This is a genomic window from Pseudobdellovibrionaceae bacterium, assembly GCA_020635075.1.
Classification (GTDB): Bacteria; Bdellovibrionota; Bdellovibrionia; order Bdellovibrionales; family UBA1609; genus JADZEO01.
Genome location: JACKAM010000001.1, coordinates 2133842 through 2191512, shown reverse-complemented (window position 1 = coordinate 2191512; position 57671 = coordinate 2133842). Strand labels below are relative to the sequence as shown.

The 57671-nt window shown below is 50.4% G+C and carries 48 protein-coding genes and 1 tRNA gene (2 of these 49 running past the window's edge); 26 read left to right on the top strand and 23 right to left on the bottom strand.

All coding sequences use genetic code 11. From position 1 onward, the window contains the following. The 5 genes from H6624_09395 to H6624_09375 all read left to right on the top strand — a co-directional run. Positions 1 to 447 carry the final stretch of a hypothetical protein gene (locus tag H6624_09395; protein MCB9084549.1) on the top strand. The gene continues 612 nt to the left of window position 1, outside the view, so the window shows 447 of its 1059 coding nt (coding positions 613–1059); its start codon lies beyond the left edge, outside the window; its stop codon occupies positions 445 to 447. A gap of 121 nt (positions 448 to 568) precedes the next feature. Continuing rightward, positions 569 to 931, top strand: a complete 363-nt coding sequence (locus H6624_09390) for a hypothetical protein (protein MCB9084548.1) — start codon at positions 569 to 571, stop codon at positions 929 to 931. A 252-nt stretch (positions 932 to 1183) separates the two neighbouring features. Beyond that, positions 1184 to 2446, top strand: coding sequence for a hypothetical protein (locus H6624_09385; protein ID MCB9084547.1), 1263 nt, complete (start codon positions 1184 to 1186; stop codon positions 2444 to 2446). Between the two features lie 168 nt (positions 2447 to 2614). Further along, the gene (locus H6624_09380; GenBank protein MCB9084546.1) at positions 2615 to 4600 is read left to right on the top strand and encodes a hypothetical protein; all 1986 of its coding nucleotides are present in this window, start codon (positions 2615 to 2617) and stop codon (positions 4598 to 4600) included. 110 nt (positions 4601 to 4710) lie between these two features. Beyond that, positions 4711 to 5553, top strand: coding sequence for a hypothetical protein (locus H6624_09375; protein ID MCB9084545.1), 843 nt, complete (start codon positions 4711 to 4713; stop codon positions 5551 to 5553). 6 nt (positions 5554 to 5559) lie between these two features. On the opposite strand, the gene H6624_09370 is transcribed toward H6624_09375, so the two are convergent. Continuing rightward, on the bottom strand, positions 5560 to 7542 hold the full coding sequence (locus H6624_09370; protein MCB9084544.1) for a hypothetical protein: 1983 nt from the start codon (positions 7540 to 7542) through the stop codon (positions 5560 to 5562). Between the two features lie 268 nt (positions 7543 to 7810). Here H6624_09370 and H6624_09365 point away from each other — a divergent pair, with 268 nt between their 5' ends. After that, positions 7811 to 8383, top strand: a complete 573-nt coding sequence (locus tag H6624_09365; GenBank protein MCB9084543.1) for a hypothetical protein — start codon at positions 7811 to 7813, stop codon at positions 8381 to 8383. A 247-nt stretch (positions 8384 to 8630) separates the two neighbouring features. Here the strand turns inward: H6624_09365 and H6624_09360 are convergent, their stop codons facing one another. Next, the gene (locus tag H6624_09360; protein MCB9084542.1) at positions 8631 to 9911 is read right to left on the bottom strand and encodes a hypothetical protein; all 1281 of its coding nucleotides are present in this window, start codon (positions 9909 to 9911) and stop codon (positions 8631 to 8633) included. Positions 9912 to 10067: 156 nt separating this feature from the next. Beyond that, positions 10068 to 11159, bottom strand: a complete 1092-nt coding sequence (locus H6624_09355; protein MCB9084541.1) for a DegT/DnrJ/EryC1/StrS family aminotransferase — start codon at positions 11157 to 11159, stop codon at positions 10068 to 10070. A 615-nt stretch (positions 11160 to 11774) separates the two neighbouring features. Between H6624_09355 and H6624_09350 the strand changes: the two genes are divergently transcribed. The 5 genes from H6624_09350 to H6624_09330 all read left to right on the top strand — a co-directional run bounded on the left by H6624_09350 (position 11775) and on the right by H6624_09330 (position 20049). Next, entirely contained in the window at positions 11775 to 13172 is a 1398-nt protein-coding gene (locus H6624_09350; protein MCB9084540.1) for a mannose-1-phosphate guanylyltransferase/mannose-6-phosphate isomerase, read from the top strand. A 32-nt stretch (positions 13173 to 13204) separates the two neighbouring features. Beyond that, the gene (locus H6624_09345) at positions 13205 to 15058 is read left to right on the top strand and encodes a bifunctional homocysteine S-methyltransferase/methylenetetrahydrofolate reductase (GenBank protein MCB9084539.1); all 1854 of its coding nucleotides are present in this window, start codon (positions 13205 to 13207) and stop codon (positions 15056 to 15058) included. Then, positions 15042 to 16526 carry a DUF4445 domain-containing protein gene (locus H6624_09340; GenBank protein MCB9084538.1) on the top strand — a complete coding sequence of 495 codons (1485 nt, stop codon included), beginning with the start codon at positions 15042 to 15044 and terminating at the stop codon, positions 16524 to 16526. Before H6624_09345 ends, H6624_09340 begins: the two co-directional genes overlap by 17 nt. A 96-nt stretch (positions 16527 to 16622) precedes the next feature. After that, on the top strand, positions 16623 to 19055 hold the full coding sequence (locus H6624_09335; GenBank protein ID MCB9084537.1) for a homocysteine S-methyltransferase family protein: 2433 nt from the start codon (positions 16623 to 16625) through the stop codon (positions 19053 to 19055). Positions 19056 to 19143: 88 nt separating this feature from the next. Beyond that, positions 19144 to 20049 (top strand): FecR domain-containing protein, encoded by a 906-nt coding sequence (locus H6624_09330; GenBank protein ID MCB9084536.1) that lies wholly within the window; start codon positions 19144 to 19146, stop codon positions 20047 to 20049. 160 nt (positions 20050 to 20209) lie between these two features. Here H6624_09330 and H6624_09325 read toward each other — a convergent pair whose 3' ends face one another. Then, positions 20210 to 21610: a hypothetical protein gene (locus H6624_09325; GenBank protein MCB9084535.1), complete on the bottom strand. Its 1401-nt coding sequence runs from the start codon at positions 21608 to 21610 to the stop codon at positions 20210 to 20212. Positions 21611 to 21742: 132 nt separating this feature from the next. Between H6624_09325 and H6624_09320 the strand changes: the two genes are divergently transcribed. Beyond that, the gene (locus H6624_09320) at positions 21743 to 22588 is read left to right on the top strand and encodes a 2-oxo acid dehydrogenase subunit E2 (GenBank protein MCB9084534.1); all 846 of its coding nucleotides are present in this window, start codon (positions 21743 to 21745) and stop codon (positions 22586 to 22588) included. Between the two features lie 21 nt (positions 22589 to 22609). Then, positions 22610 to 24109, top strand: a complete 1500-nt coding sequence (locus H6624_09315) for an AMP-binding protein (protein ID MCB9084533.1) — start codon at positions 22610 to 22612, stop codon at positions 24107 to 24109. Between the two features lies 1 nt (position 24110). Here the strand turns inward: H6624_09315 and H6624_09310 are convergent, their stop codons facing one another. Beyond that, on the bottom strand, positions 24111 to 25370 hold the full coding sequence (locus H6624_09310; GenBank protein MCB9084532.1) for a hypothetical protein: 1260 nt from the start codon (positions 25368 to 25370) through the stop codon (positions 24111 to 24113). 312 nt (positions 25371 to 25682) lie between these two features. Between H6624_09310 and H6624_09305 the strand changes: the two genes are divergently transcribed. Then, a complete protein-coding gene (locus H6624_09305; GenBank protein MCB9084531.1) occupies positions 25683 to 26330 on the top strand; it encodes a hypothetical protein in 648 nt (215 codons plus the stop codon). 1 nt (position 26331) lies between these two features. After that, positions 26332 to 27237, top strand: coding sequence for a hypothetical protein (locus tag H6624_09300; GenBank protein ID MCB9084530.1), 906 nt, complete (start codon positions 26332 to 26334; stop codon positions 27235 to 27237). Positions 27238 to 27929: 692 nt separating this feature from the next. Here H6624_09300 and H6624_09295 read toward each other — a convergent pair. Then, positions 27930 to 28006: transfer RNA gene (locus H6624_09295), tRNA-Arg, on the bottom strand. 70 nt (positions 28007 to 28076) lie between these two features. Continuing rightward, on the bottom strand, positions 28077 to 29450 hold the full coding sequence (gene nhaA, locus H6624_09290) for a Na+/H+ antiporter NhaA (GenBank protein ID MCB9084529.1): 1374 nt from the start codon (positions 29448 to 29450) through the stop codon (positions 28077 to 28079). Positions 29451 to 29610: 160 nt separating this feature from the next. Between nhaA and folE the strand changes: the two genes are divergently transcribed. After that, a complete protein-coding gene (folE, locus tag H6624_09285; GenBank protein MCB9084528.1) occupies positions 29611 to 30273 on the top strand; it encodes a GTP cyclohydrolase I FolE in 663 nt (220 codons plus the stop codon). 11 nt (positions 30274 to 30284) lie between these two features. On the opposite strand, the gene H6624_09280 is transcribed toward folE, so the two are convergent. The 6 genes from H6624_09280 to H6624_09255 form a co-directional block, all read right to left on the bottom strand. Further along, a complete protein-coding gene (locus tag H6624_09280; protein MCB9084527.1) occupies positions 30285 to 30914 on the bottom strand; it encodes a DedA family protein in 630 nt (209 codons plus the stop codon). Between the two features lie 11 nt (positions 30915 to 30925). After that, on the bottom strand, positions 30926 to 31978 hold the full coding sequence (locus H6624_09275; GenBank protein ID MCB9084526.1) for a 2-oxoacid:ferredoxin oxidoreductase subunit beta: 1053 nt from the start codon (positions 31976 to 31978) through the stop codon (positions 30926 to 30928). Further along, positions 31975 to 33771, bottom strand: coding sequence for a 2-oxoacid:acceptor oxidoreductase subunit alpha (locus tag H6624_09270; protein ID MCB9084525.1), 1797 nt, complete (start codon positions 33769 to 33771; stop codon positions 31975 to 31977). The genes H6624_09275 and H6624_09270 overlap by 4 nt, the downstream gene beginning before the upstream one ends. Positions 33772 to 33846: 75 nt before the next feature. Next, the gene (locus tag H6624_09265; protein ID MCB9084524.1) at positions 33847 to 34593 is read right to left on the bottom strand and encodes a 1-acyl-sn-glycerol-3-phosphate acyltransferase; all 747 of its coding nucleotides are present in this window, start codon (positions 34591 to 34593) and stop codon (positions 33847 to 33849) included. Then, positions 34590 to 35516, bottom strand: a complete 927-nt coding sequence (locus H6624_09260) for a phosphatidate cytidylyltransferase (GenBank protein MCB9084523.1) — start codon at positions 35514 to 35516, stop codon at positions 34590 to 34592. The genes H6624_09265 and H6624_09260 overlap by 4 nt, the downstream gene beginning before the upstream one ends. Further along, positions 35513 to 36970 carry a sigma-54-dependent Fis family transcriptional regulator gene (locus H6624_09255; protein MCB9084522.1) on the bottom strand — a complete coding sequence of 486 codons (1458 nt, stop codon included), beginning with the start codon at positions 36968 to 36970 and terminating at the stop codon, positions 35513 to 35515. The genes H6624_09260 and H6624_09255 overlap by 4 nt, the downstream gene beginning before the upstream one ends. A 104-nt stretch (positions 36971 to 37074) precedes the next feature. Between H6624_09255 and serA the strand changes: the two genes are divergently transcribed. Next, positions 37075 to 38280, top strand: coding sequence for a phosphoglycerate dehydrogenase (gene serA / locus H6624_09250; GenBank protein ID MCB9084521.1), 1206 nt, complete (start codon positions 37075 to 37077; stop codon positions 38278 to 38280). Between the two features lie 91 nt (positions 38281 to 38371). On the opposite strand, the gene H6624_09245 is transcribed toward serA, so the two are convergent. Further along, positions 38372 to 39748: an FAD-binding oxidoreductase gene (locus H6624_09245; GenBank protein MCB9084520.1), complete on the bottom strand. Its 1377-nt coding sequence runs from the start codon at positions 39746 to 39748 to the stop codon at positions 38372 to 38374. A 102-nt stretch (positions 39749 to 39850) separates the two neighbouring features. Here H6624_09245 and H6624_09240 point away from each other — a divergent pair, with 102 nt between their 5' ends. Beyond that, the gene (locus tag H6624_09240; protein ID MCB9084519.1) at positions 39851 to 41587 is read left to right on the top strand and encodes a histone deacetylase family protein; all 1737 of its coding nucleotides are present in this window, start codon (positions 39851 to 39853) and stop codon (positions 41585 to 41587) included. 101 nt (positions 41588 to 41688) lie between these two features. Here H6624_09240 and H6624_09235 read toward each other — a convergent pair whose 3' ends face one another. The 5 genes from H6624_09235 to H6624_09215 all read right to left on the bottom strand — a co-directional run bounded on the left by H6624_09235 (position 41689) and on the right by H6624_09215 (position 45463). Further along, on the bottom strand, positions 41689 to 42033 hold the full coding sequence (locus H6624_09235) for an Hpt domain-containing protein (GenBank protein ID MCB9084518.1): 345 nt from the start codon (positions 42031 to 42033) through the stop codon (positions 41689 to 41691). Beyond that, complete coding sequence (locus H6624_09230; GenBank protein ID MCB9084517.1) at positions 42030 to 43397, bottom strand: HAMP domain-containing histidine kinase; 1368 nt, start codon at positions 43395 to 43397, stop codon at positions 42030 to 42032. Before H6624_09230 ends, H6624_09235 begins: the two co-directional genes overlap by 4 nt. Continuing rightward, positions 43394 to 43774: a response regulator gene (locus H6624_09225; GenBank protein MCB9084516.1), complete on the bottom strand. Its 381-nt coding sequence runs from the start codon at positions 43772 to 43774 to the stop codon at positions 43394 to 43396. Before H6624_09225 ends, H6624_09230 begins: the two co-directional genes overlap by 4 nt. 13 nt (positions 43775 to 43787) lie before the next feature. Further along, complete coding sequence (locus H6624_09220) at positions 43788 to 44495, bottom strand: response regulator transcription factor (GenBank protein MCB9084515.1); 708 nt, start codon at positions 44493 to 44495, stop codon at positions 43788 to 43790. Positions 44496 to 44707: 212 nt separating this feature from the next. Then, on the bottom strand, positions 44708 to 45463 hold the full coding sequence (locus tag H6624_09215) for a hypothetical protein (GenBank protein MCB9084514.1): 756 nt from the start codon (positions 45461 to 45463) through the stop codon (positions 44708 to 44710). A 205-nt stretch (positions 45464 to 45668) separates the two neighbouring features. Here H6624_09215 and H6624_09210 point away from each other — a divergent pair, with 205 nt between their 5' ends. Together H6624_09210 and H6624_09205 are read left to right on the top strand one after the other, a co-directional pair. Beyond that, positions 45669 to 46325, top strand: a complete 657-nt coding sequence (locus H6624_09210) for a PspA/IM30 family protein (GenBank protein MCB9084513.1) — start codon at positions 45669 to 45671, stop codon at positions 46323 to 46325. Positions 46326 to 46360: 35 nt separating this feature from the next. Next, entirely contained in the window at positions 46361 to 47674 is a 1314-nt protein-coding gene (locus H6624_09205; protein MCB9084512.1) for a hypothetical protein, read from the top strand. Here the strand turns inward: H6624_09205 and H6624_09200 are convergent. Then, a complete protein-coding gene (locus H6624_09200) occupies positions 47610 to 49547 on the bottom strand; it encodes an MFS transporter (protein MCB9084511.1) in 1938 nt (645 codons plus the stop codon). The genes H6624_09205 and H6624_09200 overlap by 65 nt on opposite strands. A 140-nt stretch (positions 49548 to 49687) precedes the next feature. Here H6624_09200 and H6624_09195 point away from each other — a divergent pair, with 140 nt between their 5' ends. Together H6624_09195 and H6624_09190 are read left to right on the top strand one after the other, a co-directional pair. After that, complete coding sequence (locus H6624_09195; GenBank protein ID MCB9084510.1) at positions 49688 to 49870, top strand: DUF2892 domain-containing protein; 183 nt, start codon at positions 49688 to 49690, stop codon at positions 49868 to 49870. A gap of 162 nt (positions 49871 to 50032) precedes the next feature. Further along, positions 50033 to 50773 carry a hypothetical protein gene (locus H6624_09190; GenBank protein ID MCB9084509.1) on the top strand — a complete coding sequence of 247 codons (741 nt, stop codon included), beginning with the start codon at positions 50033 to 50035 and terminating at the stop codon, positions 50771 to 50773. Between the two features lie 81 nt (positions 50774 to 50854). On the opposite strand, the gene grxD is transcribed toward H6624_09190, so the two are convergent. Continuing rightward, positions 50855 to 51166 (bottom strand): Grx4 family monothiol glutaredoxin, encoded by a 312-nt coding sequence (grxD, locus tag H6624_09185; protein ID MCB9084508.1) that lies wholly within the window; start codon positions 51164 to 51166, stop codon positions 50855 to 50857. 13 nt (positions 51167 to 51179) lie between these two features. Beyond that, positions 51180 to 51410, bottom strand: a complete 231-nt coding sequence (locus tag H6624_09180) for a BolA family transcriptional regulator (protein ID MCB9084507.1) — start codon at positions 51408 to 51410, stop codon at positions 51180 to 51182. 168 nt (positions 51411 to 51578) lie between these two features. Here H6624_09180 and H6624_09175 point away from each other — a divergent pair, with 168 nt between their 5' ends. From H6624_09175 to H6624_09165, 3 genes are all read left to right on the top strand, one after another. Next, the gene (locus H6624_09175; GenBank protein ID MCB9084506.1) at positions 51579 to 51881 is read left to right on the top strand and encodes an HNH endonuclease; all 303 of its coding nucleotides are present in this window, start codon (positions 51579 to 51581) and stop codon (positions 51879 to 51881) included. Positions 51882 to 52037: 156 nt separating this feature from the next. Next, positions 52038 to 53912, top strand: coding sequence for a DNA topoisomerase VI subunit B (locus tag H6624_09170; GenBank protein MCB9084505.1), 1875 nt, complete (start codon positions 52038 to 52040; stop codon positions 53910 to 53912). A gap of 13 nt (positions 53913 to 53925) precedes the next feature. Beyond that, positions 53926 to 55089 carry a DNA topoisomerase VI gene (locus tag H6624_09165; GenBank protein ID MCB9084504.1) on the top strand — a complete coding sequence of 388 codons (1164 nt, stop codon included), beginning with the start codon at positions 53926 to 53928 and terminating at the stop codon, positions 55087 to 55089. Between the two features lie 75 nt (positions 55090 to 55164). Here the strand turns inward: H6624_09165 and H6624_09160 are convergent, their stop codons facing one another. Beyond that, on the bottom strand, positions 55165 to 55707 hold the full coding sequence (locus H6624_09160; protein ID MCB9084503.1) for a hypothetical protein: 543 nt from the start codon (positions 55705 to 55707) through the stop codon (positions 55165 to 55167). Between the two features lie 165 nt (positions 55708 to 55872). Between H6624_09160 and H6624_09155 the strand changes: the two genes are divergently transcribed. Continuing rightward, on the top strand, positions 55873 to 57671 hold the 5' portion of the coding sequence (locus H6624_09155) for an aconitate hydratase (GenBank protein ID MCB9084502.1). Its footprint extends 463 nt past the window's final position; the window shows 1799 of its 2262 coding nt (coding positions 1–1799); the start codon lies at positions 55873 to 55875; the stop codon falls past the right edge of the window.

Below are 57671 nucleotides of genomic sequence, written 5' to 3'. Positions count from 1 at the left end.
GGAGGAGTACCTTACTTCAAAGAGCAGGACGGCAAGATCGTACGTGACTGGTTTTTGCAAAAGAAATTCCCCATTCGAAATTTGTTAAAAAAGTTTTTTAATAAAACCTTTATCCGCACTAAGTATCAGATTGATTGGCCATTTCACGTGACTGAAAAGGACTTGCGCTGGTCTTGTCGATTGATTGCTGAGATTCGTGATCGGGTATCTGCTCATTTTGAACAAGCTGAGTTTTTGCTGGTGATCTACCCTTGGTCCTATGCCATGGATGTGACCTTTTGTTTGGGCGACTACGGAATTCAATTTCTAGATTTGCGTGATGCTTTTAAGGGAATTCCCCAAGATCAGCTCTACATCCCCATCGAGGGGCACCCTTCTGGCTACGCCAATCAGATTTTAGCTGAGAAGATAGCCGAGCATCTTGTCGCAAAGCCCCAAGGGGAGTGACTTTCCTCGGGGGTGAAATACTTGCAAATTACAGGTCGTTGGTTTCTAGTCACTCATTGGATGGTAATGATTGGTCCAATTACAAATATGGATTACCGGGGCTAACAATGGGGAGATTCACATGAAAAGTGTGGTTCATGTTGTATTGGCCTGGGTTCTGATGAGCAGTGTGGCTCAGGCGGCGGAGAGTTATTGTACAGACTGGAAGCTCAAAGACGGCTACAGTTGCATCTTCGCCGGGAAAAGCGGCGATATCTTCGTTCGTCAGTGTTTTCACAAGGACGACAAACAAAAAGTCTGTGTGAAAGAGGGGACTCACCCCAGTGATTTCGCCAATGGCTGCTCCGAGTGGGTGAGAGTTCCTGGCGTATCCTGCTCCAATGGCTATGACTTTGAGGACAAGTGGGTGCGCTCTTGCGACCATTCGGATCTGCGCCAACAGATCTGTACCGATGAGAACCCCAATAACTGGGGCGACAACTGAGTTTTGAGATTCACCTGGGCCTGGTGAGGCCCAGGTTCAATTTGGTGCCGCTTTTTGAAAGGTTTTCCAGGGTTTGGCAGGCTTTGGGCCTGTCGAGTTATTCGACATTTTTCGCCAAAATCCAAAAGCCCGCGAAAAAACCCGATAATTTTGAGCAAACAGCGATCTTGATGTGGTCAGGATTTTTTGTTTATTTTGGCATGATTTTCGCTCTGATTTTCGGTATTAAGTGCCCGAGATAAGAGAGAATTTTTGGCCAAATGGGTCCTGACCCTAAAGAAAGACGAAATCAACATGACGATCAAAGTAAAATATTTCGCCAGTCCTGTTCAGCATTTCCTGCTTAAGGGCGTTTTGGTTTTCCTCATTGGCTGTGTTGGCTTTGTTTTGTTCTCTTCTTTAGCAGAAGCTCAAGGCGGCAAAAGAGTCTCTGGTCGCCAGCTTCCTCCTGGCGATTACATTGTTGGTTCTGAATCTTCTTTTTCACAATTTGGTGGTCAACTCATTAAACCAGTTCTGCGTTGGACTGAGCCTGCAGATGGTTCAGGAGCCTCCGGCTGGGACTGTGACAACAGCCCGGGCCTAATAAAAAACCTGGAACAATTTGGCCGCGTGATCCCTGCGGCAATCATGGGTGAAGACAGTCGTTGTCCGCTGGACTACTCTTCGCGAGCAAGTGATGTGGATAAGATGTTTTATGGGGTAGGTGCTCTTTTCTATGTTGGTCCCCCAGCCAAGGCCTGTCAAAACCACCAAGGGAAGCCCTGCCAGAGTACGGGGCACCTTGTTGGAGATGGAGACGTCGTCATAGCGAGTGCTCATGGCTTTCGGGACTATTATTCTGGGAGAAGACTTTCTCCAAGTGAGGCAAGAGGAATGAGGTACTCAGTTAAGGTTTGGGTGCCGAGGCAGTTAAGAAAGGACCCAACCGTTGAGTATGAGTTTAGGCACTACGAGATTGAAGAAGTCGAGTTTGGGAATAGCGATGAACGAACTGATGACGAAAAGGACTATGCGTTTATTAAGCTAAAGGAGCGCCCGGGTGAGTTCGTTGGTCCCACAGACGCAAAAGGGTATGAGATTAAGAGTCGGAGGCAGAGAGTTCCAGCTGACAAATGGGTAAAGCCTCTTCCCTTCAAGCGATTTAATCGAAATGCAGTCCCCAATGTCGTGATGACAGTTGGATTCCAAATGGATAAGGGCTGGGTGGTTCAAAAGAACTGTAGGCCATTTAAAATTTATGAGACACCCAATAACCCCTCTCACTATTTGGCTGATAAGCCAGGGATGATGATTCATGATGGGGACACCAATGGGGTGGCCTCAGGTTCTTCGCTTGCTCTTCTTGTTGATGGAGTACCCCATTTCGCTGGAATCCATACTTCTACCTTTCCAGGTGGAGATGCCAATCACTTTGGAAAGTTTGACATCAATAGGCGCTACAATTTCGCCATAGATGGGCAGACTATTTACGACCACTTTTTGGAGTTCAGGCGCCGGTTTGGGCGGAACTAACCGAGTGCTGTTTCAGGCCAGGACAATCTTTAAGTAAATTCAGCCACTTACACAGTCTCTTTTCAGGACTTTTGTCCTAAAGTGAGGCGTCTATTCTGTCGATAAGTGTTTTGGCTGGCGGGCTCAATATAGAGCTTGGCCCAAAATACGTTAAGGGTGGGATAGCTTATGTTTTTTTCTATGGACCTGACTTGTCGCGGGTTTCGATTTCTTACCTTTCTTGCCGCTTTATTTTTGATCACGGATTTTGCTGGAGCGGCCACCTGCCCAAATGGGTTTAGTCAGGCAGCAGATAGTTCAGGCGAAATGTGGTGTGTGCGGACGGACTCCCTAGAAGACAGGAACCAAGGGGGCAGTCAGTCTATGTTTCGCCTGACCGACCATAATGTGAATTACTACCGTTCCACAGTTGGGCCTTGTGAGTCTCGACTCGGTGTCGGCAATTGCCCAGGAGAATGGGAGTTCTGGCCAGAGGCGAGCTCTCCGACAAGAGAGACTCTAGGCGTTGGCAATTCGGAGAGTTGTGAACCTGGCGTGGCTTGCGATGCGGCTCTTGATCAGAAAAATGGAAATGGTCGACCTGCCACGGCAGCTCGGACGGCGGATCCGGCAAAAACGGATCCAGCCAATCCGGGCGCGGGAGCAGCGGCAGGATGTGTGAACGATGTGAGGCAGGCGGGTGCGGCGTCCCCACTGTGTGATGCTGATGGAAAGCCCACATGTTATCCAGAGGGCAACACGGCTCTTCAGCAAACAGGAATTCCTAAGTGTGGAGCCGATGGGCGTCCAGCGACCAGTCAGGCGCAAAACCCTGAAGATCAGGAGAACGGGCAGCAGCAGGTGGGCGAAGGTCCTCCGGCGGGATTTCCCCAGGAAGCTGAAGTCAATAGTGACCGAGACTACTGTGAAGACTCGCAGAACAAAGCGCGGATTTGTTGTAATGATCCCATTCAATGTGTTTCAGGCCTGAGTGGTCCGAGTGCAGGCTCAGTGGCTGCAGTTGGCTCACTAGCAATGGGTGCACTTGGCATTTATGCCATGAGTGGTAACGGCAATGATCCCGATGGCATTGCCAAAAACTGCCAACTGATGAAAGCTCTTGGTCAAGGTGGAGCCGTGGCCAACACGGCCTTAGGTGCTAAGTGTTTTACTGAAAAGGGCACCTGTGAAGATCGTTGTGAACAAGTGGAAAACAAATACAAACAAGTTCTTCGCGACTGTGACAATCTAGAAACCGTTTGGCGCCAAAACAATGGCCAGGGCCAGCGCTGTCCTGCCAGTTGGAAGAGCAACTATCAATCAGTGCTGGCGACAGCAAACGGTCGTCGTGAGCGCTGTACCAGCTACAATGCCAATGTGGCCGCTATGGGCCAGCAGGCCGTACAAAGTGCCGCGGCCAGTAAGTTTGCCGAGATGTGTGAGAAGGCCGCTACGGCACAAAACACAGGCTTTCCTGATATTGACCAGCAGCCAGTCTTTAACGGCGACTGTAATGATCCGGTGAATGCGTCTAATCCCATTTGTGTGAAGTGTCGTGGACCAGCGGCCCAGTACGATCCACTTTGCCGAGGCTTAAACGGTGGCCAACAGGTCAATCGGGGAAGTGGCAGTGGGTTTAGCCAGGCGGACTTTGGAACACGCAAAGTAGATGGCAGTGACTTGAATGTTCCGACTGTTGATGCACAAAAACAAAACGCTGTTTTTGGTGACGGCATGGGACAGGCCGCGAGAGCCAATGCAGTTCCACAAAACGGTGGCGGCTTTACCGGTGGCTCAGGTGGCGGCGGAGGGGGCTTTCCCTTCGGTGGCGGAGGCCAAGGTGGTGGCGGTCAAGGTGGCGGCTACGATACTGACATCTTAAAAGGTGTTGGTGGTGGCGGCGGTTATTCTGTAAGTGGAGTCCCTGTGGACTCTCGCGGCGGCTATCGCGGACCATCAAGCCTCGGTGGCGGCAAGAGGGATGCGAACCCCTTTAATAAGTTCAACCTTAAGAAATATCTCCCTGGAGGAGAAAAAGACCCAAAACGCCGTGGTCTTGCAGGATTGAATACCGGCAAGTCCGAGATCGGCCAGCCCCACGAGGATATTTTCCAGCGGGTCTCGAACCGCGTGAAAGTTCTCTGCAAAATGAAGCGGCTTTACGATTGTAAGTAACGACGCATCAAAGTAAATGGCGGGAAATCCTGCCCCACCTCAATAAATTAGTTTTATTGACTGTGATTCTGATCTACATTGCCCTTCTAGGATTTAGAGGGAGAGTTGCAGTGTATTTTCTAATGGGCAAAGAGGCAGTCTGGAAGGTCATTTCCCGACTGGCGGAGATGCCCCATGAACGATCAAGTTGGGATTCACAGACCAGTCTCCGCAGAGACCTGGTCGACTTTTATCGCATGGTCCAGCTGGACAATCCTCTGCCAGAGGCAGACCTTCCCTTGTTTTGCACCGATGAGGCTCGCACCAAAGCCTTACTCAATCTGTACAGCAAGGAAAATGGTGGGAATTTTGAGGCGCTCAAAGCCCGTCCCATGGAGCCGCGGATTCAAAATCAGATTGAAAGTAAGATTATTCGTTCCTTGAGTGGCTGGAAGGTCCTTGAGCCTGATTTGGCCAAGATCTTTGATGTCGTTGTACACACATTGTTCTTTCAAGCTAGCGAAGGTTATGGAGGAGGTTCTCTGGCCTCGGCTCTTGGCGTGATTTGGGTGGGGGAGAATGAGCATTGGGAAGGTAAGGACTGGCAGGAGTTTTTGCTTCATGAACTCACTCACCAGTTGTTATTTCTTGATGCCTATTTGGAAATGCACTTTGATAATTGGGACGCTCTTGTACTTTCTGATTCCCAGGTCTATTCGGCTATTCTCAAGCGGCCTCGCCCCTTTCACCTGGCTTATCATGGGCTCTTTGTGGTTTATGAGGTTCTTAGCTTTCGTCGACTCTTGGGTGAGCCGGCCGAGCCCAAAGTACATGCTCCCTCAGCGGAGCTGCTCCCTGAAGCATTGAAGTCTGCGGCCCACCTGGCAGAGGTCGATGGGCAAAGAAATCTGATGACAAAGAGAAGTCGCTTTCTCTTAGCGAGAGTGACTGAAGGGCTTCAGGCCCTTCAGTAAATTCCTTTAGGCTCCCATTGGCATGATGGGATCTGATTCAGACTTAGCCTTTGGTTTACATTCATCAAGGTCCCAGGTGGAGTTGTATCCTTCGTCAGAATACCATCTACGTCTATGGGTCTTGGGCTCAATGACTTCGTTGAGGACTTGCTGAACATCTTTTTGCGAAAGCTTTTGCTCCGTCATGAGCTTGTGTAGAATGAAGCCAATCGAATCCAATTCCACCTCATAAACAGGTGATTTGGTAAAACTCACTCTGAGATCATACTGAATGGTCACCTTATTGGAATTGGCGGCCTTCTTGATCCATAGCTTGGATAGTGTGTGGCCACTGATTGTTCTCTCGGGGAAATTGCAGTAAAGTCCAAAGGACTTCACCACTTGATAGAAGTTGATCTGAGCGGCAGGATCGAGAGTAAAGGGGATAGTGGACTTCATCGCTCCCAGGAGATCCATGCGCTGATCGTTTTGTAGATAGACTTCGGCTTGAATAGTCACTTGTGATCCCAATTTAAGGAGGTCTCCGGCCTTGACGGGAATCTCCAATGTGGTGGAATCCCCTGCCGGGATGTGTTTGATATCCACCAAAGCTTCTTCGGTCCCATCATACCATTTGTCGTTTACTTGGAATTTGAATTGATCTTTTTTCGAGGCATCAGTTTTTAGACGCACTCTCACGGCCCTTTTGGCTTCTCCGTCGATCCCGTAGCTCATGCGGCTAATGTTTGCCACTGAAAGGCGAACTGTGCCTTGAGAATTTGATGACGTTAGAATGGGGCCATTAATTCTTCCACTATCGATAGGCACTCGCGAGGAGATCTCGGGTGACGCTCCAAGAGGTGTGCGAAGGTGATTTAAGAACAGAGCAACTGGAAGCCCGGAAGACAGGCGAGCTGCTACAAACTTCATCGGAGGGTTGAGAGGAACCTCCTTGGTTTCGCCAGGCGCAAACTGAGGCATGTCAATTTGGTAGAATTTTCCGTCTCTAAAGCCAAAGCTATATCGAGCGCTGGGGACGGGGCCATTGCCTCGATTGATGATGGTGAGGCTGCGGATTTCTACTTGTTCATGAGCTTCGTATATTCCGTCCGCAAATGCTTCCACGGCATCCATGGAAACAATCCCCAAAACATAGCGGCGATTGGTGGGGCCGCCATCAGCAGTTACAAAGTCTGCAGATCCCGCTCGGCCTGATGAACCGTCACGTCCGCTGCTTCCAGAAGAGCCACTGCGCCCATCAGAGCCGCTCGATCCAGAGGAGCCACAGTGGCCAAGTCTTGGGGTTATATCCAGACTGGTACCAGCGTAGTCACAGCCAGCACTGCCTCCACGACCACCATCACCGCCCCGGCCGCCATCACCGCCACTTCCACCCTGGCCAGCCTTGCCGGGTACGGCACTCACGTAGATGTGAGGAATCAAGAGTTCAGAGCCTTTTGACAAGCGAACAACAATAACGCCTGCATCACCAGCATTTCCACCATCGCCACCATTACCCCCGTCACCACCGTCTTCGCCGTCGGAGCCGTCGTCGCCATCAAGGTTAAAACCGAAGGAGCTACCATCACTACCATCGCGGCCGTCAGATCCATCGCCTCCGTCTCCACCTTTACCGCCATCACCGCCCTTGCCCCCGTCAGCTGTGAAGGCGATTTTGCCAATTTCTTCGGTTGGGTAGACGTCGTTGATTTGACTCCACCCAGACTGGGGAGTTTTCTTGGCCCGGCCGCGAACAAAAACCTGCTGACCATTGGTTCCGGGAACAAATCCAATTTCAATATCTAATGAACCAGCAGATGTGCCATCTGAGCCATCAGTACCATCGCTCCCGTCCGAGCCACTATATCCGTCGCCGCCATCACGGCCGTCGCTTCCAGCTTTTCCAGAGACATCATAGTGAATGTCTCGGGCATGGGCTTGGGTTGAGAAAACAAGAAAAAGGGATATAGCCAGGGCACCTAGGGCCGTCAGGGTCAGACTACGTGACATGAAAACCTCGGGGATCGGGTTAGGTAGTTTTGTTCTATTTCGACCGCTCCTTTTATCATCAGTGATGCATGATGTCAAAATTATAATAATAGTAATATCAAGTACTTGATGTGGTATTAGGCGGGGCTGACAGGCGCCCAAAAAGGCACAGGAGGGCCATTTCATCCTCACACATGACTAGGCCGTAGACAGGGTAACCCCCTGAGATTAAGGCTGTTTTGAGATGAGAGTGAATTGGTTTGGCCCCTGGATTGCTCCATTTTGAGGCATGTCACGAGCTTCTTGGGTACAATCTGACTTTGAAGAGGGAAAGGCCTACTCCCTCGCCTATATCCGTCAAAAAGGAATCCGCCTAAACCAGCTGGCGGTGAAGCGCCGAAATGGCTACGCCTTTCGCTTATTTCGCGAAGAAGGCAGTCACAGTTTTTGGGTCGAAGGGCCCTACGGCGAAAGAGGCCGAACGGCCTATTTGTTTTTGGGCACATCTCCATTACGCAATGGAGTGAGACAGGCCGCAGGACATGAGTCCCTGTGGAAGTCCATGCGCAATCCAGGTCATGAACCGCCCCCCGATGAATTCGCCTTTTGGCGGGACAAGTATCCTTCCTTTGCTCTGCTTCAAGGTGGCAATCAGGAAGAAGTCGACCGCAAGATCGTGTACCGTTACGGCCTGTGGAAGCAAAATCTCTTCTTTGTTCTCGGTGTCTTTATAGTCCTAGGATATTGGGTGCTCCATGAGGCGGGCTTTGGTGGTTGGGAAAATCTTCTCACATTTGCTTTCGGCGGAATGGCCTTGTTTTTCGTCAGCCTGACCTTCTACTTAGTTTCCAGCAAAACATGATAGGCCGGTGAAAAGGGCTCATCTACTTCGTTGTCGGGATTTCACCTCGCTCCAACGTACATCTTAGTACGATTCCTCTCGCTGAAACCCCTCCGCCTCGTATCTGAACCCTTTTGACCGGCCTAATGATGTGATAGGTGAAAAGGGCTCATCTACTTCGTTGTCGGGATTTCATCTCGCAGTTCCAAAAAAAAACGCCACATTTGGAAAAATGTGGCGCAAAGGTATCAACGGTCATTTTGATTTTTTAGAAGAGAACGGGCTCAACTAAATTAGAGTTTGGCGTATCTCCGCGCATATCCACTTCAGTCACATACTGCTGAGAGCCCTCACGAGTGGTGTAGGTCACAGTCACACGATAGAGTTTAGGCGGAACATCTAAGCCTGTTTTAGTGGGAAAGTCTGACATTTGAGCGTAGCTCGATCCGCAGCTAGTAGCACTTCCATTGTAGCGGGTGAGCTTAAGCTCCTGCCACTTTTTGGATTCGTCATCACGATACTGAACACGATAGGTGCCAGCCTGATAGTAAGTGCTGCCATCTTCACGAGTGACCAAAACGTGGTTGATATCGAGACGTGGCATCTCAACTGACAGAGTCTGTCCGGGCATCAAATGAAACTGGTGTGGAATGTTGTTAATGACCAGATCGTACTGAGTTTCGGTGGAGCGCTTCGTGTAGTAGCGAATCGTTTGACCCGGGCGAAGGCTTCTGTATTGGCGGATCCCATAGCTGGAACTGTAGTCAATGGGTAGTACTTTCCAATTCTCAATGTTCTTAACATTTGATCTAAAGTCATAGGGATGAGGGGTAAAAATCCCGCTGCGCTCAATGTTTGCTCGGTACTTGCCATCCCGCTCAACCAGAAAAGCCTTTGTTGGATATTTACAGGGGATTTCAGCGTCAGGAAATGCCGGCTGCTTGGCAAAGGAGTAAGTTAGGGAGGAGCGGGGTTCGTTCGAGGGTGACAAATCCATCGAAGCAATCTCGCCCTCGCCGAGAGCTCTCTCGCGCCGAAGGAACCCGAAGGATTCTGTGCTGCCGGGAACGTCTACTGAAAAGACCAGATCATCGGGGATAGCAAAGTCCTTGAAGTCCTCAGGCATGTTAAACAAGTTGGTTCCGGCTTTCTGGTTGTTCAATACGTGAGGGTATTCACCAAAGCCGATTTGATAGAGTTCGGGGCGTAAATAAGCGGTCAAATGGCCGAGAGTGACCTGCGTCGTCTCCTTGGCTTTGACCTGAATGGAGCAGTTGCTGTGGGTATATTTTGGGGTTTTAAGCTGTAGGCACTTGGTCCCTTTCAGAACTCGTGCGGAAACTCCAAGACTGAGAGTCGCCTCTGCTTTGTTGGTGGATTTATGAATCAACACTAACTTGATCCCGGCTGGGTTCGCTGTGGAGTTTGGCGGGAGGTCCACTTTGATGTAGCCCAAGTTTTCGTCACCAATGGGATCAATCACATCGGCGTGGGCCCATCCGGCCATAATCAGAGACAAACAGGCAGTCGCAATTAGACTTCGCAACATAGAGAGTTCCTTTCTTCAGCCGAAGCTGTCTGAATAAGTGTGGTTTTGCCCCAAGAGCGGGAATTCTATAGGGAGAAAGGGGGGAGTTCCAATACTGGAAGCGCTGCGAGGGCCGTGGAATTACCGGCCCTGGTCAAATCTTGATAATCAAACGGCCTAAGTCAGACTTTTGCTGACCGCTTCAACAACCTGTTGTTGAATTTCAGATGACATATCAGGGTACATGGGAAGGCTGACCACTTCCTTGGCCGCCTGGGTGGCATGGGAAATGTCATGAATGACTGAGAGTTTCTGATAGGCCGGTTGCTCCCCCATGGTCGTCGGGTAGTGGACCGCAGTTGGCACTCCAAGCTCAGTCATGCGCTTTTGAAACTCTGGGCGGTTGGCTACGCGAAGAGTGTACTGGGCCCAAACGCTCTGGCGGTCAGAGCGGATCACGGGAGTTTTTACGTCCATATCTTTAAAAGCTTCGGTGTAAGATTTTGCCACTCTCTCCCGCTGCTCAATCTCCCACCCGTAGCGCTTCAGTTTTTCAATGAGGATCGCACACTGAAGCGTGTCCAGGCGGCCGTTGATTCCCACCATAGGGTGAAAATACCTCTCCGTCTGACCGTGATTACGGATCGAAATGAGTGTTTGTGCCCACTCGTCATTGTCGGTAAAAACCGCACCACCGTCGCCGTAACAGCCAAGAGGTTTTGCCGGGAAGAAACTGGTGGCCCCAAAATCAGAGAGGGCACAGCTGCGCTTGATTTTATAGGGAGCGCCAAAACTTTGCGCGGCATCTTCAATGACAACAAGCCCTTTGGCCTTTGCAAGAGCATTGATCTCATCCATATCTGCCGGTTGTCCATACAAGGACACAGGCATAATGGCCTTAGTCTTAGAGGTGATGGCGCCTTCAATCTTGTTGACGTCGATATTGAAGGTCTCAGGCTCAATGTCCACCAACACTGGTGTCGCACCTACTAGGACAACTGTTTCAATAGTCGCGATAAAGGAAAAAGCCGTAGTGATGACCTCATCGCCGGGGCCAATTCCCAATGCCATCAGGGCCATCAAAGCGGCATCCGTCCCACTCGCACAAGTGATCGCATGTTTGCTGCCAACAAATGTTGCCAAGTCTTTTTCGCACTCAGCGACCTCGGGCCCCATAATGTACTGTCCATGATCGAGTACGGCCTGAATGCGGCCATCGATTTGGGATTTGAGGGCGTTATAGGGAGTTTTAAGATCGATGAAGGGCATTGCCATGGGTCATCCTTTTGCTGAGGGATATTTAGTGATTTACATAGCAAGGTGGGATTGATCGGGGCAAAGAAAAAAGCTTCGTCCCAAAAAAGGAAAGGGACGGGGTGCGGCCCGTCCCTTTCAGGGAAAATCTTCCGTAGAGGAAATACGGATTTAAGTACCCAGTTTTAGTCAGTGACTACCATACTCCCGGTGTAGCCTTTTAACCTCGGTCAGATTTCAACCCTCAGACACAGTCCTTGTGTCGTCAGGCCCAAACTTACAAATTCAAAAGAGGAGCTTGAGAGGGCCTGGGGATCAGCATACGTACCGCAAGTCATTTGGAGAAGGGATGGGTGTTCGTTAGGGTTCCAAATAGTTTTTTTATCCTTTTCTCCCCAGGCTCAGTCAGTTCCTGCGTTGATTCTAGTCTACGAAACCTTGGGAACGATTCCGACTTATATTAATGAGTAGTGATTATATAGTAATTTCAAGCATTTAACTTTTTTCACGGAGGTCCCGATCAGAGACCCCGGATAAGGCGCAGCATAAGGGGGTCTTTACCATAGTTTTATTGTAACATCTTGAATTCCATAGCATAAATGGAATTTAGCTAGAGGAGAAGGCAATTACATGATCCCCGTTATTCTCTCAGGAGGCAGTGGAACCCGCCTGTGGCCGGTGTCGCGAGCCTCTTATCCGAAACAATTTTGTGAGTTTTACGATCAAAGTTTTTTGAAAAATTCGATTCAGCGATTAAAGCCCTTCGGCTCACCTTACATTCTGACTTTGGAATCAATGAAGCCCTTGTCGATTCGCTCATTAGCTGAAGAAGGATTGGGCCCTGACTTTGTGATTGCTGAACCAATGGGTAAAAACACCGCACCTGCTGTGGCACTGCTTTGTCATTGGTTACGGGGCCAAGGCAAGCAAGACGAAGTGGTGGGGATTTTCCCCGCCGATCATTTGATCGCCGATGAACAGGCTTTTCGTTCTGCGGTTGAATTAGGGATTGAGTGTGCTGAAGCAGGTGAAGTGGTGACTTTGGGGATCACACCCAGTCATGCCTCCACAGGCTATGGTTACATCGAAGTCAAAGATGATGTAGCTCACTCGGCCCACGGCCTTAAAGCCTACGGGGTTGAAGGCTTCCGCGAAAAGCCAGATGAAAAAACGGCGCGCACCTTTCTCGATTCCGGCAAGCATTACTGGAATGCAGGGATGTTCGTATTTAAAGTCTCGACCATGATTGCCCACTTTCAGGAATTACTGCCCGAGGTGTGGAAAAAGATCTCGGCCATCAAACCTGATCTGAGTAATGCCAAATACAACTACGCCATGACCGATTCGGTGAGCCTTGACTACGGTATTATGGAAAAGCTCACCAAGCAGGTCTGTATCCCCTGCACCATAGGTTGGAGTGATGTGGGCTCCTGGGATGAGCTCTCCCGATTGTCTGAAGAGATCAGTTCACTAAAGACTGACTCCAATGCCTCCGTTTTTAGCGAAGATGCCCTTCACAACTATGTGTTCACCATTCGCGACAAAGTGATCGGGCTGATCGGAGTTGAAAATCTGATTGTGGTGGATACCCCGGATGCCTTACTCGTCTGCAAAAAAGGTAAGTCTCAGAAGGTCAAAGACCTGTTGGATCAGATCAAAAAAGCAGGACTGCCCGAGGCCACGGAGCACCGCTTTGAGGTAAGACCATGGGGTGGATTTGAGGTTCTATCCGACCAAAAGCATTTTAAAGTTAAACGCATCACTGTGGACCCAGGAGCTAAGCTCTCTTACCAGTCTCATGCCAAGCGCGCTGAGCACTGGGTGGTGGTTGAAGGCGAAGCAGAAATTGTATTGGACGACAAGGCGAAGAAGGTGAATGCCGGTGAGGCTTTTTATATACCATTGGGAGCCAAACACCGTATTGGCAATGTGGGCACAGGTCCCATGGTCTTTGTCGAAGTGCAAACGGGAAGTTATTTTGGCGAAGACGATATTGTACGTTATCAGGACGACTACAGCCGCGCCTAAGTTGGTATGGCTGATTGACGGGGGAAAGTGAGTTGGCAAAGATCCCATTGAAGGAATTTTTGGCTGGGGGCGAAACGGCTGTTATGGATGGGGCGATGGCCACGGCCCTTTACGAGCGTGGTTTTTACATCAACCGCAGCTTTGAAGAGCTGTGTTTGACCGACCCCAAGGGTGTTAAAGACATCATCCAGAGCTTTAAAGACGCAGGCGCCAAGTTTTTAACCACTAACAGCTTTAGTGCCACCAAGCCTAAGCTGACCGAGTTTGGTCTTCAGGAAAGACAAAAAGAGATTCTCACGGCTTCGGCACGGTTGGCCCTGGAGGTCGCTGGCGACGAGGCCTACGTATTAGGACTGATCGGTCCTTTGCCAGTTTTGATTGAGCCATTTGGTCCGACAGCTTATTTGGAAGCTGTGGAACTCTATGAAGAAGCAGCACGGATTTTAGATGAGGCTGGTGTCGACGGCTTTACCATTGAGGGTTTCCACAACCTAAAGAACCTTGAGGCCGCCCTTGTGGGTGTGCGCAAGTTTTCAGACAAGCCAGTGTTCGTACATCTCAGTATTAATGAAGACATGAGATCCTCTTATGGGAATACTCCCGAAGCTTTAGTGCAAGTGGCCGAGGATTTTGATGCCGACGTGGTGGGCTTTTGTGGCGAGGTGGGTCCTAGCGGAATGTTGACGGCCTTGGAAAGAGTGCGGAAGTTAACCGATAAGCCGATCTCTTTGCGCCCCAATGCCGGTCTGCCCAAATACGTCAACGACCAGTGGATCTATCTTTGCAATCCCGATTACCTGGCCAAGTTTGCAAAACGCTACATCCAAGGAGGAGCCCGTTTTGTGGGAGGCCACTGTGGGGTGTATGCTGACCACATTAAGGCGGTGGCCAATTCTTTGCGCATGACACAAAATTTCAATCACAGGGAATCAACATATTCAGCTTTGATTCAGCCGGTGAACGATGTGCCCAAGGAAACCCTCCCCATAAAAGAGCGCAGCCGATTGGGTGAGGCCTTGGCCAACAGGGAACGGATTTTCACCATTGAGATAATTCCCCCTAAGGGAGTGGACACAGATGGTTTTTTTAAACACTGTAAAAAGCTGCAAGAAGGTGGCGTCAAGTTTGTGAACATTCCTGATGGAGCCCGGGCGGTGGCACGCATGAGTTCCCTCCACCTGGCCGCCTACGTTCAGGAGCACTTTGATCTGGAAGCCATTCCCCATTTAACCACTCGAGACCGGAATATCATTGGTCTGCAAAGTGATCTCTTGGGTTCCCATATTGCGGGCGTGAGAAATGTTCTTGTTGTCACAGGCGATCCACCAAAACTGGGTAATATGAAGGGGGCGACCGGTGTTTACGATGTGGATGCGATTGGTTTGACCCATATCGCAGCGCGAATGAATAAGGGGCTCGATTTGGGAGGTTCCAGTTTTGGCTCTCCCACTCAGTTTTGTGTTGGGGTCGCCCTTAACCCCACGGCATCCTACCACGAGCTGGAAATGAGTCGTTACCGCTACAAGGTGGAAGCCGGTGCTGATTTTGCTATTACTCAGCCGATTTATGATATTGAAGCCTATTTGAAATTTATGGATAAGGTGAAAGACGTGAAGATCCCGATTATCATGGGCATTTGGCCCTTGGTGAGCTTGCGAAATGCAGAGTTCCTTAAGAACGAGGTGCCAGGCGTTTCCGTTCCTGATTGGGTGATCAAAGAAATGGAAAAGGCCAACGGCGACAAAGAAGAAGCGGTGAAGCGGGGCACGGAGATTGCCATGAAGACTATGCACGAAGCCAAAAAGCTCGTTGCGGGATTTCAGGTGAGTGCTCCATTTAATCGGGTCGAAGTGGCATTGGATGTGATTCATGCCCTTTCCGATTAAGGCGACTTCTCATCAGACTTCATGGGAGCTCACTGCGGCCCTCGCGGGCCCAAGCCTCCTTGAGTTTTTGCAGAATCAAGAAGTTCCCATTCGCTCATCCTGCATGGGCAAGGGAACCTGCCATCAGTGCCGGGTGCGCGTGACCAAGGGTGTGGCACCCATCGCGAATGCCGACAGAAAGTTTTTTTCTGAAGATCAGTTACAAAAAGGCTGGCGGCTGAGCTGTCAATTGCGTCCTAAGGCGGCCATTGAAGTGGAGTTCCCCCAGGTTTATCTGATGCAAGAGGATCTGGTGAAGCATCGCTCTCCCATTGGCCCTTGGTGGGTGGCCCTTGATGCCGGGACCACGGGATTGGAGATGTCGGCGGTCGATGACCAAGGCCCTTGGTGTTCGCTGAAGGCTGTGAATCGACAAATCACCATGGGTGCCGATGTGATGACTCGCCTCGAATATGCCCAAAAGCAGGGGGTTGAACCTCTGCGCAAAAGACTTTTTCAACAATTGAATCGATTGGTCGGATTGATTGGTGAAGAGGCCGACGGTCCAGCATTCACAGGCAAAATGTTTGCGGCAGGCAATTCAGTGATGGCTTCTTTTTTGGCAAACCTCAATGTGGAGAGCCTGGGTGTTTCACCCTATCAACCCGCAAACCTTGAGCCGCCAGTGGCTCACACGGACAAATTTGAAATTCACAGTTTGCCCCTGCTTCACAGCTTTGTGGGCGGTGATTTGTGGGCGGGACTTTTTGTTCTGTGGCAACGGGGCGAGATGGACAAGTCCGGTTGGATCCTAGTCGATGTGGGTACTAATTCGGAAATCCTGTTTTGGACAGGAAAGAAGCTTTTGGTGTCCAGCACCCCGGCGGGACCGGCTTTTGAGGGCTCCAACATCAGCATTGGCATGAGGGCTGAGGCGGGTGCAATCTTAGATCCCGTTTATGACCCCAAGACCGGAAGCTGGGAATTCTCCACCATCGGTGGTGACATGGCCAAAGGGATTTGTGGATCAGCACTGATTCAGATGATGGATCAGATTGTTCAAAATGGCCTAGTGGCTGAAGATGGCGAAGTCCTTAGGCCAGAAGATTTAGAGCTGCAGAGTGATTTGCAATTGTCCCAGGCTGATGTGCGCGAATTTCAATTGGCCAAATCGGCCATTCGCTCGGGACTAGAGATGGTGATCAAGGTGGGGGCGCTCAAGCCCAATCGGTTGTTATTGGCTGGAGCTTTTGGTGAGCATCTGCCAGTGGAGGCCGCCTATCGCCTGGGTCTATTGCCAAGAATTGACGTCACCACCTTGGGTAATGCCAGTTTGACTGGTACCATAGCCTGGGGGTCGGCCTCGGACGAGGACAAACAGGCTTTTACGGAATGGGTAAACCGTGTGAAATCGCCCGTTGAGCTGGCTTTGATGGATGAGTTTCAGGAAGTGTTTATTAAACACATGAGTTTAAGTGAAGGACATTAACCTTACCAATGACGGGAGTATCCATTGGCAAATAAGGGTCGGTATCAGGATTTCAGAAAAGCATTGAAAGAGCGCCTGTTGGTTTTGGATGGTTCCATGGGAGCCCTTCTTATGCGACGGGGGCTACCGCCTGGTTATGCTCCTGACTTGTGGAATTTGGAAGAGCCGAATGTGATCGAGGCCGTGCAGCGCGAATACGCTGAAGCCGGAGCCGATATCTTGATTACCAACACCTTTGGTGCTTCCCGCCTGCGGCTAGAGGAATACCAAGCCTACGGGAAATTAAAAGACATTAATGCTAGTGCTGTGGATGTTGCCAGACGAGCCGGGGGTGATCGCTGTTTTGTGGCCGGCGATATTGGCCCCTGCGGAGACACCATCTATCCGACCGGGTCTCGCCCCTTTGACGAGGTCTTTGAGATTTTTCGGGAACAGGCGAAGGTACTGATTGATTCAGGTGTTGATGCGATCATTGTTGAAACCATGTTTGACTCATTGGACTTCAAAGCTGCTTTAGCAGCCGTTCGCGATCTGAGTCGCGAGGTCCCCCTGATAGGTTTGATGACATTTAATACCGATGGAATCTCTGACACTGGAATTAGTCCCGAATCCTGCGTAGCAATTGCTGAGGGCTATCACTGTGACGTGGTGGGAGCCAATTGCTCAGTTGGCCCCGATGCCATGAAGAGAGTGGTTGAGCGGATGAAGTCGGTGAGTCGTCTTCCCTTGGCGGCCCAGCCTAATGCCGGGATGCCAGAGTTGCGACAGGGGGAGACGGTGTTCCCGTTGAATGCCGAGCAGATGGCCAAACATATTGAAGGCTTTTACGGTGCGGGCGCAAGAATTCTCGGAGGTTGTTGCGGTACCACTCCAGATTACATTCGCGCGGTAAGGAATTTTGTCGACTCCAAGGGTGCGGAATTTTTGGCAGCCAGTCACCCTAATCAGCCTTCGCGGGTTTTGATCTCTTCAAAGATTCAAACCGTGGCGATTGGTGGGGGAGCTCCCTTCGTGATGATCGGAGAAAAGATCAATCCCACCGGGCGCAAGAAAGTGGCGGAGATGATCCGCGCTGGAAATATTGAAGCCTTAATGGCGGATGCTCACCTGCAGGTGCAAGCTGGAGCTCACTGTTTGGATGTCAATGTGGGGGTGCCACTTATCGATGAGCCCAAGATGATGAGTGATGTGGTGACGGCAATTCAAAACTCGGTTGAAGTTCCCCTGGTTTTGGATTCCAGTTTTTCTGAGGCCCTGATGACAGGTGGTCGTGTTTATTACGGTCGTCCCCTGTTGAATTCCATCAATGCTGAGGACGAAAAGCTGGAAGAGGTGATTCCAATTGCTCGCCGCACAGGTGGAGCCATGCTGGCCTTAACCACCGAAACCCAGGTGCCGGAAAAGGCCGAAGACCGGCTGGTCTATGCGCGAAAGATTTTAGATCGCCTTATCGCTGAAGGTTTTTGTCGCGAGGACGTGGTGTTTGATGTCCTGGCCTTGACGGTTTCAGCCATGCGCGAGGGTGCCAAGGAGACCTTGCGTACGATTGAGTTGATTGAAAAGGAACTGGGTTGCGCCACCACTTTTGGGTTGAGCAACTCGTCTTTTGGATTACCGAATCGTCGTTTTGTTCATCAGGCTTTTTTGATGATGTCCATCCAGAAAGGCTTGAGTTCGGCCATTATGAATGTGTTGGAGAATCAAGTGGCTGTTCGCGTGGCCGCAGCTGAATTGTTCGGCCCTCGGGAGTCAGCGGTGGAAACTTTCCTGGCCGGTTGGTCAGATCCGATTGCCGACACGGCGTCGACCACAGTTGGTACAGCAACGGTCGGGGAGGGAGAAGCGGATGATCCAACGGGAAAAATGGGATTAGACGGAATCCAAAAGGAAATCTTTTGGGATATCGTCAATGGCAAAAAGGATAAGATCAAAGAGGACATTGGCCGCTTCTTGGAGACTGGTGCCGATCAGGCCTTTGAATTGTTTTTGAATGTGATGACTCCAGGAATTCGCCATTTAGGTGATCTCTTTGCCAAGAGAAAGCGCTTTATCCCTCACCTAGTGGCCGCGGCTGAGGCCATGAAAGAAGGTGTTCAGCTCCTTGAACCTCATTTTGCCAGGAACAAGTCTGGTGATGACCAGAAAGGCACTATCGTTTTTGCCACGGTAAAGGGGGATATCCACGACATCGGCAAAAATATTTGTATTCTGATGCTGAAGAACTTTGGCTACAAAGTGATCGATCTCGGACGCAACGTTGCCATGGAAGATATTTTTGACGCTGCTGAGAGACACCAAGCCCAGATTATTGCCCTATCAGCTCTCATGACCACCACCATGGTGCAGATGAAGCAACTCATTGAGACCAAGCGAGAGCGGGGGTTGAGCTATCAGGTGATGGTCGGGGGAGCTCCTGTGACCTCTGATTTTGCATCTGAAATCGGTGCAGATGGTCATTGTGAAGACGTGGGCTCATTGGTTGGTGAAACTGAGAGGGTTTTCACAGCTTTGGGCTATACGGCATTCTAACAGGCCTTGCCTCAACCCCAAGAGGCAGAGACAATAGCTGGTGCTCAGCAGGTTTTGTGTCCCTTTCAATGGAGGAAAGGTGTCAGCCATGACGAAGATTTTCCTAATACTAATTGGTTTTATTTTAGGGTCTGTTTCGGCTGTAGCAACTGAGTGCGGGCGAATTGAATCCTTCAAGGGCAAGGTTGAAGTTCTTCGCGTGAAATCCGGCGATCGTGACAAAGACAATCCCGTCCGCAACCCCGTCAAAGTGACTCCTCGTTTTAAGGTCGACTGCCAGGATGTGGTGCTCACACAGGATAAAGCGCGGGCGAAAGTTCGCCTCAAAGGAAACATTGTCCTCACGCTGGGAGCCAATTCACGGATGTCGATCGAGGAGTATGCAAAAAAGTCCGGCAATGCCACGTTGTTACATCTAACTTACGGCAAAATGCGAGCCCTGTTTAACAATGAAAAGGAAGAAGACAAGAAAACGGAAGACCAAAAGCAAAAGGATCGGCAAAGCAAGTTTCGCATTCGTACATCCACAGCCGTTGCCGGTGTGCGTGGAACAGATTTTTACGTCAGCTTTGAACCCAATACCAAGGTGACAGAACAGGCCACCATTTCTGGCGAAGTTCAGGTCGAGCAAGTGGGAACTGGCCAAAAGGTCAATGTTCCTGCGGGAAATCAGGTGGCAGTTGAGCAAGTTCCCGAGCCATCCGCACAGCCGGAGTCCATGGTGGCAAAAGGAAAGCAGTTAGATGCTGGCGCGAGTTCAGGTCTCGTCAAGTCGGCCAAAGTGGTGACCACTCCGGTGATTGTCAAAAAGTTGGAAGTCAAACCCATCGACACCCAATTAGTGGCTGAAATCCGTCAGACCTCTGTTTTGGTCAAGGCCGATGAAGAGTTCACGCACAAAGAGGCCGTCGAAGTCTTGGGGGCTCCCGAAGAGTGGAAGCCGGCGCCTAAGGAAATGCCATTTGATCTAAAGGACCTTCGCGAAGAATTCTAGTTGGGCTGGTGAAAAGGGTCCATCTGCTGCGTTGGAGGCACTTCGATCTCACTCCAACGTACATTTATGTACGATTCCGCTCGATCGAAATACCCCCGCCTTGCATGTGAACCCTTTTGACCAGCCCAAGTGTGGCGGTTAAGCGGGTCCATCTGCGGCGTTAGAATTGGAGGAGTGGGGCGAAGTTGAAGATCACGCCAAATGCGGAGAGGGTGTCATCGACCGAGTGGTACTCCGGTGGGCGTGGATCGGGGATATACTCGAAGGGTTCACTGTTGGTCTTTTGGTGAATTAAGCCTTGGTGGTAAAAGGCTTCAGCCGAGAGAAGTAATCCGCCCCAGCCTAACCATTCTTCGAAGAAGATCTTTTCGATTCCAAACGATAGATGAGCCGAGATAAAGTCCACATCCCGTTGGAAGCTAAACCCAGGTCCTGGGCCACTGGAAAAACTGCGGACCTCCAGGATGTCCAGGCCAATCCCCATTCGGGCCGTCCAAGCCCAGTCACGGTCGTGATTGGAGCGCCAACCCACATCGGCAGTAAAAGACTCGTAGAGATTATGGCGGGTGGGGTCGTCACCCGGCTGGGGCGGCCCCATGGAACAGCAGTCCCGTTCTGAATTCTTGTTTTCAATTTCATAAAAATTCAGGGATCCAATGACTGATTGATCTCCCCACTTAAAGTTCACGGCGGCTCGAATGCCATGAATTTCTGGATCACTAATTTCAAATAATGAGTTGGGATGACTTGTTTTCGCCGGTCCAAACATAGGGCCCAAATACCACCGGCTGCGAATTTTGCGCGAAGGCTCACCCAAGGATTTGCTCTCCTTAGGTGCAGGCAATTTCTGAGCCAGTTCCCAGCTTTGGTAGAGGTCTTCACCATCATATTCCACAATCCAACGGTTGCCTGACCATTTATAGGTTTGACCGGGTTCCAATTCTCCTGACTCAGACACGGCTTTGCCATGAACGATATAAAGAAGCTTTTTGTGATACAAAAGTTCTCCGTCACTTAGGCTGATGGCATGCCCGTTGAGGCGAACCGTATCCGATTGTCCGGTTCCGCAAATCCAGCGAGCCGATCCACCCACAACATTCCAGGCACTTTCGGCACTCTTAAGAGGGGTTTGGAGTTGGCTCTCTCCATAAACTACGGCCACACAGCGGCTGCGAGTGACCATTTTGAGGTGGGCATCATCATCGACAGCGACGCTCTCGTTCCAGCCGAACAATGTCTTAAAGCCGATATCATCTTTGCGGTCAGTGCCGTCCCAATTGGCCTTGCCCTTGAGAAATTGCACCACTCCGACAAACTCCTGAACCTGCTGATTTCCAGTCAGGACAGTCTTATTATCCTTGGGCTTTCCCATTTTGTTGAGGGGGTCTGTATTGCCTTTTTCAGGAGCAATTTCCTCAGGACCCGTGTTGACGGTTTTTTTGGTGGGCAAAACCCTGGGCGCGTTCTGGGCCAGGAGAATCGATTCTGCTTGGGCTCCCAATGAAAAATAAAGGCCAATAAGCAATAGGATGAGATCAACGGCTACGAAATTTCTTCTCATTCGCCCTTCCTTGGCAAAAATCCGTGGCATCGAGGACCCATTTTAATTAGAAACAGGGGTATTGGCATTGATTTCCGCAAGATGATGTTGTGCGCCACCTCCCAAGTGGGCGCTAAGACCACGAGGTAATGAATGGGACTGCAAAATCTGCCCCTGACTCTTTCTCCGGCCAGCTCCACGTTTCGCAAAGTGGCCATGGGCACCTGGCGAACAGCCAAAGATCCTTCTGTCTATGGGCTCTTGGAAGTGGACATGACCAAGGCCTTATCCTTCATGCGCCAGTATTCCGAGAAGCACTCGATTAAGATCACTCCTGCCCACTTAGTGGGGAAGGCCGCGGCCTATTGCATTGGTCGCAGGCCGGAAATCAACGCCATGATTCGTGGCAGTCGCATTTACCTGCGCGACAATGTGAACTTGTTTTTTCAGGTCAATATTCCCGGTTCGGGTAACGACAAAGCTAAAAAGGCTAACCTAGCGGGTTGTACCATTCCTCACGCCGAGGATTTGCCACTTAGGGAAATTGCCCTTCAGCTTCAAGAAAAGGCCGACAAAGTTCGCAAGGGACAAGACCGTGAAATGGCCAGCAACATGGGCCTGATTGCCAAACTTCCTTGGTGGATGGTGAAGTATTATTTGGATCTGGGTTCATGGTTGATCTACGGACTCAACCTGAATCTGGGCTGGTTGGGTCTTCCCCGCGACCCTTTTGGCAGTGTGATGATCACCAATGTGGGCAGTATGGGAATTGACAAGGCCTGGGCTCCACTTTGCCCCTACACGCGAGTTCCAATCCTAGTGACAGTTGGTTCGATACAGGAAAGACCCTGGGTGGTAAGTGGCAAAGTGGAAGTGCGCCCAATTATGCCTTTGGGAGTCACTTTTGATCATCGCTTGATCGATGGTGTTCATGCGTCACGTATGGCAGTTGACATGAAACACTGCTTTGATAATCCGGAAGAGCTTTTAGGGGAGTAAAATCACAGAGGGGGAGAAGTGATTGCCGTACCCTTAGTGAATCAAAGTCGTAAATTCTCGGATCGAGTGGCAGTGATCGACCATTTGGGTCGGCACACCTACGCCTCTATTCGCAGAAGTGCTTTGCATCTACACACGTTCTTGTTGCCTGAAGGAGAGGCGGATCTTCACCAGTCAAGGGTGGCCTTTCTTGTTCCTCCTGATTTTCGTTATGTGGTGAGCCAGTGGGCGATTTGGTTGGCCGGCGGAGTCACTGTCCCACTCTGCCCCCAACACCCTGTGGCCGAGTGGGAATACGCTTTAGGTGCCGTGCGAGTCAGCCAGGTGATTGTCAGTGGTGAATTCATAGAGCAAATGTCACCAGTGGCCGACCAGATGGGAATAAGAATTATTTGTTTGGACGAACTGAAGTTGGGTCGAGACGGCGACATTGCTGATGGTAACATCGGGGAGTCAGACCTGAGCCGAAACGCAAATATCCTTTTTACAAGTGGCACGACCAACCGTCCAAAGGGTGTGGTCACCACTCACGGCAACCTTCAGGCGCAAATTGAAACCTTGGTCAAGGCATGGGATTGGCGCAAAGAAGATCACACACTCAATGTTCTTCCTCTGCATCACACTCATGGCATAGTGAATGTACTTTGCTGCGCCCTATGGAGTGGCGCAACCTGCGAAATGCTTCCCAAATTTGATGCGTGCCAGGTGTGGGAGCGCCTATCCTCCGGTGAGGTCAATGTTTTTATGGCCGTACCGACTGTTTACGGTCGGTTGATTGGCGATTACGAACAGGTATCTCAAAAAGAGCAGGCACAGAGGTCTCGATCGCTAAGAGAGTTTCGATTGATGGTTTCCGGTTCTGCAGCTCTCCCGGTGCCGGTATTTGAAAAGTGGAAAGAAATTTCTGGGCACGATCTTTTGGAACGCTATGGAATGACTGAGATTGGTATGGCCCTTGCCAATCCTTATTCGGGGGAAAGGAGACCGGGCACGGTTGGCCAGGCGTTGCCAAGTGTTGAGACCAGAGTCGTTGATGGTGATGGCCGAGATGTGGAGCCTGGTGAATCCGGGGAGCTGTGGGTTCGGGGGAGCATGGTCTTTAAGGAGTACTTTGATCAACCCGAGGAAACCGCAAAGAGTTTTCATGAGAGCTGGTTTAAGACCGGGGATGTGGTTTGTGTTGAAGATGGTTACTACCGGATCATGGGGCGGCAAAGCGTGGATATCATCAAGTCTGGTGGCTACAAGATCTCGGCTTTGGAAATTGAAGCCGTTTTGCGTCGTCATCCGGCAATCGCCGATTGCGCTGTGGTGGGAGTTGAGGACCCTGAGTGGGGAGAAAGGGTTTCAGGTGCTCTCATTTTACGTAAGGGCCAAAATTTGAGCATGGTTGAGCTCAAGGAGTGGGCGAAAGAACACTTGGCTCACTATAAGATCCCAAGTCAAATTCAAATCGTTGTCGACCTTCCCCGCAATGTCTTGGGGAAAGTCCTTAAACCAAAGGTAAAAGAGCTGTTTTAACTCAATAGGTGGGCCACAAAAAAGGCACATCTAGAGCGTAAGGAATGGAAACGCCATTGGCATCCGAAAGTTGGGGTTTCCCCCCTTCTTCCCAGGCTTGATACCAAATCTTCGCTAAGGCATAGCTGCCGACCGCCAACCGGTTGATCAAAAAAGGCTTGTGGCCAGCAAGGACCTCTCGAGTTTCAGCGGGCTTCCTCACTGCAGGTTTAAACTTCTCCTTCTCAAACAAAAAGGACTTATCACCCGTCGTCACGTCAGTTCCTTTTTTGACTATCGCATACTTGTCATCAAGACGAAGCGCTTCCCCTAGGAGTCGGTAAGAGTTTGCGGCAAGATGGATGGCGAAGGAGGCAGATGCCGCCTTGGCCTTCCAATCCACTTTTAGGTCTTCCTCCAGGGCCTTGCGAAATGGCGCTTCTTTGGACTTATTGAGAACGTCAGTTTCCAACTCAGGTCCCAGGTTTTTTACCACATCGGACTCCATGTACTCGTGAACGCCGCCGTTGCCACCTTCCCATCCATCAAAGTTGATGGTCACATGATAGGGTTGAGCCAAATCGCCAATAAAGTGGCCCAAAACTCCACCAATGGCGATTGCCGCAGAGAGTGCCTCCAAACGACTTTGCTTTTTAGAACACTCGTAAAAGGCCCTCTTGTTGTGTTTAGACAACAAAGGCAGGCTCCACTTTTTACGTTCTTTTCGCAGATCTGATTTGTCCTCTTTGGACTTGGCACACCGAAAGGCTTTGACCATGGCCTCATAGAGGTCGCGCACACGCCAGGGGTTGGTGCCCGCATCCTTGTAGACATTAATTTTTTTGTACTTGGCAGGAGTGCCGGGCAAAGGATTGTCTTGCCCCTGGTACTTTTTGAGAATTTCAGAAAACTCGGGCGACAAAGAGCGAACCTTCTTAATGTAGCTGTCCATGTCTTTGTCAGGAGCACCGTTGAAAATCTCCAAATCCACATAGTGAGTGGGGCCGTTGGTGGAGAGAACTTTTTTGTCCTGATGGGTGGACTCTTTCCAGGAGGTGTCAGGAATATTTGCCAAATGACCCATCTGGAGCGCCCGATCTTTGAAGAAAGACCCCACGCCCTTGTTCTTAGCCTCTTTGGAGGCACCTGCCAGATCGGCGACCAATAGGGCGGCGTTTTTTCCAATCAGGTGGTGGCCTCTTTCTCCCCAGCCATAGGCCTGTAAAGAAAGTGATACAAACAAAGTCAAAGGGATCAGCTTCATTACCTTGCTATGGACCATGAAAATTCTCTCCGTTGCTGGTGAGGACCCAGAGTGTACTATTTTCGTCCTCAATTAATTTCAGCTTAAGTTCACTCAGGACATCCCATGAATGGCCGCGAAGCTCAATGCACTTTTTGGTTAAACTCACAGGGGAATTGGTAATTGACTCTGCGTTAAACAGAGCGGCGATCTTTCGTTCAGGGATTTGGGACTTATTTTGAGGACTTGCAAGATAGCGCCAGTTTTTTTATAAGGCCCTTCAATCAGGACCAAAAGGGTCTTCGGGGGATACTAACAACACTTTCGAGTGCATTAACGAGGGGGGCCTCAGTGAAGAAAGCTTTCTTTGCAGCCGTGGCTGCATTGTCTCTATCTATTTCAGCCCAAGGTGGCGTACTTCAACACCAGGGAGCAAATGGCAAAATTGAAGGCGTGGAAATCTCCACATCAGCCATGGCCGATGTCAATGGTCGCCAATATGAGCTGACCACCACTGGAGCCGGACTTCGCAACAAGAAGGTCGCGATTCTTAAGGTGAAAGTCTATGTGGGGCAATTTTTGGTCTCCGATTCTGGTGCATTCGTGCGTGACTTGGGTGGAGCTCTGGACAGTGTGGACAACATGAAGGCCGTGGCCATGCGTATGAGCTTTTTGCGCTCTGTTGAAGTGGAAAAGCTGGTGGATGCTTACAAGTTGGGAATGGAAGCCAATAACCTGAATCTTTCTGCTCCTGACGTTCAAGGCTTTTTGCAGGCTGTTCAAGATGGCGGCGATGCTCAGGGTGGACAAGACATGGTTGTGGTTGGTGAAAAACTGGCCGACGGAACGGAAGTGGTGACCTATCAGAACTCTGAAGGCAAGACCTGGACCATCAATGGCGCGGCTGGATTCGTCAAAGGCATTATGTCCTTGTGGATCGGCAACACCATTGAAAAAGAAACCGAACAGCTCAAAAAGAATCTAATTTTGGGGAACTAAGATGACGATTAAGCATAATATCTCCGCATTGATTGTTAGCTCTCTGTTGTTGGCTGGCTGCGGAGCCCAGGACGCCATTGATGCGACAAAAGATATGCCTGGCAAAATGGACGCCACTCTTGGCCAGATAACCAAAACCAACCAGGAGATGGAAAAGACCACTGATGCCATCCACAAGCAAACCTTGCTCTTGGGCCTTGAAGAAATGCTCAAGCCTGAAAACACCAAGTACCTAGTGCCGCCAACGGGGATGCTGGCCGGAGGTGAAGCCTTTGCTCAGGAAGCCACTGCCGAAGAAATTGTCAAACTTGCCTATGTATGGCTCAAAGAAGTGCAAAAAGGTATTCCCGATGACCTCAGCCAACTTGATGAGAAAGGCCTGATGGCTTTGATTCATGAGAAGCTGGTCAAACTGACGGCTCTGCAGGTGATTACTGGGCTTGCGCCTCAAAAGACTATCGAGCAACTGGTACAGGATCAAATCCTGAACGGTGGGCGATATGAGGATACCGCTTATGCTGTGTTGATGACTCGTGCACTGTTCATCAAATCCTTCCTCTTAGACGAGTCGTTGATGTCACCTGCCGAGAAGCTCAACAACCTTGGCAAGTTGGAAGAAGCCTTTGATCGCACTTCTCAGCTGGATTACCTAGTCCGCCTGCCTTTCGCCAAAAAGATTGGCTTAAAGGTTAAGGTCACTGAGATCGAGCTTGAGGTGGATGAGTCTCTTGAAGGTTTGGGTGAAAACCGTGGCTTGAGTTTTCCGCTGACCTACTGGCAGCGCATCCAGCAGGCTCTCGACAAGGAGCTTGAGGAGCAATACCTGACCAGTCCCACTGCTCGTCAGCGTAAAGAGCAGCTGAAGCAAAAGGTAAGTCCGTACCTAAAAGCTTGGCACCTGCTGTAATCAAATTTTGGACACGCCTTTTTCACGGAGGCGTGTCCGTCTCAATCTAGGTCGTCTCCAGAGGCTGAGCCGAACCTGTCTATGAGTTCGCCACCTTGGAGAGCTCTCATTTCTCAGGGTGAGAAGCGGATTTCCTTACCGCCTGCGTATTTTTGATCTGGCAGGATTCTCCTGATTTGCCTTCGAGAGTTCGTGGCATTTGGCGCTAAAATGTTTCTATGACTGAAAGGCTGGCAAACATTTTAATCATTGTCGTTGGAACCTGGAGCCTGATGATAGGCTTTCAGAATTGCAGTTCTCACCAGACAAAGAAGTCTGGTCATGAGATAGGCACGGATGCAGCTCCTCAAAGTGCTCCGCAGCCGAGCAAACTGGCCGACGGCCAGTAAGTAAGAAGCTCAAACCGAGCTCCTTCGACAATATCAATTGAGTCCATTCGAGGCTTAGGATGAGCCCCATCGGGGAGTTCTGTCTTTTCAATCTGGAACATCAGAATGGCGATCGCGGGAGGACTCGGTCAAGCGCTCGGCCTCGCTTCCAGCTTGTCCTCCGCCTGACCACCCTCGACTTGCTTTCGTTCGCATCACGCTCACTCAGCCGCCACTGGCGGCCGCAAGTCTCGCTTCGAGCCCTCCCTGGGTACTCGGTTTTTTCGATGTGATGAGCTTAACAGCATTGGCGGGTTTTCAATATGGCGATCGCGGGAGGACTCGAACCTCCGACCTACTGCTTAGAAGGCAGTTGCTCTATCCAGCTGAGCTACGCGACCGGATGTGTCTGACAGGACCCTTTCATCGATATATCGCCCCCTTGGCACTGTCAAAGTTTTTGGGATTTACTCAGTCCTTATGCCCCTTAAATCCGGCCCGAGTGTCCCGGGCAAAGTTGAGAAGGGCTAATCCCAAAACTGCTGACAGGAGTGAGGCTACAAGAATGCCGAGCTTGGAGTACATCTCTAACTCGTCTACCTTGAGAGCCAAGTGTCCTACAAAAAGAGCCATAGTAAAGCCTACGCCGCCTAAAACGGCCACACAGAACATATGGTACCAGGTCACACCCCGTGGGAGTTGAGCCATCTTAAATCGCACTGCCATCCATGAGAAAGCCATGATACCAATGGGTTTACCGACAAATAGGCCAAGAATCACACCCAGAGAAATGGAATTTCCTAGGAGCTTTCCCAGGCTCATATCGGTGAGGTGTACGCCCGCGTTTACTAGGGCAAAGATTGGCATAATGATATAGCTAACGACGGGGTGAAGGGCATGGACTAATCGGTCCAGGGGCGAACGGCTCTCAATGGAGATGTGGTGGAGTTCTTCGAGTTTAATCTTAGTGATTTCATCCAGGTAGTTTTCATCGTCCTCTTCAAGTTTGGTGAGGTGGTCCTCGATCTCGTCCACCACCCTTTTGATTTTGTCCGGAGCCTCTTTCTTTTTGATGAAGGGCAAAATGGGCGTCATGAGACCAAGGACAACTCCTGCGATTGTCGCATGGACACCACTCTTAAGAATCGCAAACCAGACGATCACTCCTAAAACAACATAGACTGAAATCTTGCGGATACCTGAATATTTCAGGAAAGAAACGGCAAACAGCCCCAGGATCGCCCATGCCATGGGCTGAGCCGCCAAATCCGCCGTATAAAAAACAGCAATCACGATGACCGCACCCAGGTCATCAACGATTGCCAGGGCAAGGAGGAAAATCTTAAGAGCAAAGGGCACCTTGCGGCTCATCAGCGACAGAACACCGACCGCAAAGGCTATGTCTGTAGCCATGGGAATTCCCCATCCGGGCTTTCCCGCACCATCTAGGTTAAGCGCATGGTAGATAAGGGCCGGCACCACCATCCCGCCCAGTGCGCCGAACATGGGAAGGGCGGCCTTCTTGGCTGTCGCTAGCTCACCAATAATGAGTTCTCGTTTTATCTCCAGTCCCACGACAAAAAAGAAGATGACCATCATGGCATCGTTCACCCACTCATGAACGGTCATCTCAAAAACAAAACCACCCAAGGAAATGCCGATCGGCATCTCGACCATGTGGTGATAGATTTCGCCCCAGGGGGAGTTGGCCCAAATCATGGCAAATGCGGTTACAATGATAAGCAAGATGCCACTCGAGGCCTCAAGTTTGAGAAACAAATCAACAGGGGACAGAATGGTCGTCATCACCTTTTCAGCGCGATGGGTTTTGCGGGAGGAACTCATTGATGACCTCTTAAAAATGAGTGCGGGTTGAAGACCTGGATATTAATCTTTATCTTGGGTTAAAGTCCTTATATTATGCAGCGCAAAAACTACCATATGTGGGCACCCAGTTGTCTGCCAGAGTCTTTTCCGCTAGGTTGCCACCCATAGCGAGGTGACCATGGCTCCGGAAAAGACCATTACTGTCGAAGAGATCCTTTCCCAGGTTCGGCCGACTCCTTTGTTGGAGAATGACATGAGTCAGGCCGAAAAGATTGAAAAGATCGCCCTTAAATTTGGCGAGATCATGGAGGTCTTGGGGCTTGATCTGGGTAACGACAGCCTTCGCGACACCCCCAGGCGGGTGGCTCGGATGTATGTGGAAGAGCTTTTTTCTGGTCTGTGGGCTGAGAACTTTCCCAAGGTGACAGTCATCGATAACGAAATGGGCTACGATCAGATGATTGTCTCCCAGAGGGTGGAGATCAAGTCCACTTGTGAGCATCACTTTCAAACAATTGATGGTTTTGCCACCATTGCCTATATCCCCAAGGATAAGGTGGTGGGACTTTCCAAGATCAATCGCATTGCCCGCTACTTTTCCCGGCGTCCTCAGGTCCAGGAGCGACTTACCAAACAGATCGCTGACTGTCTGAGCTACGTCTTGGGGACGGACAATGTGGCAGTGCATATTTCCGCCCGTCATTACTGCATGGCCCAGAGAGGGGTGGAGGACACCAACTCAACAACGGTGACCTGTGACCTCAGAGGGGATTTTAAGTCTAAGGCGGACACTCGATCTGAATTCCTCGGTCATTGCGATACGGACTACTTTTACAAGTAGGTTTGGGATATTTAGGAGATCCAATTGGTCAGCCACTCCGATGAGTGAATGGCATAATAATAGATGAGAATGCGAAAAAAACGGGTGCTGGCAGCCAGAGCGAAGCGCTTGTAGGGCATTTTGAGAATGCCAGCCGTCCAACAGGTCACGGAAAAGGGCAATGGTGTGGTTGCACCCAGAGCGACGGCCCAAGTTCCGAACCTCTGCACTTCGCTTTTTTTGGTATCGAAAAAGGCTCGCACCGAAGGGGGGAACCATCGACTTTCCACCAGGATGCGCCCACAGAGCCATCCGGTATGACCAGCGAGTGTGGAAATTACGCCCAGAAAGCTCACATAGAGAAGCCAGTGTTCCCGCATCTCACTTTTGGCGACAATCAGCAGAAACAGATCAGGAGGGAAGGGGCTGACAAATGTATCGCTGACAAAGAGAAATGCAGCCATCCCCCAGATGCCAAAGCTCTCAACCATCCAGTCAGCAAAATGCTGCACTTCACCTTCAAAGTAAAGGCCGGTTACACCCATTAATGCAAAAAGGCCAAGGACCAAGGCCAGGGACAAGAGGATATGTCGCCGAGAAAACTCCGCCAACTCCTCAAGTGTGGCTTCAACCTCATTGGCCTTGATGTCTGTTGGCTTCACCCAAATCCCTATTAGCGAAACGCCTGCATGATGGTAGAGAGCTGATCTTGAGAAGGTCTCAGATCCTCAGCATTCATCGCATACAGGGGTTTCTCTTTCGGGAGACCAAGGGTCTCTGCCAAATCCTTTGCATTTTCCTTGAGGTAGAACAAGCCAGTCAAAATCTCCCCCTTGTTACGGGCTTCATGGAGAATTTTAAGAGCATGAATGGCATCAGTGATGTCATGATCCTGGGAGTCCAACTTTTTAAGCGTGATCCAGGAGCCATCGGGCATTTCCACGGCCTGGCTATCGCCTTCTTTGTAGTCTACTTTGATTTCATCAAAGGGCTGAACAAAGCCAAGCTCCTGAAGGGCACGGGTGTGCTCACGAACGGCTTCATAGCTGCGTGTGGACCCAGGGTGGTTGGCAAAGGTGATACATGGGGAAATCACGTCAATCAGAGCTGTGCCGTGGTGATGGATCGCGGCTTCCAATAGAGGAACCAATTGTTTGGCGTCTCCTGAGAACGAGCGAGCCACAAATGTACAGCCCAAATCAATGGCCAAAGAACAAAGGTCAATGGTCTGAAAGGGGTTCATTTCCCCGCCCTTGCTCTTAGAACCTACATCGGCAGTGGCTGAGAACTGACCCTTGGTGAGACCGTAGACTCCGTTGTTCTCAACCAGATAAACCATGGGAACATTTCGGCGAAGCAAGTGAGTAAATCCACCCATGCCGATACTGGCGGTGTCGCCATCGCCGGATACGCCAATACAAGTGAGTTCAGGGTTGACCAATTTCACACCCGTCGCCACTGGACCCATGCGGCCATGAATGGCGTTAAAGCCATGGGCGCGAGCCATAAAGTAAGTGGGCGTCTTACTTGAACAACCAATTCCCGAAAGTTTGGCCACCTTGTGAGGGTTAACTCCCGATTTAAAAAAGGCGTTGATTAAATGATTGGTGACACTATCATGTCCGCAGCCGGCGCAAAGGGTGGATTTTGCCCCTTGGTAGTCCGACTTTTCCAGACCGATGTGGTTTGTCTTGGCCGCAGCAGGTGTTGGAGTGGCGGTGCTCATACCAGGTTCTCCTTGGAAGCAATTTCGTTAGTGATGTAAGTGGGAGTGATGGGCATGCCGTCATACTGAAGAATCGATACCAACTTTTCATGGTACTGAGGGTATTCGTTCTTCAGTAAGGTAGCGAGCTGGGCATCACGGTTTTGTTCGACGACAAAAACCTTGTCATGATTATCAAAAAACTCCTTCACTTCCTTTGTAAAGGGAAGCGCTCTCACACGAATATAGTCGGTCTCTAAGCCCTTGGCGGCCAAAAGGTGTCTCACCTCGGGGATGGCAAAGTCCGTCGACCCGTAGGCGAGAATTCCGTGTTTGGCCCCTTTTCCATCAAGGATTGGCGCCGGGACGTGGTTCTTGGCGGTTGCATATTTTTCTTTTAAACGATCCAATAGTTTTCTGTAGACCAAAGGGCTCTCGCTGTAGCCGGCTTTTTCGTCGTGACCAGTGCCCCGAGTAAAATAAGCAGCTTTGGGATGATCCGTTCCAGGTAATGTACGGTAAGGAATCCGGTCGCCATCCACATCTTTGTAGCGGGCAAAATCACCCAGCTTTTCCAGGTCAGCGGCGGTGAGCACTTTGCCCCGGTCATAGGGTTTATCGGAGTAAACAAATTCATCAGTGGCCCACAGATTCATGCCGATATCCAAATCCGTCAGCACAAAAATTGTGGTCTGCAGGCGCTCAGCCAGATTGAAGGACAGCTCACCAAATTCGAAGCACTCTGTGGGGTCTTTTGGGAAAAGTACCACGTGTTGAGTGTCTCCGTGGGAAAGGGTGGCAGCGGACAAAACATCAGACTGTTGCGTCCGTGTTGGAAGTCCTGTCGAGGGGCCTCCACGCTGAACGTTCCAAATGACAGCCGGAATCTCCGCGAAGTAACTTAAACCCACAGTTTCGGCCATCAGAGACATACCGGGGCCTGAAGTGGCGGTGGCCGCCCTGGCACCAGCCCAACCGGCTCCTGTGACCATACAGATCGACGACAGTTCGTCTTCGGCTTGAACAATGGCCACGCGATTTTGCCCCTTTTCATCTTTACGCAGCTTACCCGCGTATTTTTGGAAGGTTTCAACCACTGAGGATGAAGGAGTGATCGGATACCAGCCAACAAAGGTGCAGCCACCAAAGAGCCAGCCAAGACCAGTTGCGGTGTTGCCATCGACCAGGATCTTGCCCTTGTTGCCATTGGCAATGGATTGGGCGCGAAAGGGAAAGGCCTTCGGGTCGAGGTTCTCTTCGGCCCATTTAAAACCCACGGCAATGGCTGAAAGGTTGGAGTCAACTACGGCCTTCTTGGACTTAAACATATCGCTGACGACCCCATCGATCACCGATTGATCGATTTCCAACAGCCGGGCCATCACTCCTACATAAATCATATTAACCAGAAGCTTTTTCAGCTTTGCTTCCTTGGTCACCTCATCGATGAGTTTTTTAAATGGGACCGGGATTATAGTGATGTCGGTTCGCAATTGGTCATCGGTCAGTTTGATGGCGTCATTCAAAATCAAATAGCCACCCGGGATGACTGATTGCACATCCTGAACAGCACTGGCAGGGTTCATGGCAATCACGATGTCACAATCCGTGCGTCGGGCGGTAAAGCCGTTTGGATTGGCCCGAATCGTAAACCAGGTGGGAAGACCCTGAATGTTAGAGGGGAAAAGGTTTTTACCCGTCACGGGCACACCCATGCGAAAGAGGGACTTGACCAGAACATTGTTGGAGGACTGGCTACCGCTTCCGTTGGCCGTGGCCACGTGAAGCACGAAATCATTCACTTTTGCTGCCATAGAAAATCCGCTTGGTTAAAGGGTCACATTAGATTGCAAAACGTAGGGCAGAATACACAGGGAAAAGGCCTGGAATCAAGTGTTGGTCTGGGGTCCGTATGCATTAGGGTTAATGGCCGTCACCCACCTGCGGTAATTGGCATCCACCTCATCGATGGGGGCCGGGCGCTGGACCGGGCCCACATGGACCACAAGTCTTCCCCGGCGGGGGATTGCTGAGCCTTTGGGCATCAACTCCGAGTTTCCCTCCAGGTAGAGGAACAAAATGGGGGTCTTGGTCCGCTCGGCAAAAACGCTGACTCCCCGCTTAAAATCGTGGATGTAGCCATCGGGGGAGCGGGTCCCCTCAGGGAAGAGAATCATCCAAATCCGATCCAGGCGGTTGAGGAGATTGGTGCAGAGCTTAATCGCCTCGCCCTTTCGGTCCTTGCGGTCGATGGGGATGGCCCCCAGGCAGTGCTTGGAAAAAAAGGTAAAAACAGGGTTGGCGAACCAGTAGTCCTTGGCCGCGGAAATGTAGAGATCCAGCCAGAATTTAAAGGGGACAGCCGCCGCGATGGAGACCGCATCCAGGTGGCTTCCATGGTTGGAGATGATCAACAGCCGGGGCTCTTCCCGATAGAGCTTGTGGAAATCACCTTTCACCTCCAGCCTAATCCAGAAGCGAAAGGCCAGTCCCTTAAGAAATATTCCCCAAAGGGAGCGAAACACCAGGCTAGTCAGGTCAAAATGCCGAGTGAAGAGAGGTAGGTGTTTCAGATGCCCAGGCAGCTGAGTCCACTGCTCATTTTCGTAGTTCCAGTCCCAATTGCCTTTTCTCATGTCAGGGGTGCCCGTTGCAGGTAAATGTAAAGGTAGTAGTAGATGGGGCCGACAAAAATCAATTTATCCACCCGGCCAAGGATATCGCTACGGCCGATGATGAAGACCCCGGAGTCTTTGATACCCAGGTCGCGGCGAATGACGGAAAGGAAAAGGTCGCCAAAACGACCCAAAAGGGCCGCGGCCAGTCCTGCGGCAATCCAAAAACGCTCACTTCGGTCTGGCAGAAGGTGCCGCATTCCCCAGGCGACAATGACCGTGACGATCACTGACATGATGATTCCTTCGACCGTGACTCGCTGGGAAATTTCTTTAAAGGGCTTGAGTTTCCCAAAAATGCGCGTCGTCGAGAGCGAGACGTGTTCGGCTATCTCCGTCAGCAGGTAAAGGTATAGAACAATAAAGGGGCCTTGGTCCAACATCAGCAATCGCCCCATATGCATAAATGACCAGCCAAAAAATATAAAGGCCATCAGCGACAAGGCAATGTATTGGATCATATGGGAGACACTGTTGCGAACCAAAGGAATCCAGGCAACAAATCCCAAAAACACCATGGGTAAGATATTAAATAGATCGACGGCATCCTTGTAGATCGCCAAGCCCAAGAGAATGGTAAACACATAACTGAGCCACACAAACCAGCTGCGATGGTACATCCCCGACATTTGGAAAAAGGTCTTGATGCCAAAAATAGCCACAATGGTAAGAAAGGCCAGAGGCCAAGGGGAAGGCAGGGCCAATACGGCAAGAAGTACGGGAGTGATGAAAAACCAACTTTTGACACTGGCCCAGCCGGCGAGAAAGTGAACCGTTTTGCGGCGGAGGAAGTAAAGAACTATTCCCAACAGGAAGATGAGAGCCAACACCAGTACGGCCGTTTCCTGATAGAGGCGATGGTCAAAAAGGCTCGTATCGGTCATGAATTTCTCCATTCGATGTCGTGATCTTTGAGTTTCTTATAGAGAGTTGAGCGGGACATTCCCAATAGTCTCGCCGCCTCATCCACGTCTACGGATTGTTCAAGAGCTTGGCGCAGAAGGCTGCCTTCAAATTCAGTCAACAGTGTGGCCAGGCCCTTCGAGAGGTCCGTTTTAGGCAGTTTCCCCCAATAGTCCATCTTCATCTTTTTTGGTAGGACAACCTGAACGTCTTCAGCCCTAATGATTGGCAGAGGGGCGACAAGCAGGAGTTGCTCACAAACTCGTTTGAGCTCCCGCACATTGCCGGGCCAATCGTAGCCGGTTAGGGCCTCCACCGCATCCGGCGCCAGAGTTTTGGCCTGGGAAGTGCGGCCGGCCAAAAAGAATTTGGCCAAAGGCTCCACGTCCTCCAGGCGTTGATTGAGAGGAGGAAGGTCCAAGGTTTTTCCTTTGATGCGAAACAATAGATCTTCGCGGAAGTCTCCCTTGGCCACCAGTTCTTCCAGAGGAACATTGGTAGCCGCAATGACCCGGGTTTCAACAATCACCGGATCACCAGAGGCCCCGACGCGTCGGACTTCTCCGGTTTCCAGAAAGCGCAGGAACTTAGCCTGCTGGGTGGCCGGCAGGGCTTCGATCTCATCGATAAACAGGTCTCCATCTCGAGCAGCCTCAGCCAGGCCGACCTTGTTTTGGTCAGCCCCAGTGAAGGCGCCCTTCACGTGGCCAAATATTTCCGATTCAAACAGATTTTCGGAGATGGCAGCAGCGTTTAAGGTAACGAAAGGACGATGGGCTCCCTCTTGTGTATGAAGAAGTTTGGCCACCACCTCCTTACCTGTGCCCGTGGGGCCCGATATCAAGATAGGTCCTTTTTCACCCTTCAGGCGGGCAATTTGTGCCAGCACATTTTGTGAAGTCGAGGAGTTCCCCACCCATTTGATTCCCTGAGTTTCTGGGCGGTGTTGGGCTCCCTGTAAAAGGAGCAAGGCTTCGATTTTCGATAGACAGCCTTGGAACTCCTCTGTGTTGAGGGGCTTGGCCAAAAAGCGGGTAGCCCCAACTCTCAAGCAAGACTCCATCATTTCTCGATTTAGGTCTCCAGACATGGCGACCAACTGCATCTGAGGGTGTTTGAGATTGAGTAGCTCTAGAACTGCCAAGCCTTCGGCTTTTGCCAAGTCACCAGTAAGGTGCATATCCACAAAAGCGGCCTGGTACCCTGCCACCGGGATATCCGTTGGCGATTGGTGAGGGATCACTTGCCAATGCGAGGGAACGGCCATCTCAATGGCTTTAATGACCAATTCGTCGTCGTCGACCACCAAAAGGGACAGACTTTGGGACACCCCATCTCCTCCAAAATAGAAGATTTGCCGTGAGTCTCCAAAAGTACCCTGGCAAGTCCCCGGAGACAACCTCTCAAATTCTTCAATTGTGGGAAATAACACCATTTTTCACAGTTTCCCGGCGATGGGCGTTGAATCTGTGAGGCGAAGAAGCTAGTATCTGGAAAAAATTCAGACCGGAGCTTGTGTAAATGGCCTCCCGCCTTGCAATGAACGAATACAAAATCCTTTTGCTAGAAAACATCCATCCCGTAGCCTGCGGTCTATTGGAAGACGCCGGATTTCAGGTCGATGTGGAGAATGGATCTCTCACTGAAGACGAGCTGTGTGCTCGCATTGGTGATTATCAGGCACTGGGTATTCGCTCCAAGACCATGATCACGCCTCGGATGTTGGAGAATCATGGTTCGCTGTTTGCCATTGGGGCTTTTTGTATCGGCACCAATCAGGTGGCCCTTGATGTGGCCAATCAAAATGGATTGCCCGTATTTAATGCTCCCTATAGTAACACCAGAAGTGTGGCCGAGCTGATTATCTGTGAACTCATTGCTCTTTCACGCCAATTGGGTGAGCGAAGCATGCGCGCCCATGAAGGGGTGTGGATGAAGAGCGCCGTCGGAGCCCGCGAAGTGCGTGGGAAAACCTTGGGTATTGTCGGCTATGGTCATATTGGTTCGCAAGTCAGTGTGCTTGCAGAATCGCTAGGCTTTAAGGTCATCTTTTATGACGTTATTAAAAAACTTCCTCTTGGAAATGCCCGGGCGGTGGAGAGCTTAGATCAGCTTCTTCAGCAATCAGACTTTGTCACTCTTCATGTTCCCGAGACCCCTCTGACCAAAGGCATGGTTGGCAAAGAGGAGCTTCAGCTAATGAAAAAGGGTGCCTACTTGCTTAACGCCAGCCGTGGGACTGTGGTGCAGATCTCCGAGTTGGTGGAAGTTCTGAAGTCGGGCCACATTGGTGGTGCGGCTATTGATGTGTTCCCAGAGGAGCCAGCCAACAACAAGGAGCTGTTCTCTAGCCCTTTGCAAAACATGCCCAATGTGATTCTCACTCCCCATGTGGGGGGGAGCACAGAAGAAGCTCAGGAAGCCATTGGTGCCGAAGTGGCTGACAGCCTTATTCGCTTTTTGAAATTAGGGTCCACATCAGGCTCGGTGAACTTTCCTCATTTGGATGTTCCTCCCAGCAAAGGTGCTCGGCGCCTGATCAACGTCCATCGGAACGTCCCTGGGGTTCTGCGTGACGTGAACAGTATTGTGTCTAACCATGGCGCCAATATTTTGGCTCAGTACCTATCGACGGATAACAATATTGGATACCTGATCATGGATATGGAAAAAGGCGAAGCGGAGAGGGTGGCTGACGAAGTTCGCCAGTTGCCAACGGCAATCAAGACCCGGGTGCTTTTTTAGGTACCAAGTCCCTTTTTCAGAAGCGGTGCAAGAAAAGCTCAGACCTAGTCTGCGCTTTTCTTGCACCGCTTCTGAAAAAGGGACTTGGTACCTAAAAAAGCTTACCTGGATTCAAGATCCCATCCGGATCGAAAACCTTTTTGATTTCCCGCATGAGCTGAATCTCTTCCTCACTGCGAGTGTAGTGCAGGTAGGGTTTTTTGGTGAGACCCACACCGTGTTCGGCCGAGACGCTGCCCTTGAAGCGGGCGATCATTTCAAACATATGCTTGTCGACCTCGTGACATTTTTTAAGGAACTCATCACTGGTCAAATCCTTGGGTTTGAGGATGTTGATGTGAAGATTGCCATCGCCAATATGACCAAACCAAATAACCTCAAAAGTTGGGTATTCTGTTTTGATCAACGTATCCAACTCGGTGAGAAACTGGGTGACGTCAGCCACGCGCACGGAAATATCGTTCTTATAGGGCTCAAATGGGGCTGTGGCTTCCGATATGTCTTCACGCAGGCGCCAAAATTCTTTTGCCTGCTGTGGACTCTGTGACATGGCTCCGTCGATGACCCAGCCATTCTCAACGCATTCTTCAAAAAGTGTCATGGCGTGGTCGAGAGTATCGTCACTCTCTAATTCAAACTCGATCAACACATAGTAGGGAGCTGTTTGGTTGAGAGGCCGCTTGAGGTGTCCCTGCTTAAGAACGTGAGCCAATGCCTCTTCGGTAAACATCTCGTAAGCAGTGACAGGCACTTGTTTGCGGTAGGATTGGTATATACTCAAAACCCCATCCAGATTTTCCACGCCAAACAACAAGACCGTAAGTGCCTTTGGCGGATTGGTTACATAAAAGGTCGCTTCAGTAACAAATCCCAGGGTGCCCTCAGACCCAATGAACAGGTGTCTGAGATCATAGCCCGTGGCATTCTTGACCAGAGAGTTGTTGAGGTGAAGGACTTGCCCTTGACCCGTTACGACTGTGAGGCTTGCCACCCAATTTCGGGTCAATCCATAGCGCAGAACCTTAATCCCACCCGCATTTGTGGCAATATTGCCGCCGACCTGACTTGAACCCCGGGCAGCAAAATCAACGGGGTAATAAAAATCATGTTCCAGAGCATAATTCTGGAGTTGCTCGGTGACCACCCCAGCCTGGCAGGTGACAGTGCGGTCGATAGAGTCATGGCTGAGGACTTTATTCATCTTGTCGAAGGAAACTATGACCTCCTGATTGGCGGCAGCGGCCGCACCACTCATTCCAGTGCGGCCTCCCGAAGGGACGAGAGCTGTTTGGGTCTTTCTCGCCCACAGGACCAGGTCTCGAACCTGCTCTGTTGAGGTGGGAAAGACCACTGCCTGGGCATTGGACTTGATGTGTTTGGCCCAGTCCTTACCGTAAACATCCAGGTCCTGTTGATCAATTGAGATTTGGTCCGGTTTAAGGACTTGGTCCAATCCATTCAGTGGCATAAGGATCTCCTGTCAAAGGGCAGTCTTATCACAGGCAGCCCCGGGACTGAACGGCAAAGTAATAGACTTGGCAGAAAATTTCAAATCTGCCATATTCGACCTATGGCTTTCAAAATCCGACAGATATTCGACCATTCCACTGAACTCAACGCCCAGGTTATCGACGCTGCCAAACTGCTGCTGCTGTCTCAGTTTCCCTACATGAAAGAGCAGTTTTTGGATGAGCTGGTGGAAATTGTAAAGGCCAACAGTAATAGTAAAGTGTATCGTCACTATCTTTTTGTTGCGGAGAATAAGGGCCTAGTGTCGGGAGCTGCCATTGCAACCCATTTTCTCCCGGAAAACTTCTTTTTTGTAGATTACGTTGCGTCAAGCAAGGATGTTCCGAGTCGAGGGATAGGCGCTGCTCTTTATTCGAGAATCAAAGAGCAGTCGCTGATAAACAAGTGCATCGGAGTGTTTCTAGAGTGTGAGAATATTGATCGCCGCTTCTGTGCCAGTGATGAGGAGCAAAAACAAAACAAGATTCGCCTTAATTTTTATCGTCGTTTTGGAGCCGTTCAGTTGATCGACTCCAAATATGAAAAGTGGCGGAGGGGAGACTCCTCTTTACATCTACTTTTCGACAACAACCACCGGCGTCATCCTGATTCCAAAGCCTTGGAAAAAATCGTCAAGGCGATTTTGGTGAGCCACGGTCCAGAGAAGTGTTCCGAAGATTACATTAAGGAGGTGGTGGCGTCTCTCAAGGAAAGCCATTTTGAAAAACTGCCCAAGCACCTTTCTTCACCTCAGAGAATCACATCATCCACTTATCACAAAGTTCCCGATGATCAGAAGATCCCATTAACTTTGAACCCTCTGCACCGGATCCACCACGTCACTGAAAAGGGCTATGTTGAGTCGCCGATTCGCATCGATGCCATTCTAAAGGAACTCGATAAGGTCAATTATTTTGAATTGAAAAAGACCAAACACTTTCCGGACTCTCATATCACCGAGGTTCATGATCCCCAGTATTTTCAGTTTTTGAAGGACATCTGCAAGTACGCCGGTAAAAAAACCATGTATCCGGATGTGTTTCCCATCCGTAACCGGGCCAGATTACCTCTAGGATTGGAAGAGCAAGCGGGATACTACTGTATGGACGTCTATTCACCGATAAATCAAAATGCCTATCTCTCCTCTCGGGCGGCGGTAGACTGTGCTTTGACTGCCGCTGAGACCCTAGTTGAGGGTGAGAATGTAGCCTATGCATTGGTGAGACCTCCCGGACATCATGCGGAGCGGAGGTTTTTTGGTGGATTTTGTTATTTGAACTCAACGGCAATTGCGGCTCACTTCCTCAGCAAACATGGGCGGGTGGCAATTCTGGACGTGGATTATCATCACGGGAATGGCCAGCAAAATATTTTCTATGAGCGTCCCGACGTTTTGACGGTTTCCATTCATGGCCATCCAGAGCATGCCTACCCTCATTTTACAGGCTTTGAGGATGAGAAGGGGGAAGGTCTGGGGCTCAATTACAATGTGAACCATCCCCTGCCACTGACAATGGATGGCCCGACTTACCTGAAGACACTCAAGGTGGCCGCGGAGCAGATTCTTAAATTCGATCCCTCTTATGTCGTAGTTGCCTTGGGTCTCGATACGGCCAAGGGAGATCCCACTGGAACATGGAAGCTCTTAGCGCGGGATTTTGAGGAAAACGGGTTTCAGATCGGCGGTCTGCAAAAACCGACACTTGTTGTCCAGGAAGGCGGATACCGAACCCAAGTGCTAGGCGTCAATGTTCGTCACTTTTTCCGTGGTCTAATGAAAGGCTATTATCAAAACTAAGGCTCTAGCTAGAGATGCAAAGGTCCAGCCTAATGGTTGCCAAGCTGTATTCTGATGGTGTTTGTGGAAGCCATCTGTGGCTTACACGAGCCACAAGGGAATCACAGGTTCAATGAACGGATGCTGCGAAAGCGGCCATCTTCGGAGAGATCGAAATCGCGGGAAGCTGATCGCTCTCGATGAATGTCCCGAAGGATACCAATGGCGTTGGGAATCACTTCCGCGTAGGAATGGGGCTTTTGGATGAGAAGGCGTTCGACCACTTCCCCAAGCTCGGAGATCTCGGGGAAGCCGTAGGTCTTGCCTGTTCCCTTGAGCTTATGGAAGTCCTCGCGGAGGCAGTCCACATCCTCTTGGCTAAGTGATTTTTCCAGATCACGGAGTTTTGCGGGAAGGCTGTCCAGGTACTCGGTGCGCAGTTCTTTCATCATGTCATCAAAGTTCATGCCGCTACTCCCGTCTGATTTGGGGGGTCGAGCTGCTGCTCTTCTTCCACACTAAAACGCCACTCACCAAGAGTAAAATAAAATGTGCTTCCAGAACCCGGTTGTGAATGAACTCCAATCACCCCCCGGTGCTCCTCGACTAGAGCTTTTGCAATCGCTAAGCCCAATCCAGTACCTTTGACGAGGGGATTTTCTGCATTGGTTGCCTGGCGGAACTTCTGGAAGATCAGCTCTTGATCCTCAGGGGCAATGCCCTTGCCTTCATCGGTCACTGAGAAAACCAACCGATCCGACTCGTCAATCTCGATGCTCAGTCGGACAGTCCCATTTTTGGGGCTGTACTTGATGGCATTGGAAATCAGGTTCGTCAAAATTTGTTGAATTCGGTCTTTGTCCATATGAGCTTCCACCGATGGGACGTCGCTGGAAACAAGTCGCACTCCGGCCGTTCGAGCAAGTCCCTGGATGCCGTCTAGAGACGGTTTGACGAGTTCCCTGATTGGTGACCATTGCTTCGTCAAGGGTAGCTTGCGAGCTTCAATTTTGGCTAAATCCAAAAGGTCATTAATCAAACGAATCAAGCGATCTGTTTCCTGTTCGGCAATATTCACCAGGTTCGAACAGGCTTCATTCATTTGTCCGACGACACCTGTCTTGAGGAGACTTAAGGAGCCCTTAATTGAGGTCAATGGTGTGCGTAGTTCGTGACTGGCAATGCTGAGAAAGTCCGACTTGGCCCGGTCGAGGGATTTTAGCTCCTCCATTTGACTTAATACTTTTTGCGCCAATGAGTTAAATGTGGCCTGCAGGTGGCCCATTTCATTCGGCGAAGGAACGGTGAACTGGTAGGTGTATCTCTGGTTGAGAAAGTCCACCATCTTCCGCGAAAGAGTCGAAATCTCCTTAAAGAGCGAGGTTCGAATATACAGATAGACGACCAACAGAGACAAAATCATGGCGGTCAGGGAGATCAGGCTGAAGTACTCGATTCGCTTTTCCAGGTAGGCAACAAGTGGAAACAGATACTTGCGGAATTCAAGTTCGTTGCGAACAAAATGATCCACTTTTTTGCGCAAAGTGGTCGGGTTGCGATTGGCATAGGCCTGGATGACATCGCTGAGGGCCTCAGCCCGATGCTCCTGGTTGAGAGCACGGCGACTGTTCTTGAGATCCTCAAGAGTCGACTTGCTAAACTTCCAGACATCCAGAGCTTCTGTCTTGTCCTGCAGGTAAAAGCTGGTGTTCAAGTCCTGATGAATGCGTGCGTATTGAGAAAAGGAGGTAACGGCTAGGTAGCCAAATCCCCCCACCACAGACAGGGCAATCGTAATTAGGAATAGAATGCGGAAGCGAATTAAACTCATGCTGCTTTAGCTTTATGGGCCTTACTCAGAATCCGATTGATGGACTGGTTAAGCGTGGCCGGGTCAAAGGGCTTGGGAATGAATCCCAAGGCGTTTTCAGTAAATTCCTTGATGTCGGACTCCTGAGATTTTGCGCTGAGGAAAATCACCGGCGATGGATTGGTCGCTTGAGCGTAATAGTTGCGACAGGCCGTCAGACCGTTCATCTCGGGCATCATTTCATCCAGTAAAATCAAATCAAAGTCATAGCTTAAGGCCATTTCCAAAGCCATGCGCCCATTGGTGGCAACGTGGACCTGGTGGCCACCAATCTGCTCCAATGCAAGCTTGGCAATAAGAGAAATATTTGGATCGTCTTCAGCTAAAAGAATCTTCATATTTACCTCTGGGTTATGAGGAGGTCCGGCTACGATGTGAGTTTTTAGAAAATATCCAGGCGCGGATTTTCTGTAGCATGGCCTCGGTGGCTCCCATATAAGTCACCTTCACCTGCCACTTGCCGTCGTCCTCCCGTTGCTCAGACGATAAAACCCGAACAGGGGGAGGGGAAATGCCAATAAGTTCAAAAATCGGACTGTTGATCTCAATGACCATTCCATTTGGCGTTTTGTGGGGGCTGAGCAGGGTCATCCCCAGCTCCGACATGGAGATCACTTCTCCAGGTACCATTAGAGCCGCATGTTTGAGCTCGCTGCCTTCGGGAAATTTGAGTTCAGGCATTTCCATGGGAGGCTTGTTCTTAAACAAGGCCTCCACCTTTTTGACGAACAAGAGCGGATCAATGGGCTTCACGATGTAGTCGTCAACTCCCATCTTGATGGCCCGGTCAATGTCCTTGCGCTCTCTTAGGCCGGTCAACATGGCAATGGACATGGAATGAAAGCGCTTGTCGTTACGCAGAGTTTTGACCAGATCAAAGCCGGAGTAGTGAGGCATGTTGGCGTCAGACAACAGCAGGTCAAAGGGAACAGTATTCAAAAGTTCCATGGCCTTCATCGCATCTCCTGCGGTCATGACCACGTGAGAAGAAGCTGACAGAACCTTCTCCGTCACTTTCAAAATATCGGGATCATCATCCACGACTAGAATACGCGCCATTCCCTTTACCCCACCCTCATCTATAATATACCTGGTATCTACATCGGCCTTTTGAGGACCTAATTCGAGGGCGAAAGACCGAAACTCGGTCTTTCCCACCTGCCCTAGCGCGCTATTCGTGGAAAGTTGGAGAAAGTGCAAAAATATTGGTCGCAGTCGCCAAAAGCATAAGGGGAGTGGGTTTGCTGACTCTGTTTTACTTTGATACAGGACTATTTGGGCAGTTGATCCAGAAAGGATTGGAGAAGTTTGATTTCCAAAGTCCAAAGCGTGTCGGCACGGTGTTGGTTGCCGCGCACCAGCTCCCAAAGTCGGAGTTCGGGCGGTATTTCACGAAAGAGTTCTTCCATGGGCTTTTGGTTGTTGAGGTCGTAGGGGTAGAGGTGGGCCACCTCATTGATGATGTGCTCAACAGGATAACCATCCTTTTGCAGGCGGGTGACTAGCTGAGCTGTTTCATGGGTTTCTTTTTGTCGCACCTGCAGACGTTGGATGGCAAATTGGAGAGCCTTTCGTTGGTTGGCAATAAGTCCCTTGTAGTCCAAATGGGATTCAATCTCCAGTTGCAGGGTTTTGGAAAACCCACTGCCTTCACGGGCAATCAGTTGCTGAATTCGAGAGCCATATGCCTTCAAGAAGTAGTGAAGAAAACAAAACTCGCTGGCACTTAGGGGAAAGGGTCCGCTGCTGAGACTTTGGCTGAGCTCCACCAGGCCTCCCCGGGTCAGGCGATAGCTTGGTGGGCGGGATGACGCCTTCTTTGCCAGTCCGGTGGTCACAAAGCCTTCGAGAAGGCGCATGATCTGGGTGTTGTGCCATTGGCCATGGTTTGCCGGCCACATGGCGTCCATCCAGTTGGCCATGAGTTCCGCCATAAAGCGGACGTCTTTCTGGCGAAATCCTTTGCCCTCAAAATTCGAGTGGGCAGCCACCGTTGCCGCCTGTAAGAGCCTTTCTCCAAGGTCCATGATGCCCCCTTGTTACATTGTAACTAAAATCTAGAAGGATTTCATCTGGAAATTCGAAAACGGTAGTCGTCTATCCTATTGGGAGATTTACGGGTTTTGGCGATTCTCAAACCTAGACTCCCAATTGGAGATTACAACGTAACAAGCATTTGAGGGTGAATTTGAGTTGGGCTGAGTATCCTAATGGCAACAAAGGAGAGTGAATATGTCTACATTTAGAAGGATTTCGGCCACCTTAACGGCCCAGTTTAATGAGTTTCTCAACCAAGTGGAGAATCATGAAGCCGTGGCTGAGGAAAGCATCCGTCGCTTTTCCAGTCAGATGCAGGAGGCCCGTTTTCGGGTTCGGGTTTTGGAGAGGGAAATCAATCGATATAAAGAGAGAATCGAAACTCTCGCCACGCAAAAGGTCCGCTGGCAGGACCGGGCCAGGAATTATGCTGAAAGTGACAGGGAAAAGGCCTTGGCCTGCGTACAAAGGGCTCAGCGTTTAGAGAAAGACATCGCTCATTGGCAGAGTTCGCTCAAAGAAATGGAAAGCCAGAGGGTGGAGCTCTGCCGTGGCCTGAATCAGGTGGAAAAGCGTTTTGAGGAAATGAAACGCAAGCAAAAGCTTCTCAGCTCACGAGAGGCGCGTGCGCGAATGATTAAGAGCTTTCAGGACGGAACACCGGTGCCCGAAGATCTCGAAGGCGTGTTTGATCGGTGGGAGTTACAGGTCATGCGTCGAGAGGCAGCGGCTGACTCCGGTGACATTTGTGTGGACTCTCTGAGTGAGAACCTCGACAGCGAGGAGGAAAAGGTGGAGTTGGAATTGGCTTTGGATGCCCTTGTTGAAGACAAGGATCAGGGGCAGGAGTGAGCCACCAGGCTCACTCCTAACCAGCGGAGGAAACCATGGAAAATAAAACAGTGATACCGAAATCAGAAGAAAAGTCGAAATGGGGTCGAGACTGGAGTGTGGCCCGGTGGACTCAACTCATGCGCCTGGTGGGTAGTGTGAGCTTGATTGGATCTGGCGCGGTTTACCTCATGTACGGATTGCAACACCTGTCTAGCTTTTGGCGCTTTATGGCCTTCGAAATTCTACTCGTCGTCTGTGGCGCACTGGGAGTGTTCTGCGCCCGCAAACTGGGTGAAACCAAGGGGGCGCGAACTCTTTTGGCTTTGGGAGCTGCTGGATTTCCAGCCCTCATGTCCCAAGTGGGTGCGATGATCTACGGGTTGACACAGACCAACGGCAAAACACCAATGCCCGGAATATTTTCGTTTTCCGCCGGAAGCTGGATAGAGGTGGCCATCGCTCTGACCTCTGCGGTGGCGTTAATGACCCCTCTTGTTCTCAGTGGATTTTTATCCCTCGATCGGGAGAATGGCAGGGATTTGTCTCTTGGGTTTTTCATTTCAGGTGCACTGCTGTTGATTCCCGCTCGGCAGTCCTTTCCTGTTGCCATCATGATCCTCATCCAGGTGGCCTTAAGTGCTCACTTTTTGTGGATGGAAGGACGGAAAGGTCTCAAGCAAATGAGCAGTGATCGGCGATATGCACATTTGTTGCTCATGGTCCCCATGGCTATTCTCGTCGGTCGCAGCTTGTTCTACCCGCAATCCGACTTTGTCATTGGCGCTATCTTTGTCTGCATCTCCGCCTTAGGCTTTGCGGTAAGTCACCTGAGTTCTCGGGATCAGCAAGTCTTCCCCATGCTGCAGTTCTTCTCATGGATTCTCACTTGGGTCGGCTGGTCGGCTTTAGTCCAGGGCATTGACGGGGTTTTTCATCTTCGATGGGAGTGGGAGGCCTTCCTCGTGGTCTTTCCCTTTTATTTCCTCATTCGCGGTCTAAGGGCGTCGAAAATCCTTGCCGTTGATACGCTGGTCGAGTTGACAGCATTGGCTTTGCCTATCACTGGAATGGTTATTGGATGGGATGGACATCACCCCTTCGTAGCACAAATGATTTTTATCTTTGGCTCGGTCATGGCCATTGAGGGGTTCCGCAGTAAGAGCAAGCGAATCTTTCAACTGGGATCCTTGACCAGTTTCATTGGCCTAACCCAAACCGTCTTTGTGGCAGTTGAGTGGTTGGGCGGGTGGAGCTGGCTCACTCTGGCTTTCCTTGGTGTTGGAGCCATTGTCATGGCTTCAGTTATAGAGAGTCGGTCGGGAATGTGGAAGGAGCACTACCGCCGCTATCAGTCCCATTGGCAATAGCCATATCACCCGCCATCAGGCGGATCTTTTTTTCCAGCTCCTCCAAGCGAAACCCTTGAGGGTTCATTGGAGGAGCTATATCCACCTGAATTTGGTGCCAAAAACGACGCGGCCGTTTTTTACTCAAAGATTTGTCCTTGCGACTAAAGAGACTTCCCCACATTCCAGTCAGTGACATGGGGATTACCGGCACCGGGTTGGACTCTAGCATCTTCAGAAGGCCAGGGCGGAAAGCCGAGATCTTGCCATCGTGGGTGACTTTGCCTTCGGGGAAAATACAGACAATCTCACCGTCCTTAAGTTCAGCGGCAATCTGTTCAAAGGCGCGTTTGAGAATTTCCGGATCTTCCTTGGCCCCGGCAATAGGTATCACTCGTGCCTGCTTCATTAGATGGCGGATAAGAGGAACTTCAAAAAACTTGTAGTACATAATAAAGCGCACCGGGCGGGGGCTGGCCGCAGAAAGGATCAGCCAATCCACAAAGCTCACATGATTACTGGTGAGGATGGCTGGTCCCTCTTTTGGGATGTTTTCATCCCCTGTAACTTTAAGGCGGTACATGAGATGACAGAGAATCCAACTGTAAAAGCGCAAGGTGAATTCTGGTACGATTGAGTAGATGTATACAGCAGCGAAGGCATTGAGTATCGCGAAGACAAGAAATACCTGGGGATGGCTAAAATGAAGCATATAAAAGGCCATCACCACCACTGAGGCCACAACCATGAAGAATGCATTGAGGATGTTATTAGCCGCCACCACACGGGAGCGGGATTCCGAGTGACTGCGCTCTTGAATTAGGGTGTTAAGGGGAAGGATGTAGAACCCGGCAAAAATCGACATCAATAGAAAATCACTCAGCAGCCGCCAGCTCTCTCTGTAGCCAAAAAACTCCTTGATACCCAATGGGTAGGTGGGGTCCATTGTCCAGGATGGAACAACAAGAAACAGGTCGATGAGGAAAATGGTCATGCCGAGTGAGCCAATGGGAACCAGACCAATCTCCACACGTTTAAAAGAGAGCTTGCTACACAAGAGAGAGCCAATGCCGATGCCAACTGTGAACATGGCGAGAAAGGCTGTGACCACGTTTTGATTTACACCCAAGTAGTCTTTGCAGTAGACCGGGAGTACGGTCAGGATGCCAGCTCCAAAAAACCAAAACCAGGAAATCCCCAGAACCGAATTAAACACGGCCTTTTTTTCCCGAATGATGGCCCAGAAGGACTTCATGGTGGGAAAGGGGTTCCAGGCAAACTCCAAATCCGGCTGCCCCATGGGGACGGGAGGGATTTTCCAACTGGCGACAAGCCCCAACAAAGCAATAATAATCAAAGTAGTGACGATGACAATTGTGGCGTCCTCAAGTCCGGTGGCGAGTCCACCGGCGATAGTTCCCAGAAGGATAGAGACGAATGTTCCCGATTGGATATAAGCGTTACCCTCAGTCAATCGCTCGGGTGGAACCAGGTTCGGCAGAATGCTATACTTAATGGGACCAAAAAAGGTGGATTGAGTTCCCATCAAAAACAGCAGAAATAGCAATAGACCGTAGGAATCTAAGTAAAAGCCGATCCCGGCCAAAACCATGATCATCAGTTCCCAAATCTTGGTGTAGCGAATCAGTTGGGACTTCTCGAACTTGTCGGCAATTTGACCTGCATGGGTGGAGAACAATACAAAAGGCAGGATAAAAATCCCTCCGGCTGCGGCCACCAGAGCGTTGGTTTCTAGCCCCATCAGAGAAACACTCTTAAAGGTGATCAGGAGCACCAAGGCGTTTTTCATGACATTGTCATTAAAAGCCCCGAAGAACTGAGTCCAAAACATGGGAGTGAATTTCTTATCGCGAAAAATCAGGCGGATGGACATACTGCAATTATAGACATACAGTCACTATTGGCCAGTAGATTGTGAGCGAGAGTTTTCGAGCTGGACTTCGGACCACCGGCAATGATTTGAACTTGTCATCACCGTCTTTATCTATCAGGTTGAATAGCGGAGGCAGGAAAATGAAGAAAAATGTGGCATATTGGGATCGAGTGCTTCGGTATATCTTCGGCCTGCTGTTGTTGACCTGGGCCATGATTGGTGGCCCCTTTTGGGCCTACCTGGGATTCTATCCGCTGGCGACCGCATCTTGGGGATTCTGCCCTGTTTACTTCCTGTTAAGGGCCATGCGCGAACATCAGTGAGTTACTGTAAATCCTTCATTGATGCCCAAATGGGCACCAGGTCATCGGATAAATCCACTGTAAATTCTTCGACTAGCCACCGTCCGGTGGGCAGTGGGTTCGTTCTGACGTAACTGTGAGCGCTCATTCAAGAGAGTGCATAATTTCAAACAAGGGGGACAAATGTTACGTCGAGTAGTGCCATTTTTGGCTGCCGTTTCTATGGTTTTCGCTGCCTATGCCAAGCCCATTACTGAATCTGATCTTAAAAAGGTCAATGACTACATCAAAGCCGAATTGGAAAAAGAAGAGCATGGTGAGTTTTCCGTAGAAATCACCAAAGGTGAAACGGAAGAGTACAAGACTGCCAATGGTGTTGAAGAGCTCATTTCTGCTCTCAGCGTGATTTTTAGCGCAAACGACGAAGGTGTCGATACCGGCAAGGGCTATGTCAACCTGGCTCTGAGCCAAGGTAACGGCAGCTCTGAAGTGAGCACCGAGGCTGGATTGTCCTGGAAGATGGACAACCCCAAAGAGTTCTTTGAAGAGTACTCCGACTTTGCTCTACAGATCATTGATTCCGTCAACAAAAAGGGCTTCTACAAAGCTGAACTGAAGATCTCCCCCTTGACCGGTGGTGGATACGAGGCCGAGCTGGCTCTTGCTCCTGCCTCTGAAGAGGCTGTGTCGATCAAGTCTTTGGTTCTAAAGGGTGTATTCCCCGACGTTGAGCAGGGCTTTGTGGATGTGGACTTTGCCGCTCTGTTTAGCCTGGCCTCTGATCTTGTGAGCAATGCCCAAAAGTCCCTGACTCAAGTATTCAAAGCTCTTCAAGCTGAGCGTGAGCCCACTGAAGACGAGATGGAAGGTCTTGAGGCACTGTTTGAGGCTGTATTTGCTGAGCTGGGATTTGCTGGCGAGTAAGTTTTGTGTGTCTCGATAAAAAAATAAAAAAGCGCGGTCTTAGAGCCGCGCTTTTTTTATTTTTTTGAACGTTCTGCCCGATTACTTATCAAGCAGGGTCTTGAGCTCTCCTGATTGGAACATTTCAATCATAATATCGCTACCACCGACCAACTCCTTGTTTATATAGAGCTGAGGAATGGTGGGCCAGTTGCCATATTCCTTGATTCCGGCGCGAACCTCTTCGTCATCAAGCACGTTGCATGAAGCAAACTCAGTCTGGCATTCTTGAAGGATGGCGACAGCTCGAGCTGAAAAGCCGCACATAGGGAAGCTGGGGGTCCCCTTCATGAACAGAACGACTTTGTTGGAATTCAAAAGGCCTTCAATTTTTTCTTTGGTTCCGGCATCCATTGATTAGTCTCCTTCAATCCTTAACCAGGGTTTTGATCGCCAGAGCATGGACTTCACCAGTCTTTAGCTCTTCATTAAACAATTTCATCACTTCTTGGTGTTGCTGAATGCGTGACTTGCCCGCAAATTGGGGGGTGGCAATGCGAACTTCAAAGTGATCCTGTCCGCCGGTGAGGTCAAAAACCACCACGTCCCCTTCGGGGAAGGCTTCCTTGATTCGGGCTTCCATTTGTTCGGCAGTCACCTGACCTCCCAGTGTTACACGCCTAAATACGTCAAAAAAGAGCTGTTTTTTTACCCCAAAATTCAGGGCATTGACAAGAGGGGTCTCCAAAAAGCCAAGGATTCTCACGTTTTATGCTATGCGTAAATTTTGCTCGGGTCTGGCTGTCATCTATGATATTGAAGGTGGGTGGAATTTTTTTTCGAACCGGCCGACGAGGCCCATCAAAAACGGGAACGAGCCAAGGCCCGCGAGCTGCGTAAGAGCCTGTGGTGGCGGCAACAATTGGGTCGAGGCAAATGCCATTACTGCCAGAAGTCCTTTACTTCGTCAGAACTGACAATGGATCATAAGATTCCCATCGTCAGAGGGGGAATGACCACAAAGAAGAATGTGGTGGTGGCCTGCCTGTCCTGTAATCAGGAAAAAAAATATTGGCTACCCGGGGAACAGGCCCTCGCCAAAGACGGAGAAATCCAGTCCCAGAGCTGAATTTGAGGCTTCGTATCAAATGAAAATCACCCACTTATTGCACCTTGCGCCAGAGGGCCTTTCCGTTTTGTTCTTGCATAAACCAGGGTTTATCCCCTTAAAGTAGTGTTAACTAGACCTTGAAGATCATCTTGCGAGAACTGAGGAAATCAATCCGTGTCAAAGATCACGACCAGTAGTACGGCCGAGTATTTTGCCAAAAATCTTCAGCAGGTGGGGTTTTCATCGCCCACCAAAGCAGTGTTAACCACGCTCAAAGAAGCCATCGATAATGCTTTGGATGCCTGCGAGGAAGCTGGAATCGCTCCAGAGCTGACCGTTATGGTGAATAAGGTAGGCAAGGGTTCCACCCGCACTGCCGATTTAGTGGAAATCATCGTTGAAGATAATGGACCGGGGATTGACCCCAACGATTTGTCCAAAGTATTTGGTGAGTACTTGGCGTCCTCCAAGTTTGGTCGAGGACAGTGCTCTCGTGGACAGCAGGGGATTGGAATTTCTGCGGCCACCACCTGGGCTCAGCTGACCAACGCGGCCGGCGTTTCGGTTATTAGCAAGACCAACAAAATGCGCAAGGCCATGCAGGTCCAGATCGATGTGGATATCAAGGGCAACAAAGGCCTGATGAAGAACAAGGAGACCATAGATTGGGAAAAGGAGCATGGAACCCGGGTTGAGTTTCGCATTGATGGCCGGGTTCAGCTCAATGGCGATGGCGGTTTGATCACTTATTTAGATGGCACGACTCTGGTGAACCCCCACCTAACGCTTCATTACAAGCTCATGGACAAGGAGTGGGTCCACATTGATCGGGTTTCTGATGATGTACCGAGAATTCCGTCGGCCACCATGCCTCACCCTCACACCATGAAGTTGGGTGAGTTTATGACTCACGCCCATCTCTATGGAAAAATCTCCTTGGAGAGATTTTTGCGCAAGGGATTCTCCCGGGTCACTGAAGGGACAATTAAGGATTTGAGCAAGAACGGGCTGCCCAAGCCGTTGCTGGGCTCCAGTTTGACTAAATTTAAAGAAGCTGAGTTCAAAAAGGTCTTTCAGGTTTTGCAGGCCACAGAGTTGGCCAATCCTTCAACCAGGTCTGTGCTGACCGTTGGTGAAGAAGGGCTGTCGAAGAGTATTCACCGCCTCGGCGAAGTGGACTTTTTTAGTGTTGTCACCCGCAGACCTAGAATCTGTGATTTCAAGCCGGTGGTGGTGGAAGTGGCGATTGCCCGATTCCTAAACCGCCCGTCTGACAATGAGGATACCAGTATTCAGTTATTGCGATTTGCCAACCGAGTTCCTCTGCAGTTTGACAAAGCTGCTTGTGCCATCACTAAGGCGGTGGAGTCGGTGAACTGGCGTTCCTACGGTCTTCAGCAGTCGCGCAACAGTTTGCCCAACGGACCTTATGTGTTCGCGGTGAGTGTGACCTCTCCATTTATTAAGTTTAAAAATGCCTCCAAAGAGACTATCGATGCCAGTGACGAGTTGGTGGAGGAGATCCGCCGGGCTCTTATGCAGGCGGGCCAAAAGTTGTCTCGTCACATTAAGCGCGAGCACAAGGCCGCAGATTTAGAGAGAAAACTCCAGCACATTGAAAAGTTTGGTCCCATCCTGGTGGCGGGCCTTGTCCATATCACGGGCGCTTCTAACAAACGGAAGGTGGCCGCGGAGCAGGGCCTGCAAAAGCTGTTAGGGCGTGACTCTGAAGTCGCCGAGACCGAATTGGCTGAGGCGGAAGAAAAACTTCAGGTTCTAAAGGCCAAGCAGCGAAAGCGCCTAGGCGTGAACGAAGAAGAGGAGTCTGGTGAGGAAGGAGCCGAAGCCAGTGGGGGGACCAAGAAAACCACCACAAAGAAGGCCGCGACCACCAAAAAGACCACAACCAAGACGGTAGCGGGTACCAAGAAGACCACGGCGAAAAAGGCGACCACCAAAAAACTGGCTGGAACCAAAAAGACCACGGTCAAAAAAGCGACGACCAAAAAAACCACAGCCAAAAAGGCTGCAGCTCGTAAAAAGAAATAACGAGGGAAATTAAATGGCAACACGAGCACGTATCCGTGAATTCAATCGGGACATTCCTAAAGAATCGAAGGTTCTTTGTGAGCAAATGCTTTCAGATTTGGAAAAGGGCAAGCGGCCGACTCTTGAGGCGATTAAGTGTGCCCTAGACAATTCCATGTACAATCCAAAGGTGGGTTTTCTCACGCCCGGAGATAAAAAGGTCAAAACTGAACTCAATGTGTCTTCGGTTCAAAAAATGGCACGTACGGTTTTTATGCTTGAGATTCTCCTTAACAATCTGAAGACCGGGGCGGTGAACACCAAACGTGAACTTTACTATATGGCCAAAGGTAGTGTGAAGTCTGACAACTTCCTAAAGCCCTTGGATTTTTCCGAGCAGAATGAAAGCGATGCGGTGATTGATTTCATCTGCGATATGCTTGAAGTTTATCGCGAGGAAATGAACTGCTACGCCAACGACCGCGGAGGTCAGACTTTTTCCAAGCAATTGGTGGTGACGGAGACTCTGCCAGACGGAGACAAGGCGGTTGTAGATTTGGGAACGCTGGGAACCACACCTTTTCAGCCTAAGAACCGCCCCCAAACCTTTAAATTGAAGGCCAAAAAGAGAATTGATTTTTGTTTGGTCATCGAGTCAGAAGGTACGGCGAACACTTTGGTGAGTAACGGCTTTACGGCACGTAACAACTGTATTGTTGTGGGTGCTCAGGGCGTGCCGAGTAACGGTGTTCGTGGTTGGGTGAAGACCATTCAGGATCAGCTCAAGATTCCGATCTACTTCTTCGGAGACTTGGATGCCTACACCTTGCAAAACATTTACCGGACTCTCAAGGCCGGATCGGCTGCCAGTCTGATCCGTAACAGTGATTTTTCTGCTCCTGATGTGCGCTTTTTGGGAGTCTTGCCCGAAGACGTAAAAAAGTACGATTTGGACTGTTACAACGTTAAGGAAAATGACGCCAGTGAGGCTCGGGCTCTAAAAAAGGCCCGCGATGTCTTGCAAAATGATCCCTTCTTTGTGGCGCCTCGAAATAAAAGATTAGCCAAAATTCTTCACTGGCTGATCAAGGAAAAGCTTCGTTGCGAGCAGCAGGCGATTTTTGCCGTGAACCCAAAAGATCCCATCATGCCGGAAAAGATTATTTTGGAGAAAATTAAAACTGGATCTTACGTCTAAGGGACAGAAGAGATACCGAGCAAAAAAAGCCCGCTCTTTCGAGTGGGCTTTTTTTGTTTTTCTCCAGGTGACCTATTAGAAGGAAAGGGGGAAGGCCAAAGACAACATGGTTGTTGTGGAAGTGTAGTCCAATTTCGTGGTGGCACCACCCTGTTCGGCCTCATCCCAATTGCGCACTAGGTACTCCAAATTGATGGTGACCATGGGGAAAGAGGTCCACCCCACCCCTAGGCGATAACCACTGCCCTTGAGTGTGGCAACCGGCGTGTTGTCGATATCGGTGTCGGCAGCAAAAAAGTAGGTCAGGTAAGCGCGAAGCATAATGGGGAAGTCATAGCTGACGAAGGCCCCCATGTTTTTGAAGGTAAACTTACTTGAGGGGGTCTCATCCGTATCCAGGGCTCCGCCACCGTACTCCGCGCCGACACCAAAGCCCATCATTTTCAGTCCCAGGCGGAGTCCGTAAGACATACCCTTGTAATCCGCGTCGGCATTGCTGTTATTGTCTTTTACCTTGCCGGTTTCGTAGCCAGCAAAAGGTTCGATCAATAGGTCTGCTTGGGCTTGGTAGGCGCTGAGACCGATCAGAAGTGTGAGAGTAAGTATTAGTTGGCGCATTGTCTCCCTCCGGGGCAAAGTCATTTTAGGTCTAAATAGGCTCACCTGTCGTTGAGGCTCTGTCAAATTCGGTCAGGTCGGGGGTCTGGGCTTTGACACGAATTGCTAGAGATTGTGCAGCAGGCCGTTATTAGCTAGTTTGTCCTCGAAAAGGAGTACAATCGTATGGCTAAGATTGAAACCACACCGGAAATGGTGACCAAGGTCTATGAAACCACCCGTGCCCGCTTGGACGTGGTGAAAAAGCGCCTCGGGCGCCAGCTGACTCTCGCAGAAAAAGTTGTCTACGGACACTTGGATGACCCCGAAGGTCAAGATCTTACCCGGGGGGAGAGCTTTCTTCTTTTACGCCCTGACCGCGTAGCCATGCAGGATGCGACAGCGCAGATGGCCCTATTGCAGTTCATGCTGGCGGGTAAGGATGAGTCCGCAGTCCCGGCAACGGTTCACTGTGACCACCTCATTCGGGCCCACCAGGGGCTGGATCCAGACATGGCCGTGGCCATGAAGGAAAACGACGAAGTCTTTAATTTCCTGGCCAGCGTCTCCTCTCGTTACAACATTGGGTTTTGGAAGCCGGGAGCAGGGATCATTCACCAAGTGGTGCTTGAAAACTATGCTTTCCCCGGTGGATTGATGATTGGCACGGATTCCCACACGCCCAATGCCGGTGGTTTGGGGATGGTTGCCGTCGGAGTGGGTGGAGCTGATGCCTCGGACGTGATGGCCGGCCTTCCCTGGGAAGTCAAGAACCCTAAAATCGTCGGTGTTCATCTGAAGGGCAAGATGTCTGGGTGGACATCTGCTAAGGACGTAATTCTCAAACTTTTGGGTCAGCTAACGGTTAAGGGTGGAACGAACAAGATCATCGAGTACTTCGGTGAAGGATGTGAGTCCATTAGCTGCACAGGCAAGGGCACCATCACCAACATGGGTGCTGAACTGGGAGCGACTTGTTCTCTGTTTCCCTATGATGACCGCATGGCCACTTACCTGAATGCCACTCAACGGGAAACTTTGGCGAAGCTTGCTTCTGACAATAAAGATTTGCTGACGGCAGATGCGGACGTTCTGCAAAACCCTGCAAAGTTCTATGACGAGGTGATTGAAATTGATCTCTCGACCCTGGAGCCTCATCTTGTGGGCCCTCACTCGCCAGATGCGGCCACTCCTGTGAGTCAGTTACGTGAAGCAGCTAAGAAGAATGATTGGCCGACTCAGTTGTCTGCAGCTTTAATTGGCTCTTGCACTAACTCTTCCTACGAGGATATAGGGCGAGCTTCCTTTGTCGCCAAACAGGCTTTGGATGCAGGAATCAAAATGAATCAGCCTTTTTTGGTTTCACCCGGGTCGTCACAGATCAAAAAGACCATTGAGCGTGATGGCCAAATGGAGATCCTCAATCAGGTAGGGGCGACCGTGCTGGCCAATGCATGCGGTCCTTGTATTGGTCAATGGCGCCGGGATGATGTGCAAAAGGGAACGAAAAACACCATCGTCACCAGCTTTAATCGTAACTTCCGCGCCCGTAACGACTCCAATCCTGAGACCTTGGGATTTATCGGCAGTCCGGAGATTGTGATGGCGATGGGCTTGGCCGGCCGTTTGGATTTTGACCCTTCCCGGGATGAGATCGAAGCACCTAACGGCAAGAAGTTTAAACTGACTCCACCCGAAGCACCTGAGCTCCCTGGCTCTGGCTTTGTCACTGATCCTGAGGGCTACCAAAAGCCTCAGGGGACCGGTGTCGAAGTGAAGGTGGCGCCCACCTCTGATCGTCTTCAGCTACTAACACCCTTTGAGGCCTGGAATGGCAAGGACTTCGACGGACTGCTTGTTCTGTGTAAGGCCAAGGGCAAGTGCACGACTGACCACATCAGTCCTGCAGGGCCCTGGCTCAAGTACCGAGGTCATCTAGACAACATTTCCAATAATATGCTTTTGGGAGCGACCAACTTTTTTGG

Coding starts and splice junctions, on each gene's coding strand:
- H6624_09390 (MCB9084548.1), top strand. CDS start 569: ATGAAAAGTGTGGTTCATGTTGTATTGGCCTGGGTTCTGATGAGCAGT.
- H6624_09380 (MCB9084546.1), top strand. CDS start 2,615: ATGTTTTTTTCTATGGACCTGACTTGTCGCGGGTTTCGATTTCTTACC.
- H6624_09370 (MCB9084544.1), bottom strand. CDS start 7,542: ATGTCACGTAGTCTGACCCTGACGGCCCTAGGTGCCCTGGCTATATCC.
- H6624_09365 (MCB9084543.1), top strand. CDS start 7,811: ATGTCACGAGCTTCTTGGGTACAATCTGACTTTGAAGAGGGAAAGGCC.
- H6624_09360 (MCB9084542.1), bottom strand. CDS start 9,911: ATGTTGCGAAGTCTAATTGCGACTGCCTGTTTGTCTCTGATTATGGCC.
- H6624_09355 (MCB9084541.1), bottom strand. CDS start 11,159: ATGCCCTTCATCGATCTTAAAACTCCCTATAACGCCCTCAAATCCCAA.
- H6624_09350 (MCB9084540.1), top strand. CDS start 11,775: ATGATCCCCGTTATTCTCTCAGGAGGCAGTGGAACCCGCCTGTGGCCG.
- H6624_09340 (MCB9084538.1), top strand. CDS start 15,042: ATGCCCTTTCCGATTAAGGCGACTTCTCATCAGACTTCATGGGAGCTC.
- H6624_09335 (MCB9084537.1), top strand. CDS start 16,623: ATGGGAGCCCTTCTTATGCGACGGGGGCTACCGCCTGGTTATGCTCCT.
- H6624_09330 (MCB9084536.1), top strand. CDS start 19,144: ATGACGAAGATTTTCCTAATACTAATTGGTTTTATTTTAGGGTCTGTT.
- H6624_09325 (MCB9084535.1), bottom strand. CDS start 21,610: ATGAGAAGAAATTTCGTAGCCGTTGATCTCATCCTATTGCTTATTGGC.
- H6624_09320 (MCB9084534.1), top strand. CDS start 21,743: ATGGGACTGCAAAATCTGCCCCTGACTCTTTCTCCGGCCAGCTCCACG.
- H6624_09310 (MCB9084532.1), bottom strand. CDS start 25,370: ATGGTCCATAGCAAGGTAATGAAGCTGATCCCTTTGACTTTGTTTGTA.
- H6624_09300 (MCB9084530.1), top strand. CDS start 26,332: ATGACGATTAAGCATAATATCTCCGCATTGATTGTTAGCTCTCTGTTG.
- nhaA (MCB9084529.1), bottom strand. CDS start 29,450: ATGAGTTCCTCCCGCAAAACCCATCGCGCTGAAAAGGTGATGACGACC.
- folE (MCB9084528.1), top strand. CDS start 29,611: ATGGCTCCGGAAAAGACCATTACTGTCGAAGAGATCCTTTCCCAGGTT.
- H6624_09275 (MCB9084526.1), bottom strand. CDS start 31,978: ATGAGCACCGCCACTCCAACACCTGCTGCGGCCAAGACAAACCACATC.
- H6624_09270 (MCB9084525.1), bottom strand. CDS start 33,771: ATGGCAGCAAAAGTGAATGATTTCGTGCTTCACGTGGCCACGGCCAAC.
- H6624_09265 (MCB9084524.1), bottom strand. CDS start 34,593: ATGAGAAAAGGCAATTGGGACTGGAACTACGAAAATGAGCAGTGGACT.
- H6624_09260 (MCB9084523.1), bottom strand. CDS start 35,516: ATGACCGATACGAGCCTTTTTGACCATCGCCTCTATCAGGAAACGGCC.
- H6624_09255 (MCB9084522.1), bottom strand. CDS start 36,970: ATGGTGTTATTTCCCACAATTGAAGAATTTGAGAGGTTGTCTCCGGGG.
- serA (MCB9084521.1), top strand. CDS start 37,075: ATGAACGAATACAAAATCCTTTTGCTAGAAAACATCCATCCCGTAGCC.
- H6624_09245 (MCB9084520.1), bottom strand. CDS start 39,748: ATGCCACTGAATGGATTGGACCAAGTCCTTAAACCGGACCAAATCTCA.
- H6624_09240 (MCB9084519.1), top strand. CDS start 39,851: ATGGCTTTCAAAATCCGACAGATATTCGACCATTCCACTGAACTCAAC.
- H6624_09235 (MCB9084518.1), bottom strand. CDS start 42,033: ATGAACTTTGATGACATGATGAAAGAACTGCGCACCGAGTACCTGGAC.
- H6624_09230 (MCB9084517.1), bottom strand. CDS start 43,397: ATGAGTTTAATTCGCTTCCGCATTCTATTCCTAATTACGATTGCCCTG.
- H6624_09225 (MCB9084516.1), bottom strand. CDS start 43,774: ATGAAGATTCTTTTAGCTGAAGACGATCCAAATATTTCTCTTATTGCC.
- H6624_09220 (MCB9084515.1), bottom strand. CDS start 44,495: ATGGCGCGTATTCTAGTCGTGGATGATGATCCCGATATTTTGAAAGTG.
- H6624_09215 (MCB9084514.1), bottom strand. CDS start 45,463: ATGGACCTTGGAGAAAGGCTCTTACAGGCGGCAACGGTGGCTGCCCAC.
- H6624_09210 (MCB9084513.1), top strand. CDS start 45,669: ATGTCTACATTTAGAAGGATTTCGGCCACCTTAACGGCCCAGTTTAAT.
- H6624_09205 (MCB9084512.1), top strand. CDS start 46,361: ATGGAAAATAAAACAGTGATACCGAAATCAGAAGAAAAGTCGAAATGG.
- H6624_09200 (MCB9084511.1), bottom strand. CDS start 49,547: ATGTCCATCCGCCTGATTTTTCGCGATAAGAAATTCACTCCCATGTTT.
- H6624_09195 (MCB9084510.1), top strand. CDS start 49,688: ATGAAGAAAAATGTGGCATATTGGGATCGAGTGCTTCGGTATATCTTC.
- H6624_09190 (MCB9084509.1), top strand. CDS start 50,033: ATGTTACGTCGAGTAGTGCCATTTTTGGCTGCCGTTTCTATGGTTTTC.
- grxD (MCB9084508.1), bottom strand. CDS start 51,166: ATGGATGCCGGAACCAAAGAAAAAATTGAAGGCCTTTTGAATTCCAAC.
- H6624_09165 (MCB9084504.1), top strand. CDS start 53,926: ATGGCAACACGAGCACGTATCCGTGAATTCAATCGGGACATTCCTAAA.
- H6624_09160 (MCB9084503.1), bottom strand. CDS start 55,707: ATGCGCCAACTAATACTTACTCTCACACTTCTGATCGGTCTCAGCGCC.